At 62.7% G+C, this 56209-nt stretch carries 53 protein-coding genes and 1 pseudogene (1 of these 54 cut by a window edge); 10 read left to right on the forward strand and 44 right to left on the reverse strand.

The features are described from left to right. The 4 genes and pseudogenes from AC1DZE_RS12135 to AC1DZE_RS12150 all read right to left on the reverse strand — a co-directional run. A pseudogene (locus tag AC1DZE_RS12135) lies at nt 1-88 on the reverse strand (XRE family transcriptional regulator); the annotation flags it as partial. Between the two features lie 374 nt (nt 89-462). Next, entirely contained in the window at nt 463-1440 is a 978-nt protein-coding gene (locus tag AC1DZE_RS12140; RefSeq protein WP_477700100.1) for an alpha/beta hydrolase family protein, read from the reverse strand. Nucleotides 1441-1448: 8 nt separating this feature from the next. Then, nucleotides 1449-4277 (reverse strand): DUF3857 domain-containing protein, encoded by a 2829-nt coding sequence (locus AC1DZE_RS12145; protein ID WP_477700101.1) that lies wholly within the window; start codon nt 4275-4277, stop codon nt 1449-1451. A gap of 87 nt (nt 4278-4364) precedes the next feature. After that, nucleotides 4365-6209 (reverse strand): glutamine--tRNA ligase/YqeY domain fusion protein, encoded by a 1845-nt coding sequence (locus AC1DZE_RS12150; protein ID WP_477700102.1) that lies wholly within the window; start codon nt 6207-6209, stop codon nt 4365-4367. Between the two features lie 130 nt (nt 6210-6339). On the opposite strand from AC1DZE_RS12150, the gene AC1DZE_RS12155 reads away from it, so the two are divergent. Continuing rightward, on the forward strand, nt 6340-6726 hold the full coding sequence (locus AC1DZE_RS12155) for a hypothetical protein (protein ID WP_477674613.1): 387 nt from the start codon (nt 6340-6342) through the stop codon (nt 6724-6726). 113 nt (nt 6727-6839) lie between these two features. On the opposite strand, the gene AC1DZE_RS12160 is transcribed toward AC1DZE_RS12155, so the two are convergent. The 7 genes from AC1DZE_RS12160 to AC1DZE_RS12190 all read right to left on the reverse strand — a co-directional run bounded on the left by AC1DZE_RS12160 (nt 6840) and on the right by AC1DZE_RS12190 (nt 13252). Beyond that, the gene (locus AC1DZE_RS12160; RefSeq protein WP_477671538.1) at nt 6840-7421 is read right to left on the reverse strand and encodes a DUF3455 domain-containing protein; all 582 of its coding nucleotides are present in this window, start codon (nt 7419-7421) and stop codon (nt 6840-6842) included. A 335-nt stretch (nt 7422-7756) separates the two neighbouring features. Next, on the reverse strand, nt 7757-8347 hold the full coding sequence (locus AC1DZE_RS12165) for a DUF3455 domain-containing protein (protein WP_477671539.1): 591 nt from the start codon (nt 8345-8347) through the stop codon (nt 7757-7759). Nucleotides 8348-8686: 339 nt separating this feature from the next. After that, nucleotides 8687-9241: a DUF3455 domain-containing protein gene (locus AC1DZE_RS12170; RefSeq protein ID WP_477700103.1), complete on the reverse strand. Its 555-nt coding sequence runs from the start codon at nt 9239-9241 to the stop codon at nt 8687-8689. Between the two features lie 352 nt (nt 9242-9593). Continuing rightward, the gene (locus tag AC1DZE_RS12175) at nt 9594-10265 is read right to left on the reverse strand and encodes a DUF924 family protein (RefSeq protein WP_477673606.1); all 672 of its coding nucleotides are present in this window, start codon (nt 10263-10265) and stop codon (nt 9594-9596) included. 18 nt (nt 10266-10283) lie between these two features. Next, nucleotides 10284-11444, reverse strand: coding sequence for a branched-chain amino acid ABC transporter substrate-binding protein (locus tag AC1DZE_RS12180; protein WP_477673607.1), 1161 nt, complete (start codon nt 11442-11444; stop codon nt 10284-10286). 235 nt (nt 11445-11679) lie between these two features. Beyond that, nucleotides 11680-12705 (reverse strand): alpha/beta hydrolase family protein, encoded by a 1026-nt coding sequence (locus AC1DZE_RS12185; protein WP_477671542.1) that lies wholly within the window; start codon nt 12703-12705, stop codon nt 11680-11682. Between the two features lie 136 nt (nt 12706-12841). Continuing rightward, nucleotides 12842-13252 carry a DUF2306 domain-containing protein gene (locus AC1DZE_RS12190; protein ID WP_477671543.1) on the reverse strand — a complete coding sequence of 137 codons (411 nt, stop codon included), beginning with the start codon at nt 13250-13252 and terminating at the stop codon, nt 12842-12844. 301 nt (nt 13253-13553) lie between these two features. Between AC1DZE_RS12190 and AC1DZE_RS12195 the strand changes: the two genes are divergently transcribed. The 3 genes from AC1DZE_RS12195 to AC1DZE_RS12205 all read left to right on the forward strand — a co-directional run bounded on the left by AC1DZE_RS12195 (nt 13554) and on the right by AC1DZE_RS12205 (nt 16131). Next, on the forward strand, nt 13554-14387 hold the full coding sequence (locus AC1DZE_RS12195) for an undecaprenyl-diphosphate phosphatase (RefSeq protein ID WP_457279124.1): 834 nt from the start codon (nt 13554-13556) through the stop codon (nt 14385-14387). Between the two features lie 44 nt (nt 14388-14431). Then, nucleotides 14432-15637, forward strand: coding sequence for a dienelactone hydrolase family protein (locus tag AC1DZE_RS12200; RefSeq protein ID WP_477700104.1), 1206 nt, complete (start codon nt 14432-14434; stop codon nt 15635-15637). A gap of 98 nt (nt 15638-15735) precedes the next feature. Next, complete coding sequence (locus AC1DZE_RS12205) at nt 15736-16131, forward strand: DUF3597 domain-containing protein (RefSeq protein WP_477666371.1); 396 nt, start codon at nt 15736-15738, stop codon at nt 16129-16131. A gap of 20 nt (nt 16132-16151) precedes the next feature. Here the strand turns inward: AC1DZE_RS12205 and AC1DZE_RS12210 are convergent, their stop codons facing one another. The 5 genes from AC1DZE_RS12210 to mutS all read right to left on the reverse strand — a co-directional run bounded on the left by AC1DZE_RS12210 (nt 16152) and on the right by mutS (nt 23594). Then, nucleotides 16152-17657 carry an acyl-CoA-binding protein gene (locus tag AC1DZE_RS12210; protein ID WP_477700105.1) on the reverse strand — a complete coding sequence of 502 codons (1506 nt, stop codon included), beginning with the start codon at nt 17655-17657 and terminating at the stop codon, nt 16152-16154. Between the two features lies 1 nt (nt 17658). Further along, nucleotides 17659-18939 (reverse strand): MASE1 domain-containing protein, encoded by a 1281-nt coding sequence (locus tag AC1DZE_RS12215; protein ID WP_477672721.1) that lies wholly within the window; start codon nt 18937-18939, stop codon nt 17659-17661. Between the two features lie 324 nt (nt 18940-19263). Next, nucleotides 19264-20100, reverse strand: coding sequence for an alpha/beta hydrolase (locus AC1DZE_RS12220; protein WP_477671547.1), 837 nt, complete (start codon nt 20098-20100; stop codon nt 19264-19266). A gap of 3 nt (nt 20101-20103) precedes the next feature. Continuing rightward, nucleotides 20104-20931, reverse strand: a complete 828-nt coding sequence (locus tag AC1DZE_RS12225) for a proteasome-type protease (protein ID WP_477671548.1) — start codon at nt 20929-20931, stop codon at nt 20104-20106. A 50-nt stretch (nt 20932-20981) separates the two neighbouring features. Beyond that, entirely contained in the window at nt 20982-23594 is a 2613-nt protein-coding gene (gene mutS / locus AC1DZE_RS12230) for a DNA mismatch repair protein MutS (protein ID WP_477672720.1), read from the reverse strand. A 311-nt stretch (nt 23595-23905) separates the two neighbouring features. Between mutS and AC1DZE_RS12235 the strand changes: the two genes are divergently transcribed. Both AC1DZE_RS12235 and AC1DZE_RS12240 read left to right on the forward strand, forming a co-directional pair. After that, the gene (locus AC1DZE_RS12235) at nt 23906-24760 is read left to right on the forward strand and encodes a lysophospholipid acyltransferase family protein (RefSeq protein WP_477672719.1); all 855 of its coding nucleotides are present in this window, start codon (nt 23906-23908) and stop codon (nt 24758-24760) included. A gap of 37 nt (nt 24761-24797) precedes the next feature. Further along, nucleotides 24798-25574: a glycosyltransferase family 2 protein gene (locus AC1DZE_RS12240; RefSeq protein WP_477672718.1), complete on the forward strand. Its 777-nt coding sequence runs from the start codon at nt 24798-24800 to the stop codon at nt 25572-25574. Here AC1DZE_RS12240 and AC1DZE_RS12245 read toward each other — a convergent pair. The 15 genes from AC1DZE_RS12245 to AC1DZE_RS12315 form a co-directional block, all read right to left on the reverse strand. Then, the gene (locus AC1DZE_RS12245; RefSeq protein ID WP_477700106.1) at nt 25562-26368 is read right to left on the reverse strand and encodes a class I SAM-dependent methyltransferase; all 807 of its coding nucleotides are present in this window, start codon (nt 26366-26368) and stop codon (nt 25562-25564) included. The two genes, AC1DZE_RS12240 and AC1DZE_RS12245, sit on opposite strands and share 13 nt — an antisense overlap. A gap of 11 nt (nt 26369-26379) precedes the next feature. After that, on the reverse strand, nt 26380-27114 hold the full coding sequence (fabG, locus tag AC1DZE_RS12250) for a 3-oxoacyl-ACP reductase FabG (RefSeq protein ID WP_477671552.1): 735 nt from the start codon (nt 27112-27114) through the stop codon (nt 26380-26382). Beyond that, the gene (locus tag AC1DZE_RS12255) at nt 27111-27617 is read right to left on the reverse strand and encodes an ApeP family dehydratase (protein WP_477673091.1); all 507 of its coding nucleotides are present in this window, start codon (nt 27615-27617) and stop codon (nt 27111-27113) included. The genes fabG and AC1DZE_RS12255 overlap by 4 nt, the downstream gene beginning before the upstream one ends. 14 nt (nt 27618-27631) lie before the next feature. Then, a complete protein-coding gene (locus AC1DZE_RS12260) occupies nt 27632-28462 on the reverse strand; it encodes a beta-ketoacyl synthase chain length factor (protein WP_477673088.1) in 831 nt (276 codons plus the stop codon). 9 nt (nt 28463-28471) lie between these two features. Next, the gene (locus AC1DZE_RS12265) at nt 28472-29665 is read right to left on the reverse strand and encodes a beta-ketoacyl-[acyl-carrier-protein] synthase family protein (RefSeq protein ID WP_477673090.1); all 1194 of its coding nucleotides are present in this window, start codon (nt 29663-29665) and stop codon (nt 28472-28474) included. An 82-nt stretch (nt 29666-29747) separates the two neighbouring features. Further along, on the reverse strand, nt 29748-30332 hold the full coding sequence (locus AC1DZE_RS12270) for a phosphatase PAP2 family protein (RefSeq protein ID WP_477671554.1): 585 nt from the start codon (nt 30330-30332) through the stop codon (nt 29748-29750). A gap of 86 nt (nt 30333-30418) precedes the next feature. Continuing rightward, nucleotides 30419-31222: a polysaccharide deacetylase family protein gene (locus AC1DZE_RS12275; protein WP_477671555.1), complete on the reverse strand. Its 804-nt coding sequence runs from the start codon at nt 31220-31222 to the stop codon at nt 30419-30421. Next, nucleotides 31215-33557, reverse strand: a complete 2343-nt coding sequence (locus tag AC1DZE_RS12280; RefSeq protein ID WP_477671556.1) for an MMPL family transporter — start codon at nt 33555-33557, stop codon at nt 31215-31217. The genes AC1DZE_RS12275 and AC1DZE_RS12280 overlap by 8 nt, the downstream gene beginning before the upstream one ends. Next, a complete protein-coding gene (locus AC1DZE_RS12285; protein ID WP_477671828.1) occupies nt 33557-34201 on the reverse strand; it encodes a LolA-related protein in 645 nt (214 codons plus the stop codon). The genes AC1DZE_RS12280 and AC1DZE_RS12285 overlap by 1 nt, the downstream gene beginning before the upstream one ends. Nucleotides 34202-34205: 4 nt before the next feature. Next, complete coding sequence (locus AC1DZE_RS12290; protein ID WP_477671558.1) at nt 34206-35174, reverse strand: LpxL/LpxP family acyltransferase; 969 nt, start codon at nt 35172-35174, stop codon at nt 34206-34208. Continuing rightward, the gene (locus tag AC1DZE_RS12295) at nt 35171-36835 is read right to left on the reverse strand and encodes an AMP-binding protein (protein WP_477671829.1); all 1665 of its coding nucleotides are present in this window, start codon (nt 36833-36835) and stop codon (nt 35171-35173) included. Before AC1DZE_RS12295 ends, AC1DZE_RS12290 begins: the two co-directional genes overlap by 4 nt. Then, nucleotides 36832-37503 (reverse strand): COG4648 family protein, encoded by a 672-nt coding sequence (locus tag AC1DZE_RS12300; protein WP_457279105.1) that lies wholly within the window; start codon nt 37501-37503, stop codon nt 36832-36834. Before AC1DZE_RS12300 ends, AC1DZE_RS12295 begins: the two co-directional genes overlap by 4 nt. Beyond that, nucleotides 37500-37796 (reverse strand): phosphopantetheine-binding protein, encoded by a 297-nt coding sequence (locus AC1DZE_RS12305; RefSeq protein ID WP_457279104.1) that lies wholly within the window; start codon nt 37794-37796, stop codon nt 37500-37502. Before AC1DZE_RS12305 ends, AC1DZE_RS12300 begins: the two co-directional genes overlap by 4 nt. Before the next feature lie 144 nt (nt 37797-37940). Continuing rightward, nucleotides 37941-38912, reverse strand: coding sequence for an inositol monophosphatase family protein (locus AC1DZE_RS12310; RefSeq protein WP_457279103.1), 972 nt, complete (start codon nt 38910-38912; stop codon nt 37941-37943). 152 nt (nt 38913-39064) lie between these two features. Continuing rightward, the gene (locus tag AC1DZE_RS12315) at nt 39065-39352 is read right to left on the reverse strand and encodes a DUF1330 domain-containing protein (RefSeq protein WP_457279102.1); all 288 of its coding nucleotides are present in this window, start codon (nt 39350-39352) and stop codon (nt 39065-39067) included. Between the two features lie 104 nt (nt 39353-39456). On the opposite strand from AC1DZE_RS12315, the gene AC1DZE_RS12320 reads away from it, so the two are divergent. Genes AC1DZE_RS12320 through cysE form a run of 3 tightly spaced genes read left to right on the forward strand, consistent with a single transcriptional unit; the run spans nt 39457 to nt 41930 of the window. Then, entirely contained in the window at nt 39457-40317 is an 861-nt protein-coding gene (locus AC1DZE_RS12320; RefSeq protein WP_477700107.1) for a LysR substrate-binding domain-containing protein, read from the forward strand. A 14-nt stretch (nt 40318-40331) separates the two neighbouring features. Beyond that, the gene (locus tag AC1DZE_RS12325; RefSeq protein WP_477700108.1) at nt 40332-41147 is read left to right on the forward strand and encodes an RNA methyltransferase; all 816 of its coding nucleotides are present in this window, start codon (nt 40332-40334) and stop codon (nt 41145-41147) included. Nucleotides 41148-41156: 9 nt separating this feature from the next. Next, a complete protein-coding gene (gene cysE / locus AC1DZE_RS12330; protein ID WP_457279099.1) occupies nt 41157-41930 on the forward strand; it encodes a serine O-acetyltransferase in 774 nt (257 codons plus the stop codon). Nucleotides 41931-42011: 81 nt separating this feature from the next. Here cysE and AC1DZE_RS12335 read toward each other — a convergent pair whose 3' ends face one another. The 3 genes from AC1DZE_RS12335 to yjgA form a co-directional block, all read right to left on the reverse strand. Continuing rightward, complete coding sequence (locus AC1DZE_RS12335) at nt 42012-42350, reverse strand: DUF4870 domain-containing protein (RefSeq protein WP_477648091.1); 339 nt, start codon at nt 42348-42350, stop codon at nt 42012-42014. Between the two features lie 75 nt (nt 42351-42425). Continuing rightward, nucleotides 42426-43019, reverse strand: a complete 594-nt coding sequence (mog, locus tag AC1DZE_RS12340; protein ID WP_477671565.1) for a molybdopterin adenylyltransferase — start codon at nt 43017-43019, stop codon at nt 42426-42428. Then, the gene (gene yjgA, locus AC1DZE_RS12345; protein WP_477671566.1) at nt 43016-43624 is read right to left on the reverse strand and encodes a ribosome biogenesis factor YjgA; all 609 of its coding nucleotides are present in this window, start codon (nt 43622-43624) and stop codon (nt 43016-43018) included. The genes mog and yjgA overlap by 4 nt, the downstream gene beginning before the upstream one ends. A gap of 25 nt (nt 43625-43649) precedes the next feature. Here yjgA and pmbA point away from each other — a divergent pair, with 25 nt between their 5' ends. Next, on the forward strand, nt 43650-45086 hold the full coding sequence (pmbA, locus tag AC1DZE_RS12350; RefSeq protein WP_477671833.1) for a metalloprotease PmbA: 1437 nt from the start codon (nt 43650-43652) through the stop codon (nt 45084-45086). 215 nt (nt 45087-45301) lie between these two features. On the opposite strand, the gene AC1DZE_RS12355 is transcribed toward pmbA, so the two are convergent. From AC1DZE_RS12355 to nirB, 10 genes are all read right to left on the reverse strand, one after another. Continuing rightward, nucleotides 45302-45751 (reverse strand): GatB/YqeY domain-containing protein, encoded by a 450-nt coding sequence (locus AC1DZE_RS12355; protein WP_477666378.1) that lies wholly within the window; start codon nt 45749-45751, stop codon nt 45302-45304. 111 nt (nt 45752-45862) lie between these two features. Further along, a complete protein-coding gene (gene rpsU / locus AC1DZE_RS12360) occupies nt 45863-46075 on the reverse strand; it encodes a 30S ribosomal protein S21 (protein ID WP_007872347.1) in 213 nt (70 codons plus the stop codon). A gap of 263 nt (nt 46076-46338) precedes the next feature. After that, a complete protein-coding gene (locus tag AC1DZE_RS12365; protein WP_477671834.1) occupies nt 46339-47589 on the reverse strand; it encodes a BaiN/RdsA family NAD(P)/FAD-dependent oxidoreductase in 1251 nt (416 codons plus the stop codon). A gap of 70 nt (nt 47590-47659) precedes the next feature. Next, nucleotides 47660-48784 (reverse strand): sterol desaturase family protein, encoded by a 1125-nt coding sequence (locus tag AC1DZE_RS12370; RefSeq protein WP_477671569.1) that lies wholly within the window; start codon nt 48782-48784, stop codon nt 47660-47662. A 103-nt stretch (nt 48785-48887) separates the two neighbouring features. Further along, nucleotides 48888-49880 (reverse strand): hypothetical protein, encoded by a 993-nt coding sequence (locus AC1DZE_RS12375; protein WP_477671570.1) that lies wholly within the window; start codon nt 49878-49880, stop codon nt 48888-48890. A gap of 81 nt (nt 49881-49961) precedes the next feature. Next, a complete protein-coding gene (cobA, locus tag AC1DZE_RS12380; protein WP_477671571.1) occupies nt 49962-50729 on the reverse strand; it encodes a uroporphyrinogen-III C-methyltransferase in 768 nt (255 codons plus the stop codon). Continuing rightward, nucleotides 50726-51655, reverse strand: a complete 930-nt coding sequence (ybiB, locus tag AC1DZE_RS12385; RefSeq protein WP_477671572.1) for a DNA-binding protein YbiB — start codon at nt 51653-51655, stop codon at nt 50726-50728. The genes cobA and ybiB overlap by 4 nt, the downstream gene beginning before the upstream one ends. Before the next feature lie 43 nt (nt 51656-51698). Next, the gene (locus AC1DZE_RS12390; protein ID WP_477671573.1) at nt 51699-54587 is read right to left on the reverse strand and encodes a nitrate reductase; all 2889 of its coding nucleotides are present in this window, start codon (nt 54585-54587) and stop codon (nt 51699-51701) included. Between the two features lie 41 nt (nt 54588-54628). Beyond that, nucleotides 54629-55051, reverse strand: coding sequence for a nitrite reductase small subunit NirD (nirD, locus tag AC1DZE_RS12395; protein WP_477671574.1), 423 nt, complete (start codon nt 55049-55051; stop codon nt 54629-54631). Nucleotides 55052-55088: 37 nt separating this feature from the next. Further along, a protein-coding gene (gene nirB, locus AC1DZE_RS12400) for a nitrite reductase large subunit NirB (protein WP_477671575.1) crosses the window boundary here: on the reverse strand, nt 55089-56209 show its final stretch. It continues 1315 nt past the right edge of the window; the window shows 1121 of its 2436 coding nt (coding positions 1316-2436); its start codon lies off the right edge, out of view; its stop codon occupies nt 55089-55091.

Raw genomic sequence — 56209 nt, forward strand, 5'->3', positions numbered from 1 at the left:
GGCCTGTACGCCTTGAGATCTCGCGAATGGACATCTGATCCCGCAATGCCCAACGTCTGATGACATTCAATGTCGCCACGTCTATCACTCCTAATTTCCCCCTGCTTTTAAAACAAGCAGGGTAGTGCCTACGTGGGTCAGTTTTGGATGGAAATTACTGCGCTAAATGGATCAGATTTCGACGGAATTCAACACATAGAAATTTTTGAGTGTTTCTACGCCTACTTACAACATGAAAGACGAAAAAAAAGCGCTGAGAACGAGCGCTTGATATGAAATCCGTTGAAAACCAGCTTGGTACAAAAGAGATGACATTTGATGGGCTTGGTTATTTGTTGAGCGAGAGTCTCATCCGCATCACTCGATTGAACACCGCTTTCTCTGATTTGTGCTCATTTAAATCTGTGACAAAGTACCCATACGCCCAAACTGACGATTTTTCGTGAGCGTTTCGGCTTGTCGTTAACCCTTAAGCCCCTTACCCGCCCGCACCACCATCTCCTCCGTCCCTACATCCCTCGCACACCACCCCGCCACAATGCGCGACGAATTCGACAGGCCATGCGCATCCGGCCCTGTGCCTTCGCCTTGCAGCACCTGCACCGGAATCTGCGCTTTTTGCAGAGCGTCGGCCATCACGGTCTGCGAGGCCCAGAAAACGTTTTTGTCATTCGGGTTGCCCAGTACAAACACGCGCAGTTTAGGGTGAGTCTTTTCCTTGACGACAAACTTCCACGGCTCGTAGGAGTCGGCGTAGTTGGTGGTGTCATTGGTGCGGCCCATCATTTCCCAGCGGATGCGGGGTGAGGAGGGGGCTGAGGTGGGGACTGCGCAAACGATGTCTGCGCGTTCAGTGATCAGGGAGGACGTGACGTGGCCGCCGCCGCTTTGGCCGGCGATGACCCATTCTTCAATGCCGTAGCGCTTCTTGATCTCGTCTAACGCGGCCGAGATGATGAGTGATTCGTCAATGCGCCTGCGCTGCATGTGGTCGCCTGATGAGCCGTGGGTGCCCGGGCGGCCCATGTAGATGTAGGGCATGCCGAGTGTTTTGGCCCAACCGTCGGCGAAGTTTTGCAACTGGGCATTGGTCAAGTCCAGGTAGTTTTTGCTGGTCTTGCCTACGCCCACAAAGACGTCGCCATGAAAGAACACGATGGCGCGTTTGACGGGCTGGTCGCCAAAACCGGCCTTCCAGTATTTGATGCATTCGGCGCCCGAACTGGCCGTGGCGGCCCAGACGGTATTGGCGGCGGCTGCGCATTGCGCCTGAGTGGCCTTGACGCCGTGCAGGATGGCCGACTCTGAAAAGTCGCCTGCATCGCTGAACTCGAAACGGCCGAACTGGGCATGACCGGTGGCCGGTACCAGCAGGGATGCCGCCCATCCCGTCATCACCAGAAAATTGCGCAGGCGCTTGGGATAGGGCGATGGGCGCATATGTGGGCCTAGGGCTTGGCGACACCCATCTGTTGCAGCTCCAGGCCCGCTGCGACGTGCTCGATGTAGAGGAGGACGCCTTTTTCGCGGGCCTTGTTGAAAAACTCGGCGGCTTTTGTCTTGTCGCCCTGGGCATAGTAGTTCTGGCCCACATAGAAGTAACCCTCCACAAGGGCCATGTCGCGCTCGTCGCCCTTTTTGCTGTCTAGTGTGGCCAGGGCCTGTTCGGGTGTCATCAGGCCGTGCAGCATGGCAAGGGCGGGGCGGGGCCAGTCACCGCCAGGCTTGGCCCTGGCAAGCGCTTGCTGTGCGGCGTCCGGCGTGATGCCCAGCCGCTTTTGTGTCCATACGCGCCACAGCTCTGCATAAAGTGCGGCGTCGGCATCAGCCTGTTTGGACTGGCTTGCTTTGGCAAAGTCTTCTGCCGCTGCCGCAAGCTGGCCGCCGTAGAAACGTGCGTGGCCGCGCCGGTACATCACGTGGTCGCTTTCGTCGCCGAGTGAAATGGCCTTGCTGTAGTCGGCAACGCTGCGGGGGTAGTCTTGCAGGCCAAAGTACACATTGCCGCGGCAGGCATAGGCGCGCGAAAAGTTGGGGCTGCCCTTGATGGCAAGCTGGGCGTCTTTCAGGCCTTCTTCGGGTTTGCCGAGGTCTGTGAGTGCCTCGGCGCGTTCGCACAGGGCGTTTGCCAGGTCGTCACCGCTCAGCCGGCCGCTGTCGATACCTTTGCCGATCTTGCCGATGCGGTCTTTCAGGCGGTCCTCAATTGTCTGGCGCAGGTTTTTGGCCCCCAGGCCCAGCAGGCCGGATGACTTGATATCGTCTTTACGCACCACTGCCACGGGGTAAAAGATCTCCCCGGTGCGGCGCAGGGCGGCCGCATAGGCCGGCACGCGTGACGCCTCGATCTGGGTTTGCAGTACGGCCAGCTCGATGGAGGTTGATGCCCGATTGCCGCGAAAGGTGCTGGAGACCTTGTAGTCAAAGGCGTCGTCGCGCACGGAGCGCGTGAGGGGGTCACGCACCACAGACACCTCAGGCGGGAATTCAATCTCGATCGAGTAACGGTTCTTGCGCGGCAGGACTTCCATGGACAGCGGCTGGGTGCGATTGACTGACGGTGGCATGACCACCATGCCCGCCATGTTGCTGGCGCTGTAGCGCACGCCCCACTCGCCAGTGGCCGTGATGGCCAGGTTGGGAATGATGTAGAGGTTTTTGACGGTTATGACGTTGTTTACGGTGTCGTCGAGCACCTGGAGCGGCGCCGAAAAACGGATGCCGGGATAGAGCCGCTCATATACCTCGCGAAACACCTTGTCGCGCTGCTCGGTCGTCCAGGCGGCCAACTGGATGCGGCGCACTTCCGCGCTGTAGCCCGACCAGAGGTTCTGGCTTTCGAGCGTGCCGTCGCCGCCAAATTTCGGCAGCGTGATTTTTTCGGTGAGTTCGTTGCGGGAGATCGCGGCGTAATCAGCTGACTTGATGCGGGTGAAGCTGCTGTTGCCGGGTTGAACAACGAGTACCTCGGAGCCTTCATGCGGCTGGCCCAGTGCGTCCAGCCGTCCGGTTTGGCCGATCAGGGTGGGGTCGAGAAAATAGGTTTTGCCTTCCACTTCCGCGCGCACGATGGCGTGGTCGAAAGCGTAAGGTGAAGGCAGCATCTTCGTCAGTCCGTCGCGGAAGCGGGTGGACACCAGCACCGGCTGTGCCTTGATGCCCAGCGCGCGCAGCATCTCGATCAGCATGAATGATTTGTCCTTGCAGTCGCCATAGCGGCGCTGCAGGGTGAGCGCGGGTTGCGTGGGGCGGTGCGAACTTTCACCCAGGGACACCGAGAAATAACGGATTTCGTTTTGCACCCATTGCAGTGCACCGGAGACGCGCTCGTCCATGGTGGGCTTGGTGCCCAGCGTTTGCACTACCTGCATGATTTCAGGAGGCAAGGGTGCGGTGCTACGGAACAGCTGGTCGGCCCAGTCCGACACCTCGGCCCAGCTCTGGAACTCCGAGAACTGCATGGAGCGGCCCACATAAAAACTGGAAGGAACCGAAGCTTCAAAGTCCACGGCTGGCAGCGCGAGCTGTTCCCAACGGAGTTTTTTCATCGCGCCGCTGACTGACTCGACAGGCTTTGGATAGTCCTTGTTCAGGTCGCCCAAAAAACGCACATTGATCTTGCGCGCGGAAGGATAGTTAAGCGTGACACGGCGCCGGTCAACCGGGCCGCCCTGGTCCCAGCTGGCGTAGTCAATGAAGCGGTTGCCCATGACCGGGTTGGCTCCGATGGTGGAGTAGGCGATCTCCAGTATGTCGCCGACGCGCAGGTCCTCAACCAGGATGGATGCGGTGGTTTCGCCGTTATAGGCGCCCATGTCGAGGCCGGTTTCCTGCTGAAGGAAGCGGATTTCGGCCGTGGCGAGCTTGTCAAGAACCTGGCCTGCGCGGTGAATGCGCAGGATATGGAGCTTGGCTCTCTGGTATTCGGGGTTGAAGGACACGGCCATCGTGCCCAGCGACTGCAACGGGGCATTGGTGTTGGCCAGCCAGGCCCGGTGTACAAAGCTGGTGGATTGTGCGGCCACCATGAATTGCGTGTCCGCCAGTATGGTTACCACTGGTGCCTTGCTTTGCGTGGCAGGCAGGTTGGTGATGGGTTCGACCCAACTGGGCAGGGCCGCCTGGCGCTCGAATTTGTCGGATGAAATCCGCACTTCCTTGACGCCTTCGTTCGGACCCTGGGTAGCAGGCGCCGGCTGGGACTGCGCGGCCAGTGCGCACAGAGCGAGCGTGCCCATCAACATCGTGCTGCGCACGGCATGCAACCAGATTTTCAAAATATTCTCCCTCGTAATTCGAATTGTTCTGTGGACGCTATTTTTAGTTTGTGCTTCGGTTTGAGCGGCGTCCATCGGCTTGCCAGGCTATTTGGCCCAGTTATCCTTCATGCCCGTGACCCGATTGAATACGGCTTTACTGGCAGAGTGATCCACCAGGTCCGTCACAAAGTACCCATGCCGCTCAAACTGAAAGCGCGTACCGGCGGGCACATTCGTCAGTGATGGCTCAACATACGCCGTCACGGCCTTGAGGCTGTCGGGGTTCAGCTCGTCGTGGAAATCCTTGTCGCCGGTGCCGGGGTGTTCGGTGGTGAAGAGGCGGTCATAAAGGCGCACTTCGGCCTGCACCGCATCGTTCACACCCACCCAGGTGATCACGCCCTTGACCTTGATGGCGTCGGAGCCGGGGGTGCCGCTCTTGGTGTCGGGGATCAGGGTGGCGTGCACTTCGGTGACCTTGCCGTTGGCGTCTTTCACTGCGCCTGTGCATTCGATGACGTGGCCATATTTGAGGCGGACCTTGCTGCCGGCAATCGCCTGCTTGCTGGCGTTGATGTGCGGCGGGAAGAGGCGGAAGAAACCTTTGGGGGGAGTCTCTTCGTAGTCGGTGCGTTCAATCCAGACTTCCTTGCCGATCTTGAACTGGCGTTTGCCCATGTCTTCATGGTGCGGGTGCACGGGTGCGCTGCAGTCGTCAAGCTTTCCTGCGCCCATGATTTCATCCCAATTGGTCAGCACCAGCTTGACCGGATCAAGCACGGCCATGGCACGCGGTGCAATCGGGTCGAGCGTGTCGCGCAAGGAACCTTCGAGCGTGCTGTAGTCGATCCAGCTGTCGCTCTTGGTGACGCCGATGCGTTCGGCAAAGAGTTGCAGTGATTCGGGCGTGTAGCCGCGGCGGCGCAGGCCGACTATTGTTGGCATGCGGGGGTCGTCCCAGCCGCTCACGCGCTTTTCAGTCACCAGCTGGGCGAGCTTGCGTTTGCTGGTGAGCACGTAGGTGAGGTTGAGGCGCGCAAATTCGTACTGGCGCGGGTGCGGTGTGGCAATGAGTTTGCCTTCGGCCAAACGGTCGAGCAGCCAATCGTAAAACGGGCGCTGGTCTTCAAACTCGAGCGTGCAGATGCTGTGGGTGATCTGCTCAAGTGCGTCTTCGACCGGGTGGGCGAAGGTGTACATGGGGTAGATGCACCATTTGTCGCCGGTGTTGTGGTGGTGTGCGCGGCGTATGCGGTAAATGGCCGGGTCGCGCATGTTGATGTTGGGCGAGGCCATGTCGATCTTGGCGCGCAGCACGGCGGCGCCGTCGGGCAGCTTGCCGTCTCGCATCTCGCGAAAGCGCGCCAGGTTCTCAGCGGGTGTGCGGCCGCGGAAGGGGCTGTTGGTGCCGGGGTGGCCAAAGTCGCCGCGGTTATGGCGCATTTCTTCGGCGGTTTGTTCGTCAACGTAGGCGTTGCCGCTTTCAATCAAATACTCGGCTGCGCGGTACATGAAGTCAAAGTAGTCGCTGGCCTGGTAGGGCTTGTCGCCCCCCTTGCCGTTGCCGATCTGCGCCCAGTCATAGCCCAGCCACTTGACGGCTTCGATGATGCTGTCGACGTATTCGGTGTCTTCTTTTTCGGGGTTGGTGTCGTCAAAGCGCAGGTGGCACACGCCTTCGTAGTCGAGTGCCAGGCCGAAGTTCAGACAAATGCTCTTGGCATGGCCCACATGCAAATAGCCGTTGGGTTCAGGCGGAAAGCGCAGGCGGATCTTGGCCGGATCGGGCTGGCCGGCGGCATGGTGGGCGGCGTCCCCCGGGCTGCCGCCCCAGCGGCGACTGGCATAAGTGCCTTCGGCCAGGTCTTTTTCGATGATCTGGCGCAGGAAGTTGCTGGGCTTGTGGGTTTCTTTGTCGGCGGGCGCGGAGGCAGGGGCGGGGGTGGTCATTGAGTGATTTTAGGGGTTAGCCGAAAGGGTTACGTTTGGCTACGCTCTTCACTGTGCATGCGGTACGCCGTTACGGGGGTGGCGCGTTTAATAAACACATGGGCATTTCCTGCCCTGTTAAGGAGATCATATGAAGACAGCAATCAAGGCAAACCGCTCCGTCGCCGTGGCAGGCGCCGCAGCCGCACTGGCGCTTGCCGCTTTCGGCTTTGCCGGTGCTGCCCAGGCCCGTGACAACGTGACCTTTTCTGTGGGCGTAGCCGCTCCCGGTATAGCGGTGGGCGTGACCAACGGCTACCCGGTGTACCAGCAGCCCGTGTATGTGCAGCCCGCCCCGGTGTACTACCAGCCTGCACCGGTGTATTACCAGCCGCGCCCTGTGTACGTGAGGCCTGCGCCTGTGTACTACGCACCGCAGCCGGTGTACTACGGCCCCAGGCACGGCCACAGGCACCACGGCGGTTACTACGTGCAGGCGCCCCCTCCGGGTTATGGGCCGGGGTATTACAGGCGCTAAGCCTGCGTTGCGGGCTAACCCGGTCTGACCCGGGGTCGCCAGGGTTAGCCGCCTTGCAACAGCAAAAAGCAAAAAGCCCGCTTCATGCGGGCTTTTTGTTGGGCGCCGAAAGATCAGCCGGCCGGCCCCCAGAAAACATAGTCCGCCTCGTAAGGCACCGACACCCGCATGCCCAGGCTGGCGGATGTGCAGGGCGGGCTCGCCACCACCCCGCCCGCGGTTCTGCGGCTCTGGATGTAGCTGACGCTGGCGAGCGCACCCGGGGTTTCTGAAGGGCTCACCATGGCTCGCTGCAGCGGAAGGCCGCTACGGTCAGCGGACACTTCTACCAACTCCTTCGCGGTGACTTTGGAGCCGTCGCTGTGCACCCAGCGCGAGCGCAGGCCCGGGTAGTACGTGACGGTCTGGCCATTGCTGTCCTGCAGCCGCAGCCCCGGTGACTGGAGCAGCCAGGCGTATTCATAGGGCGCACGTTTGATGGCCTGGCACTCATACAGGAGGTCGCCCTTGCCCTGGGCTTCCAGCACGGCCTTGTGGCCCGCCGGCACGCGTATGGCTTCAGGCAGGGTCTGCTGGGCGTTGTAGGGGTTGGGCAGGCGCACGCTGCAGGCGCCAAGCACCCCCACTGCGCCGGTGACCATGAGCACGCTTCGCAGCAGGGCGAAGCAGGGAGCGCGAGAGGCTTTGGTGTTCACGGCAGGTTCCAGGTGAGGGGCGATGGTCTCAGGCACCAGTAAAACACAATGAGCCAGGCCCGCTGTAGGACGCTGAAGGGAATGGGTGCGGGCAAAGGTCGGCAGGTTTGACTGGGTGGGGTGATGGCGCATTGGAAGCGTCCAGCCGGTATTCCATGCCGGTGCTCATGCCGATGTCGTGATGCAGCTCCATCCCAGTGCCAAATATGGCTGTAGCCCAATAAGAATAAGCACGAGCAGCTATAAATTCAGTAGCAGGTTGAGTCTGCCCACACCAGAAAAAAAGCCCGCAGACCAAGGGCCTGCGGGCTTTTGGGGTCCATTGCCGCTCTGCTTCAAGAGGCTTTCCAGAAAATATAGTCGGCCTGGTAAGACGTTGTCAGCTTGTCGCCGAGGTCGGATTGCGTGCAGGCCTTGCTCAGGTCTTGCCCGCCCTTGGTCTTGATGCGCTGGATGTAGGTGATGTTTTGCAGGACGCCAGGCGTGGCGCCCGATGCACCGGTGGAAAGCTGGTTCGGCAGGTTGGTGGCGCCTATGCGGGGCGCCAGCGCCACCTGCGTGCCGACCACGCTGGAGCCGTCGATATGCGTCCAGGTGGCAGGCGGGCCGGAATATTTCGCGACGGTTTTGCCGGTGCGGTCCAGCAGGTCGGCCTCGGGCCTCACGAGAACCCAGCCGATGGTGCCGGCCGTGTCGGCGTTGGCCTTGCACTCGTAATGAAGCAGGCCGCTGGCGGTGGTTTCAAGCGCCACAACATGCCCGGGCGGCACCTTGACCGATGCATCCAGCGGGTCCTGCGTGTATTCCTTGGGAAGCGGCGCGACGCCGGAGCAGGCGGTGATCAGCGCGGCAGTGCCGGTGACCATGGCCAGCGTGACGGCAACGCTCTTGCTATAGGCCCAAAAGGTGTTGTGTGTGCTTTTCATGAAGGCTCCTCGGGTTGTTGTTTTGCCTGCTTGCCAGTAAAGCCCGCTGAAATGTAAACATCTGTAGGACGCCGCGCAGCCTCATTGCCAGCGCCTTGCCGGACCGTTTGCGGGTAAATGCGACAGCTCAGGCGATACGCCAAAAGACAGTCAGGCAACAAGCCCAAGCGGCAGCCAACCGCCCGTAAAAAAGCCCACAGCGCCGGCCTTGCGGCAAGCCTGCGGGCGTAAGACCAGCCCCGCCTGACTTCAGAGCTGGCGGCTCACCCTGGGAGATGCGGGTGAAGGGTATCGGGCGCCGGGAGAGTGCCTGTGCGAACCCCCTGCGCCTTCCTGCGCTTACATCGCCTTGTAGAAGATGTAGCCGGCCTGGTACTTCACGACCTGTTTGGCGCCCATGTTGCCGGCGGCGCAAGGCATGGCGGGTGCAACGCCGCCCTGGGTGTCCACGCGCTGGATGTAGGTCACGCCGCTCATGGCGCCGCTGCCCATGGCCGGGTTGCCCTTGACGAGCTGCAAAGGGATGTTGCCCATGCCGCCGGGGGCGACCGCGATTTGCGTTGCTGTCAGCTTGGAGCCGTCCATGCTTTCCCAGGTGGCCGGCGGTCCGTAGTATTTGCCGACCTGCTTGCCACTGCGGTCATTGAGCTTCGCGTCGGGGCCGACAAAGACCCATTCAAACTGGCCGGCCATGTCTTTTTTGGCATTGCACTGGTAAGTGATGTCGCCCACGCCGACGGTCTCCATCGCGACCTTGTTGCCGGCCGGCACCTGCACGGCAGCCGGCAGGCCGGCCTGCGAGTAGGTGGGCATCATGGGCGACATGCTGCCGCAGGCGGCGAGCAGGGACACGAGCAGAACTGAAGCTGAGGCGGTGGCTGTGCGTAAAGTCATTTTTGAACTCCTGGGTTTTTGTGAACCGGCCAGGCTGGCCGGTGGTGAACTAGGGCGGCCGGCCGTTGTTGTTGGCGATGTGGCGCCGGACGTCCCGTTGCTAGTACGGCGTAGCCAAGGCTATGGATTCAAAAGCAGGAAAGATGAGGCCTACTGTTGCTTGCTATCAAATTAGTAGCTGCTTGCGCAAGTTCCACTTGGGCTGGAGGCCGATTTGATGCATAACTCCCGCAGAGCCGGTTCTTCGGCGTATTCACCAGCGGGGGCCGCGGAACCGGCTTTGCCGGGCCGCAGGCGCCGTCCCCTTGAGGGGAGAACAGGCTACACGCAGTGAGCCTGGACAGGGGGAACCTCACTGCCCGAAGCGCGGGCCCTTGAGGAGAAAGTCGGCTTCCTCGGGCGTATCGGTACGCCCCAGCGCCGCGTTGCGGTAGGGGAAGCGTCCGAAGCGGGCGACGATGTCCCGGTGCTGGTGGGCGAAGTCAAGATTGCCGCGCAGGCGTTGCTTGAGTGAATCGGGCGCGTCGTCCACCAGCCGGGTGAAGCGCGCTACGCATTCATCTTGCAGCGCCAGGCTCTCGGCATGCATCAGCGGCATGTACAAAAAGATGCGCCCGGCCCAGGACAGCTGCAGGTCGGTTTGGGCGGCCAGCGCCTCCAGCACCAGTTGCTGGGCCCGCGTATCGCCGGCAAAGGCCTTGCCGGAGCCGCGAAAGACATTGCGTGTGAACTGGTCCAAAAGGATGACCAGCGCCAGGCGGTGAAGGGGCGGTTGCGCCCAGCCTTGCAGGCCGCCGTCCACGGCTGCCTCGACCTCAAGGCCGAAGCGCGTGCGGATGTCTTCGTCGAGTTCGGCGCCGCCGCCAAACCAGCGTTTGCCAAGGTCTTGCGTGGGCCAGTCTTTTTCGACGCCGTCGCCCAGCCAGAAGTCCAGGACTTCGGCGGGCGTGGCGTGGTGGCGGGCAGGCGCCGCGCCGGAAGATGCGCCAGGGAGTGCGCCTGGGAATGAGGTGGGCTCGGTCATGACGACCGAAAGCTTAGCCTACCAGCGGTCGGAGCGCAGCTGCAGGTCCCAAACACCCTTGCGGATCGAGTAAACGCCGACCACGCCGTAACGCTGCTCGCCTACCGAGTCCCACTTCATGGAGCCGGTAATCGGCGCGTAGCCGTCAAAGGTGCGCAGGGTTTCGGTGATCTTTTCAGGCTTGACCGAGTTGGCGCGCCGCATGGCGCCGGCCAGGATGTACATCGCGTCGTAGGTGTAGTGGCCGCCGTAAGCCGGCTCCCTTTTGAAGGTTTCCTGGTACTTGCTCAGGAAGGCCTTGCCGTTGACGAATTCCTTGGCGTCCAGGATGGGCGAAGTAGCGTAGATTCCCTTGACTGTGTCGCTGCCCTTGAGCATGTCGGTCGTCTTGATGGTGTCGCCGCCCAGGATGCTGATCTGCTGGTTGTAGTCGATCTTCTTGAGGGCATCAATCAGCGCGAGGATCTGGAAGTCGCCTTGCGTGGACACGACCACTTCGACATTGCCGTCCTTGATCTTGCCGGCCAGCTCGTCAAACTTGGTGGTCTTGTCGTCGGATGAATAGGTGACCACTACTGCCTTGCCGGCTTTCTTCAGCTCGACGGCCGCACCGGCGGCCAGGCCCTTGCCGTAGGTGGTGCCGTCATCGACGATGGCGAACTTGCTGGCGCTGAGCTGGTTGGCGGCAAAGGAGCCGATCGCGCGGGCCTGCAGGTTGTCGTTGGCCACCAGGCGGAAGGTGGTGGCCAGGCCCAGCTCGGTGAACTTGGGGTTGGTCGAGATGGCCAGCTGGGGAATGTTTTTGGCGGCATAGACCGGTGCGGCCGGGATGCTGACGCCCGAATTGAGGTTGCCGATCACGGCGACCACGCCGGCGTCGACGAGCTGCTGCGCGACTTCCACACCGGTTTTTGGATCAGACCGGTCGTCCATGGCCACGATTTCAATCTTGACCGTCTTGCCCTTGATCTGGAAGCCCTCCTTGTTGATCTCGTCCACGGCCATCTTCACGCCGTTGTGCAAGTCCTGGCCGAGCGCGGCGAGGTTCCCCGACAGCGGTTGGGCAACGCCGATCTTGATGGTGTCTGGTGGGTTGTCACAGCCCGAGAGCAGGGCACTGGCTACGGCAATGGCGGTCAGGCCGACCAGGGCATGGCGGCGGGATGTGAAGCTGTTCATCGTGAGAACCTTGGTGGTAATGTTGGTGTAACTGAATGTATATTTCACCTTMATGAAGCGGTAGTGGGGTTCACCCCTCAGCGAATGAATGTACGAGTAGATAAGTTTTACTAATGATTCTTATTGGTTCGTTTCTGACTCAAAAACGCACCTGAAAGGATCGTTTTTTGTTCACTTCGATGCGTGACTGCCAGGCGTGCCTGTGGCCCGTCTCACAAACCCATCGCCGGGGAATTCAGGGAAGCAGGTGCCTGCGCAGGAAGCTGCTGATCTTCTGGTCCACCTGGGGAAGCTCGCTGCGGTCAAAGCCGGGCGGGTCCAGCAGCAGGTCTTTGGCCAGGGCTGACATGGCATCGGCCGGTGGCGGCGGCGACAGCAGCGCACCGTGGCCGCCGGTGGGCAGGTCGGCCAGGTGTTCGCAGCGCTTGCAGGCCGCAAGCACCACGTCGCTGTGAAAACGGGGCACCAGCCAGCGGTCTTGCCGGGCGGTCACCAGCCCGAGCGGCACGGGCGGTGCGGCCAGCGAGGCCATGTCGAAATCGGCGGCCAGCGGAACGCCGGCAACCACGGCGCGAATGCGCGGATCGGTGTGGGTTTGCCAGCCTGCGTCGCTGAATCTTTGGCGGATCACTGCCAGCGCCACCGATTTTTTCAGGCCGTCCAGCATGCCGCCCGTAAGCCGGGTGGTCAGCCCGACGCAGGTGTGAAAGTCCTCGGCAATGTTGGCCTCGCAATGCCGGGCCAGCAGCGCCGGGGACCAGCGGCCACCGGCGAGCGTCAGGGCGGTATGGCCGCCGGCCGACATGCCGTACATGCCGACCTTGTCCAGCGACAGGAGCGGTGCAAGGCGCTGGTCACGCGCTACCGCGTCAATGGCGCGGGAGACCTCGGCGGGCCGCTGCTTCCAGCTGTCGGGTCCGGGGGTAGACGGGTCCATGGCGTTGTCGCCGCGGTGCAGGGGAAACGCAACGACGAAGCCGTCTTCGACCAGGCGGCGCGCCAGGTCGGTGTACGTCCAGGGCGAGCCGCCCGAGCCGTGCGAGATCACCACGAGGCGCGTGTTGCCGCGCACGGGTTGGCCACCGCGATCAAGTTTGAGGGAATAGGAGCCGAACTGGGCCTGCCGGTCTTCACCGGCGGAAGGGTAAAAAACGCTGACGGGGCCATCGTCCTGCAGGCCGGGCAGTTCGGTGAATCCCATGCCGGCCTGCACGCAGGTGGCGGCGAGCAGCAACAGGCCGCTCAGGACATAACGGTGCATGGGTGTTCCTTCGTTTTCTGGGCGCCCGGGTGGGGCATTGTGTGCGTCCGAGGGATTTTCACCGGACTCCGTGCACGGACCGTCCTGCCACGGGCTCGTCAAAAAATGCTGCAGCTTTTCCGGGCGATGTGGAAAGTCACAGCAGGCCGAGCTGCGCCCACAGCATCTTGCCCAGGTAGCGGTCGGGCATCAGCGTGAACACGCCTGCCACCAGGCATGCGCCAATGTAGAGGGACTGCATGGCGCGGCGGTGGCCCGCAATGTTGCCGCGGCTCAAATGCCAAAACGCGCCGGTCAGGCTGAGCAGTGTGAAGGGCACCAGCAGGTGGATGGGTGTGTAGCCGGCGATATTGGGATAGTCATAGTCGCGGATGAAAACTGCCGTCGCGGCGGTGACCAGCATCATCGTCACGAAGGCATAACCAAAAGCCCGGTGCAGCTTGGGCCGCTGCAAGCGCCCTTTACGCGCCCACAGCGCGACGGGCCCAATGACGATGGCGGTGCTGGCAGCAAACAGATGAATGGCGATCAGCGGTGTCAGTTGCATGGCTGTGGCGACTGGCGGAAGGGGTAACAAATTGTGCACAGAAATACCACCCCTGTCCAGACTCACTGCGGTAGCCTGTTCTCCCCTCGAGGGGACGGCGCCTGCGGTCTGGCAAAGCCAGTCCCGCGGCCCTACTGGTGAAATACCCCCATCCGGGTTGCGCGCCGGGAGCTCTTGAACCCAGCCGGGGCCGCGGAACCGGCTTTGCCGGGCCGCAGGCGCAGCGGCCCCCTTGGGGGGCAGGGAGCTACACGAAGTGAGCGACCGTGGGGGCCATAATCTTTCATTTTCTGGAGACCGCGTGGATATTGCACTGTTGATCAAAGCCGCCGTCATGGGCATCGTCGAGGGCCTGACTGAATTCCTGCCGATCTCCTCGACAGGGCACCTGATATTGGCCGGTGCGCTGCTGGGATTTGACGATGAAAAAGCCAAGGTGTTTGATATCGCGATCCAGACTGGCGCCATTTTTGCGGTGATCCTGGTGTACTGGCAGAAGATCCGCGCGACCGCCGTAGCCCTGCCGACCGAGAAACAGGCGCAACAGTTTGTGCTCAATGTGCTGGTGGCTTTTGTGCCCGCCGTGGTGCTGGGCCTGCTGTTCGGCAAAGCCATCAAGGCCCATCTTTTCACGCCCGTGGTGGTGGCCAGCACTTTCATCATCGGCGGCTTCATCATCCTCTGGGCCGAAAAGCGGCAGCAAAAGAACACCGCGGCTGCGCGCATCCAGGAGGTGGAGGACATGACCGTGATGGACGCGGTGAAGGTCGGCCTGGTGCAATGCCTGGCGATGATTCCCGGCACCAGCCGAAGCGGTGCGACCATCATCGGCGGCATGCTGCTGGGGCTGTCGCGCAAGGCCGCGACCGACTTCTCGTTTTTCCTGGCCATGCCGACGCTGATTGGCGCCGGCGCCTACAGCCTGTACAAGGAGCGGGCGCTGCTGTCTGCTGCCGACATGCCCATGTTTGCGGTAGGCTTGGTGTTTTCGTTTTTCAGTGCCTGGCTTTGCGTACGCTGGCTGCTGCGCTACATCTCGACCAACAGCTTTGTGCCGTTTGCCTGGTACCGCATCGCGTTCGGCATTGTGGTGCTGGCCACGGCATGGAGCGGGCTGGTGGTTTGGGCGGCGTAAAAAACTGAGCGTCCGGTAAAAGAGACGCAGAGGAGGGGACTGCCATGACCTGGCTTCGGTATTTTTCTGTTCTTCTTTGGGGCTTGCTGCTGGCACAGCTGTCGCATGCGAGTGGCCCGGTATTTATCCCGTCGCAGGACGGCAAGCTGCAGATTCCCGGCTACTGGTTCGACACCGGCGACAAGGATCCGCGGCCCGTCATCATCGGCCTGCATGGCTGCGGCGGCGGGCTCGACAGTAAAGGCAATTTTGCCGAGCGGCTCTTCCGGTATGGCGGGTACTTCAACGCGGAGCGCATGCATTTCCTCGCGCTGGACAGCTTCACCCCGCGTGGCCAGAAATCGATTTGCGAGACACCCAACAAGCTCCGCACCATCCACGAAAGCGATCGCCGCGAGGATGTGTTTGCTGCCATCGACTGGCTGGTGAAGCAGCCGTCTGTGGATGCTTCGCGCATTGTGGTCCTGGGCTGGTCGCATGGCGCGCAGACGGTGCTCAGCACTATCGACGCCACAGACAAATACGTGCAGGCACAGAAGGTGCAGCCGCGCGCCGCCGTGGCTTTTTACCCTGGCTGCCTGCTGAACAACAGGATGTGGAACTATGAAGTCCATGTGCCGCTCCTGATCATGATCGGCGAGCTCGACGACTGGACACTGGCCCCGGAGTGCGTCACCCTGCATGGGCGCCTGCAAAAGAACAAAGCCAATGCGCCGGTGGAACTGACGGTTTACCCCGGCAGCTACCACGGCTTTGACGGCCCCGGGCCTGTCAAACAAATGGAAGGCCTGGGCAACACCAAAACCGGCAAGGCCACGGTGGGCGGCAACCCCGCAGCGCGGGAAGCATCACATGCGCGCATGTTCGAGTTTCTCTCGGCGCAACTGGGCCAGCCCTTGCTGTTGTCGCACGCCCAGCGCTTCAAAGGGCATCACTACGTGGTGCCGCAGGCCTCCGGCTTTGCGGCGGCCGATGACGCGGCGGCCGTGCCGCTCAGCGACGCCGGCAAGGCGCGTTATGCCCACTTCCGCAGCTTGCCGTCTCCCAAAGCCTTTGCCGTGACGGAGAAGGGCGGCTGGTACTTCAACGCCGGCGAGCCCGAAGCCATGGCGACGACCTTCCAGCAGTGTGCGAGGGCGAAATCGAAGTGCTGGCTGTATGCGGTAGACGATCAGGTGGTGTGGCAGCCCGATGCGGCGGCGCGGGCGGGTGAAGCGGGCCTGAAACGCGTGGGTGCGCCAGCCCGTTGAGCGATGCGTTGCCCAAGCTGCGATTGGCGTGACGTCTGACAAAAGCTGTCACATCCCGGTGTTACGCTGGATTTTTAAACTTCACGCAGGGGCGCACCATGAGTATTCTCGGCAAAATTTTCGGCAAGATATTTCCCTCGCTGCAAACGCCCGATGCCGCGCCGCCGGTGGCTGCCGCTCCCGCTGACACGGCCCCCGCAGCGCCTGCCCCGGCGCCTGCAGCGCCGCCCATGCAGCAGGTGGATGTCGAAGCCCTGCTCAACGGCATGGCCAGCAAGAACCCGGAAAAACTCAACTGGAAGACCTCTATCGTCGACCTGATGAAGCTCCTGCACCTGGACAGCAGCCTGGGTGAGCGTAAGGAGCTGGCCAAGGAACTGGGTTACACGGGTGACATGAATGACAGCGCGACCATGAACATCTGGCTGCACAAGCAGGTCATGAACAAGCTGGCAGCCAACGGCGGCAAGGTACCCGCCGACCTGATGGACTAGCCCCGCGAAGGGACGAACGCTCAGGCGGACCTGAGCTTTTCCACCAGGGCTGTGTAGCCGGCCATCGCGTCTTCGCGGGTCATGCCCTTGCGCTGGGCCCAGGCATCGTATTTGGCGCGGCCTGTCACGTCCATCATGCCGGGGCGTTCGCCGGTCGCGTCCCCCAGCGTCGCCTGTTTGTACAAGGCATAGAGGCCCAGCAGGGCTTCGTTGTCAGGTGGTTGGGCCAGCGTCTTCACCGCGATGCCGGCGGCTTCAAAAGCGCGCTCGGCTTCACTGGGCCCGGCAGGGGCCACCGGTTCACCAAAGTGCGCGTCTTCCAGCGCCACGTCGTCGGGAAACCAGCGTGCATCGAGCAGCCGGCCCGAGCGCACCGCAAAGGCCAGCACACCTTGTGACATCAGGCCGCCGGCCGTGAGCGTAGCGGGCACCACCGCCACGCCGGCATTGAACACCGGCTGCCCGAATGCCGTGAACCGCACTGCAGCGGCCCACGGCAGCATGGCTTGCAGACCCTTGTTGCCGCGGTAAACGCCGCTGGCGCGGTTGGCGCCGGGCTGGAACCATGCCATGTCCGAAGCGCCCCTGGCAAAGATGCCGGTGAAGTCGCCGGCCTCCAGCGAGGTACGCAGCGCTTGCGCAAAGGCGATCAGCGCTTCGGGGCTCATCTTCGGGTTGTCTACCGCCATGCCCAGTGAGGCCGCGCTGCTGGCGCCGAAAAACTCCAGCACGTTGCGGGCAACCTGTTCGCGGTCGTTGTCGACGCAGATCATGTGATAGCTGTTTTCCAGCACCACCATGCGGGCTTTGGCGCCGCCTATCTGCTCGACCAGGTAGTTGGCCGAGCTCAGGCTGGTGAGTTCGTCCTCGCGTGCATGGATCACCAGGGTTTCGCTGGCCATGTCTTTCAGGCCCGTCATCACCCAGCCGCGAAGCCGGTCTACCTGCCGCACGCAGGCCAGCGGTACCCAGCGGTAATGAAAGGCTTCACCGCGCGCAAATTTGGCCTTGACGATGGCGCGCAGCTGTTCGTTCTTGATGCCGAAAGGGTCTTCTTCCTCGACCTTCATGCGTGCTGCAACGCCGGGCAGGTGGTACATCAGGTGGCGCAGCGGTGTGTACCAGGCGGTGGCCCACCCGTCGATGTAGATAGGCGGCGCCAGCGCGATCAGCTTGCCGCGCGTGTGCTTTTGCCGCTTGGCCAGCTCGGTGGCCAGCAGTGCGCCCATGCACATGCCCATGATGTGGAAGTTGTCGTGCTGCGCGGCCACCTCGTGGTATTTGGCGGTGACGGCATCCATCCACTGCTCAGCGGTCACGTTCACCAAATCCTCGGGCGTGGTGCCGTGGCCGGGCAGGGTCAGCGAATGGGTGACAAAACCGGCGTTTTTCAGCCGCTTGTGCATGGAGCCCAGATCGTATTGCGTGCCGCCCAGCCCGTGAATGAGGAAAACGGCCGGCGTCTTCTTGTCCACGGCCGGCGCTGGTGACTCGGCGGAAGCGGTGCTGGAACTGTCCAGAGCCACGTCAGGCCTCGACTTCCAGCAGCGCTGCAACCTGTTCGACATTGCCGTCGGCGCCGCGCACACCCGACAGGCGCGCGTTCACGCTGGCCACGCGGCCGTCGCTCCAGCGCAGGGTGTTCTTCCACAGCACGTGGTCGCGCTGGCCCTGCGTCAGGTCGCGCCAGTCGGCTTGCAGTCCGGGCTGCTCTTGCGGGTCGGCGTGGGCGATGAAGTCCTGCACGGTCAGCAGTGCGTTGGCGTTGGTGCGCAGCAACTCGCTGGCACCTTCGCCCCATTCGGCAGCGCCCGTCCTGGCGTCAAAATTGGCGACCACCGTGCGGTTGGAGTCCAGCACCTGGCGGTAGCGGGTGCGCCAGTCTTGCGCCTGCGCCAGGGCCTGTGCGGCGGTGGCGCCCAGGGCATTGACCACGCCCACCAGCAGCGCCATCACGGCGACATACCCCTGGATCTCGATCACCGCTTCGCCGGGAAAGCCTTCCACTTCGGCGAAGGGGCCGCCGCCGGCGTTGGTCCAGGCGACCAGGGCGAGCGCGCCGATGAGCGTGGCCACCGTGGCGCCGCGTTCCTTCCAGAGGATGGCGGTCACCACCATGAAGGGCAGCGGCAGGTAGGTGAGGGTGGGGCCCAGCGATGCGCTGAACCGGTCGGACACATCGCTTGAAAAGATCAGCCCCGCCACCACAAAGAAAAGCAGGAAGGTGCCCGCGCCCGCCAGGAACTGGCTGGTGGCCATGCCGCCCGAGCGCTTGACCTTGAAGCCGGAAAACGCAGTGATGAGCGGCGCAATCAGCAAGATACCGACAAAGGTGGTGCAGGTCCACACGCGCCATTCGGTCAGCAGGACAACGGGCTCCGGCAGGGCCCAGCTCCAGAGCATCACGCCGATGCTGGCACCCAGCGCGGAGGTCAGCAGTGCGCCCAGCAGCACGCCGGCGTAAGCCTTACCCGGCTCCATGCCGCCGTCGGGCCCGGTGCTGCGCAGCAGGCGCGCCACCCAGGCGCCCAGGCTGGCGCAGAAGGCTTCGTTCAGGCCAAAAGCGATGGCAGGCAACACGGCCAGGCCGTCCAGCAAAGCCAGCGCGATGGCCGCCAGCGCGGCGCCCGCCAGTACGGCGGGGCGCTTGGGCGGCTTCACGGCCAGCAGCGCGCCAAAGGTGACGCCCGTGGCCAGCCAGACGGATGCGCTCAGCGTCATCGCGTCGCCCATGCTTTGGGACAGCACCGCTGCAACGGCCCAGGCTAGAAAGGTCACGGCAAGGGTGACGATAAAGGACAGGGCCATGAGAAACCTCCTCTGAGAGTCGTTCTGATGCGCGGCACAGGGGGCTGCCGGATGTGCTGGGCTAGTTTATCCAGTCTGTTGCGAATGTTGAACCGCAGTCTTGAGGGTAAGTCCCCGCGGCGTCAATATCGCTGAAATCTGCACTTTTAGGTGGTTTTTGGCCTTTTGGGAAATAGGGACGGGCGCTGGCAGCTATTGAATTGATAGCGGTTCCTTGAGGCCGGTTTGTGTTCCGACTGGGCGCTTTCGTCTAGGAGCTGCTGGCCGGGCAACCCCCGGCCAGCCGCCCTCAGCAGAGGGCGCACCGCCGGAAACAACAGCAGCCTACTCGAGGAAATTCCTCAAAGCCGCCTCAACCGCAGCCGCCGTTGCCAATGGCTTCTCCATCGGAAACAGATGACTCCCATCCAGCATCATGATCCGCCCCTTCGTCACCTTTTCGGTCATCGCCATCCCAACCTGCTTCATCTCGGCCGACTGCCGCCCGCCGATAAAGGCAACAGGGCATTTCAGCGGGTGGCGTTTAAGCAGGCCTTCCAGGTTGTGGGGAAGCGTGTTGTAGATCGCGGTTTCGACGTCGCGGTCGAAGCTCAGCAGGCGCTGGCCTTCGCCGGCATCGTCGTGGGTGCCATGCTCGATGTAGTCGCGCAGCACTTGCTCGTCCCAGGCGGCAAATGCCTTCTTGCTGCGAAAGTGTTCAAAGACCTCGTCTTTGCCTACCCATTGGTGACGGCGTTTGCGGCTGATGGCACCGGGGGATATGGAGCCCACCAGTTGTGCGCGCTTGGCCACGCTCAGCGCTGCGGCGCGCCAGCCGCCGAGGATGGGGGAGTCGACCAGCACCACGCCCTTGACGGGCTGGCCGCCGAGCACCGGGTTGCGCGCAGCGCACATCAGGCTTAAAAAGCCGCCCAGCGAATGGCCCACCAGGAAAGCCGGCTGGCCGGATTTTTCAACCTCGCGGGCCGTGAAGTCGGCCAGTTGCTGCACCAGGTGCGGCCAGTTGCTGGTGACGGGGTAGCGCGGGTCGTGGCCGAATTTTTCAATCGCCTTGACCTGAAAGCCGCGTGCTTTCAGGCTCTGGAACACCGCGCTGTAGGTGCTGGCGGGGAAGCTGTTGCCGTGGGAAAAAATGACCAGCGGCTTTGCGTTGGCGGGCACGGCTTAAATCAGTTTCTCGTCAGGCGTGCTGATCTTCTTTAACGGCTCATGGCGGGTGGCCGGCATCTTCAGCGGGATGTCGGTGTGCGCGTCGTCCCACACCGGGTCTTCGATGCTGTCGAACACTTCGCGCAGCTTCTGGCCCCAGCTGCTGTGCATCATGCGGTAGTAGGGGTTGTCGTTGTCGATGCAGACGATCTTGTCGCTCCGGTAGGTGTCAGCCTCATAGACCACCAGATCCAGCGGCAGGCCAACCGAGAGATTCGACTTCATGGTCGAGTCCATGGACACCAGCACACACTTGGCGGCTTCGGCCAGCGGCGTGGCCGGGGTGAGTACGCGGTCCAGCACGGGTTTGCCGTATTTGGATTCGCCGACCTGGAAATAAGGCGTCTCGTCGGTCGCTTCGATGAAGTTGCCGGCTGAATACATCTGGAAGAGGCGCATGTTCTCGCCGCGGATCTGTCCGCCAAAGACCAGCGAGACGTTGAAGTCGACATCGGCGTTTTTCAGTGCTTCGGCGTCGCGGTCGTAGACGCGGCGTATTGCCGAGCCCAGCACGCGTGCGGCATCGAACATGCTTTTGGCGTTCCAGATCGTGATGGCTTCGCCGCCGTCGTGGTCCTTGAGCTGCTCGATCTGCAAAATCTCGCGGATCGACTGGGAAATCGACAGATTGCCGGCCGACAGCAACACCATGAAACGGTCGCCCGGCTTTTCATAGACGATCATTTTGCGGAAGGTGCTGATGTGGTCCAGGCCCGCGTTGGTGCGGGAGTCTGACAGGAACACCAGCCCGGCATTGAGTTTGGCGGCGACGCAGTAAGTCATGAGGTGCTCTGGAAGTGTGGGGGAGGTCGGAGAAGTTGGGTTGCGCTGGGTCACGGGGAGATGGAGATCTTTTTCAGGCGGTACAGGGCGTCCAGCGCCTCGCGCGGACTCAGTGCATCGGGGTCTATGGTACCCAATGCCTTGTCCACGGCACTTTGCTCGGGCGCGGCGGCTTCGGGCGGGGCGGCGAACAGGTCAACCTGGGCGCGCGCTTCGGTCTGGTGGGCCTCCAGCGCGGTGAGTGCATGGCGGGCGTGGTTGACGACGGCAGCGGGCACGCCGGCCAGCCTGGCCACGGCAATCCCGTAGCTTTTGCTGGCGGGGCCGGGCTCGATGTGGTGCAAAAACACGATGTCGGCGCCGGACTCGACTGCGCTCACATGCACATTGATGGCGCCGTGATGCTGCGCCGGGAATTCGGTGAGCTCAAAGTAATGTGTGGCAAACAGCGTGAAGGCCTGGGTCTTGTTGTGCAGGTAGGCGGCAATGCCGCCGGCCAGCGCCAGTCCGTCGAATGTCGAGGTGCCGCGGCCGATTTCGTCCATCAGCACCAGCGAATGCGGTGTGGCGGCGTGCAGGATCTGCGCGGCCTCGGTCATTTCCAGCATGAAGGTCGATTGCGCGTTGGCCACGTCATCGGCTGCGCCTATGCGGGTGTGGATGGCATCTATGGGCCCGAGCCGGCAGCTGGCCGCCGGCACATACGAGCCCACGCTGGCCAGCAGCACGATCAGCGCCACCTGGCGCATGTAGGTCGACTTGCCGCCCATGTTGGGGCCGGTGATGACCTGCATGCGGTGCTTGCCGCTCATGACGGAATCGTTGGCGATGAAGGCGCCGCCGCCCGTCTCAGCCAGGCGCGCTTCGACGACAGGGTGGCGGCCCTGGCTGATGTCAATGCAGGGTTCGCGTACGAACACCGGCGCGGCCCAGTTGAGGGTGAGCGAGCGTTCGGCCAATGCGCACAGCGCGTCGAGCGAGGCGAGGGCGCGCGCCAGGCGGCTCAGCGCGGGAATGAAGTCCTGCAACTGGTCGAGCAGCTGTTCATACAGCCACTTCTCGCGCGCCAGTGCCCGCTCCTGCGCTGAGAGGGCCTTGTCTTCAAAGGCTTTGAGTTCGGGCGTGATGTAGCGCTCGGCATTTTTCAGCGTCTGGCGGCGGCGGTAGTCGTCGGGCACCTTGTCGAGCTGGCCTTGTGTGACTTCGATGTAGAAGCCGTGCACCTTGTTGAACTGCACGCGCAGGTTGGCGATGCCGGTGCGGGCTTTCTCGCGGCCTTCCAGGTCCAGCAGGAAATCGTCGCAGTTGGTCTGGATGGCGCGCAATTCGTCCAGGTCTGCATCGCAGCCGTGGTTGATGACGCCGCCGTCGCGTATCAGTGCGGCGGGCTCATCCAGCACATAGCGGCCCAGCAGCTCGCGGCAACCTTCCGGCGGTTGCAGGTCTTCAAAAATTTTGGTTAAAAGTGCCGGCAGCCCAATACTGGCGGGCGCAACCAGCTCTGTTTTTTGTAGCGTGTCTTTCAGGGCCACGAGCTCGCGCGGCCGCACCTGGCGCAGCGCGATGCGGGCAGTGATGCGTTCCACGTCGCTGCAGCCCTTGAGCCTGGCGCGCAGGGTTTGCTGGGAGCCGCTGCGCAGGTGGGTAATGGCATCCAGCCTGTCGGCGGCCTGTGCCCGGTCACGGCGCGGGGTGAGCAGCCAGCTTTTCAGTGCACGGCTGCCCATGCCGGTGGTGCAGGTGTCCAGCAGCGAAAACAGCGTGGGCGATTCTTCGCCGCGCAGGGTCTGCGTGAGCTCCAGGTTGCGGCGCGTGGTTTGCGGCAGCTCGATCAGCTCGCCCGAACGCACCACCTGCAGGCCCTGCACATGCGACAGCGCCCGGCCCTGGGTGTGTTCAGCGTAGCCCAGCAGTGCCGAGGCGGCGGCGTGCGCCTCATTCAGTGCTTCAGCATTCCAGGATGCGAGCGAGGCGACCTTGAGCTGGTCCAGCAGGCGGCGCGCGCCCAGGGCGGAATCAAACTGCCATGCGGGGCGGGCGCTGGCGGCGCAGCGCTGGGTTTTGAGGCGCTGCTCAAAGGCCGGCGTTACGTCGACGTTGTAAAGCAGTTCGCTGGGCGCCACGCGCGCCAGCCAGGCTTCCAGTTCGTCATTGGCGCAGTGCGCCAGGTGGATTTCGCCCTGCGTCACGCTGAGCCAGGCCAGGCCGCAGGTGTTGCGCGCGCCCTGGTGCACGGCCAGCAGGATGGATTCGGTCTTGTCGCTCAGCAGTTCGGTGTCGGTCAGTGTGCCGGGCGTGACCACGCGCACCACTTTGCGCTCCACGGGGCCTTTGCTGGTGGCGACGTCGCCGACCTGCTCGCAGATGGCTACCGATTCGCCGAGCTTGATGAGCTTGGCCAGGTAGCCTTCCAGCGAATGAAAGGGCACGCCCGCCATGACAACCGGCTCGCCCGCGGACTGGCCGCGCCGTGTCAGCGTGATGTCCAGCAGGCGGGAGGCCTTTTCCGCATCGGCAAAGAAGACCTCGTAGAAATCCCCCATGCGGTAAAAAACCAGGGTGTCGGGGTACTCCGCCTTGATGCGCTTGTATTGCGTCATCATGGGCGTGTCTTCCGGCGCACCGCCTGTTGGATTTTTGCCCCGAATTGTTTCTTTTTGCATCAATGACCTAGCGCATGCGCGCTTCCTTCTGTTCGCATTTTTATCTCGCCAATTGCCTATCTTAGGGGCCGTTCTTCGATGTTTCCGGCCCCTGATTGTCCTTTACTATCAGTCACTTACCGCCAACACCGGCTTTTGCCGGGAAAGATTGCGGTGGGCCCCTCAGTCGGCATAAAACCTTACGCTGGAATCCGGAAATCTGCCAAAGAGCGGCATTTTTGGGGAGGTAGACTCGCTTGCATTCATCTATTCAAAAAGCAAACCGGATACGGTCTGCGCCAGGGCCCACGACCTCAACCGAAAGGCAAGCAATGACCGAGCCGAGTATCCCGCCTTTCAACAGCGTAAGCGGGGCGGAGCCGACTGACACTGCGCTTGCCGAGCCGTCCCTGGCCAATAAGGGCCGCAGGGCGGTGCATGAAACTGCCCGTCTTTGCGTGGGTTACCTGGTACTTGTTGGCGTCAGCCTGGCGGTCTCGCTGCTGGCGGTGGTCATGCGGCCCTTGTTGCCGAGGGTATTAAGCAAACGCTGGGGGCGCAGGCTCGTGGCCGCCACTTTCCGCTCTTATCTGCGCCTGCTGGTGTTGATGGGGGCCTGCCGGTTCGACCTGACGGCGCTGGATGCGCTGCAGGCAGGCCCTCCAGTGATCATCGCGCCCAATCATCCTTCCCTGCTGGACGCCATCATGATCCTGTCGCGTTTGCCGGACGCCACCTGCATCATGAAGGCGGACATCGTCAACAGCGTTTTTTTTGGGGCCGGTGCGCGACTGGTGGGTTATATCCGCAATACGCCGCTGCGCACCATGGTGCAGCTGGCTGTCGCCGACTTGCGCCAGGGCAGCAGTTTGCTGCTTTTCCCGGAAGGCACCCGCACGCGGCGGTTTCCTGTAGGACGCATGCAGGGAACGACCAGCCTGATTTCCAAATACGCGGGTGTGCCGGTACAGACCGTTTTTATCGAAACCGATTCGAGGTTTCTGGGCAAGGGCTGGTCCCTGCTATGGACGCCGAAAATGCCGGTCACTTACCGTGTTCGCCTCGGAAAATGCTTTGAGCCGGTAAGCGACACGGCACACTTCACCGCAGAGCTGGAGCAATACTTCCAGACCGAGCTGGGGCGTACCCGGTCGTCCCCCCTGACTGCTTCTGCGCCGCCGGCGTGAAGGTGCACGCAGTTTTCCGTTCAAGTTAGATCCCTCGATGAATGATTCCCTTCGCGACATGTCCAGGACGCATCTCGTCCTGATTCCCAGTTACAACCCCGGTGTCAAAGTTGACGAAACAGTCCGCAGTGCACTTGCGCAGTGGGCGCCGGTCTGGGTGGTCGTCGACGGCAGCACGGACGGCAGCACCGACCGTCTGCTGGCAATGGCCGCGGACGATGCGCGCTTGCGGGTCGTGGTGTTGCCGCGCAATGTGGGCAAGGGTGCCGCGGTGCTGCACGGCATTGAGCTGGCTGCGGCCCAAGGGTTCACGCATGTGCTGACCATGGACTCCGATGGGCAGCACCCCGCCCACCTGATTCCGGAGTTCATGGTCGCGTCGCTGGCCCAGCCCGCTGTCATGGTGCTCGGCGTGCCGGTGTTCGCCGCGGATGCACCACGCCTGCGTGTCAATGGACGCAAGGTGTCCAATGGATGGGCCGACCTGGAAACCCTCTGGGCCGGCATCGGGGATTCCCTGTTCGGCTTTCGTGTTTACCCGATCGCGCCGCTGCGTGATGTGATGGCCGGGCAGCGCTGGATGCGCCGGTTTGATTTTGACCCGGAAGCGGTGGTGCGCATGTGTTGGCGCGGCGTGAAACCGGTCAACCTGCCGGCCACCGTGAAGTATTTTCGGCCCGACGAAGGGGGGGTGTCGCACTTCAACTACCTGCGCGACAACCTTTTGCTCACCTGGATGCATTCCCGGCTTTTCATCGGGTTTGTGCTGCGCTTGCCGGTGTTGCTGGCCCGGCGCCTGTTTCAGCGATTGTGATGAGTTGAGGCCGGGGCCGGGGCCGCGGAGCCGGGCTGCGATTTGACTGCCTGGTATTCTGAAAATACGCCGGCTTCCAGGTGTTGCCTGACATCCGCCAGACCCGCCGCGCGCAACGTGGCCAGCACCTGTTCGGGCGGCACGCAGGCTTCTATGCTGTCCCAGTAGTAGCGCCAGATGGACGCGGTTTCCTTTTGCCGCGAAACGAAGCGCGTCAGCAGCGGTATGACGCCGCGCATGTAGGTCTTGAGCAACCAGCGGCCCCAGCGGTTTTTTGCCTGGGTGATTTCGAGCACGCAGAGCCGTCCACCGGGCTTCAACACGCGTTCAAATTCTGCAAATGCCACACCCAGGTCGCTGATGTGGCGCAGGGCATAACCCATGCTTAAAAAATCGAAATGGTTGTCCGGAAACGGAAGGGACTCGGCCCGGCCTTCCACCAGCACCATGGTTTTTGGCAGCTTGCTGGCGGCCATCATGCCGGGGCTGGGATCAAGGCCGGTCACCAGTGTGGGGTCTCCGGTCAAGAGGCAGGCTTGCGCGGCAACCAGGCCGGTTCCCACACCCACGTCGAGGACTTTCATGCCGGTTTTCAGGCCGCCGCGAATCAATGCGTCGCGTCGATAGCGTGAACCGCTGCCCCAGGCCAGGATTGCCTCGATGCGGTCATAGTCCGGCGCGGTACTGTCAAAAATCCTGCGCAGATAGGTTTGCCGGTCCTGCTCTGTCTGGTAATACTCGGTCAGCGGGACATGGGGTGCATGCACCGTGGGAGTGTTTTCAGGAATGGTCATGGAGTGCCTTTTTAAATCATGCCGCCGTTGATGGAAATAACTTGGCCGCTGATGTAAGCTGCGCGCTCTGAAGTCAGAAAACTCACGAGGTCGGCGACTTCTTCAGGTCGCCCGGCTCGTTTCATGGGTACCAGCTGCGCGATGGCAGTGGCATCAAAACTGTCCTGGCTCATTGGTGTCGCGATGATGCCCGGCGCGACCGCATTAACCGTGATGCCGCGGCTGGCCACTTCCAGCGCAAGGGATTTGGTGGCTGAATGCAATGCGCCTTTGGCCGCCGAATAATTCACCTGTCCGCGGTTGCCTGCCACTGCCGCGACCGACGTGATATTGATGATACGCCCCCAGCGCGTACGGATCATCGGCATCATCAAGGGCTGGGTGACATGAAAAAAGCCATTCAGCGATACGTCAATGACCTGTTGCCACTGCCGCAGCTGCATGCCCGGAAAGACCGCGTCGTCATGGATGCCGGCGTTGTTCACGACCACCTGGACCGGCCCCTGAAGCAGCAGGGTTTCCAGGGCAATGGCGGTTGCGGCGGCATCAGTGACATCAAACGCCACAGCTTCCGCATGACCGCCTGACGCCTGGATGGAAGCCACCAGTGCTGATGCGGCATCGAGGCCGCGGTTGGCATGCACGATGACGTGAAATCCATCGGCAGCCAGTTGCCGGCAAATGGCCGAGCCAATGGCGCCACTGCCACCGGTGACCAGCGCGCGTTTGAGTACGGAGGCGTTCATGCAATCTCCCTGGATGGTGCGTCGAGCATCACCACGGCGCGGCCTGACAGAAGCAGCGCAGGGCCTGCATGAACCGTGAACCCATAAAGAATACTGCCGGCGTCGCCGCTCGTGCGCTCGGCATGGATGGTGAGCGCGAGGTTGATGTCGTCGAGTCTTTCGACATGCAGGGTGACGCCGCGAACGCTGACCAGGTAGCCGAAGGGGGCGGCATCGCCGGTGGCCGAGTGATTTTCCTGGGTGCCGGCCGCGGCTTCCGAGATCAGTGCGCCGTGCACAGCCATGGCTTGCGCTGCGTATTCAATCCCGCATGCGGCGCCCAGCCTTCCGTAGGCACGCAGGGGATTGCCGGCAGCGCGGTGGCTCGTGGCTTCGCAAGAAATTTGACTGTTGTCCCACGCCGTGACGCGTTCAAGCAGGCACATGCTGCCTTGATGGGGAATACGGCGCGCGATCTCGTCGTGCCCAAGGCTCAAAGGCGCGCTRCAGGCCTTGGTGGGCATCAGGCCTGCAAGTATCACGGTGCCACCTGCAGGGCCAGTTGCCGGCCGTCAAGGTAGTCCAGCACGATCCGGCCGCTTTGCTGCCGCGCGATGCTGCGCAGCAGAGGCAGGCAGCGTGCCGCAGGAATGTCTGTGCGCAGCTGTTCGAGCGCGGCGTCATCGAGCCGGTCGGCAGGCAAGGCCGTCAGGCAGTTGTCTGGTTCCAGCGTCCACTGCGCCTGGCTGCGTTCACTGCGGTGGGGTGTCAGCACCAGTCCCAGGCCGAAGGTGTCGGGAATGGGGCGTGTGCTGTACAGCGGCTCCGGGTAATCGGTGTCATAAGCGACCAGCAGCACGGGTATCTGGTCCACCGCTACCTGGGCCATGGCCTCCAGCAGACCTGCCGAAAAACTTGCATCGCGCGCGCAAAGCACCGAGGACGAAACCATCGAGCCGCTTGAAATGCTCCAGTAGCCGGAGGCGGCGTTGTGCACTGAATTGTGAAAGCGCGTCGGGGAGATCAGCCTGTCGCTGGAGGCCAGAGCATTGCAAATTTCGTGGCAATTGACGGCGTCGCCGCTGGAAGATGAAAACACGGATGCCAGCATGGCAGCTTGCAGGCCCGAAGCTGCAACCGCTTCCTCGCTCACTGCCAGCGACACCTTGACCACCGCGCCGGCCCGGCGGCGTTCGGCCTGCGGCAAAGCCATGGGTGGCGGAAGAACGCAGCGCGTGGCTTGATAAGCGGTGCTGCCTTTGAGATATTCGCGCCCTTGCGCCCACCCCGTCAGTCCGGGGCCCAGCAGCCCGATACCTTCGACAAAAACCGTCAGCGCTGTTGCGGATGGGGGTTGTGCTTGTGTCACGTGGGGACCTTAACCGGCACGGCCAAAAATCAGGCTGCAATTGGTTCCGCCGAAGCCGAAGGAATTGCTGAGCACATGCCGGGGGGCGGCCTCCTGGTTGTCCATGAGGTAGTTGACGGCCAGGGCCGGGTCGCGCTCGTGGGTGTTGATGCCGCCGGGCAGCAGGCCGTGCTGCAATGCGAGCGCGCAGATCACGGCTTCAAGCCCGCCCGCAGCGCCGAGCGTGTGGCCGGTGGCGCCCTTGGTGGAGCTGCAGGGGGTGCCTGGGCCGAACAGCCCGGACACCGCCTTGGCTTCCGCGGCATCGTTGCTTTGTGTGGCTGTGCCGTGCAGGTTGATGTAGTCGATCCCGGCCGTGGTGAGGCCGGCCATGTCCAGGGCCTGCTGCATTGCCAGCCGTGCACCCAGGCCGTCGGGATGGGGGGAGGACATATGGTGGGCGTCGCTGGATTCGCCGACGCCCAGCAGCAGCACATCATCTGGGGCGGGTTGTGCCGGTGCGGGTTCCAGCAGGGCGAAAGCGGCAGCTTCCCCAATGGTGATGCCGTTGCGTGCGGCGTCGAATGGCCTGCAAGCCTGGGGGGAAATCAGACCCAGCGAGTTAAAGCCATACAAGGTTGTGAGACACAGCGAATCGACCCCGCCGACCACGGCAGCATCGATCAGACCCGCCCGCATCATCCTTCGCGCTGAAGCGAACACCTTGGCACTGGATGAGCAGGCTGACGACACAACGGCGGCCGGGCCGGTCAGCCCAAGGTACTGGCGCGTGAAATCAGCGACAGAAAATGTGTTGTGTGTTGTGCCGTAAATGAAATCGGGGGGCAGGGCGCCGGTCCCCGGGTCGCGCCGGCGATAGGCCAGTTCGGTTTGCAAAATGCCCGATGTACTGGTGCCGATGAAGACCCCCACGCGGTGCGCGCCGTATTTTTTACCGGCAGCTGCCGCCGCTTCAGTAAAACCGTCCTGCTGAAGCCCCAGCAGGGCGAGCCGGTTGTTCCGGCAGTCGAAGCGGGCCCATTGCGCAGGAAGCTGCACGCTGTCCGTGCCCGTGACCTCGCCTGCAAAGGTCGGCAGGTCGACCGTGTCAAAAGTGCATGGGGCGAGCCCGCCCCGCCGCGTGCGCAACGCGTCGAGAGTTTGTGCAAGACCGCGACCCATGCTGCTGGTTGCGGTGAAGTGGGAAAGCCAAAGTGGATACAGAGAAAAAACCAATCTGAAGAAAAAGACACTTTAGCAAATCACGTGGCAAATCCGGCGCCGTTGCGATGCCGGACACCAGCTGTTACTTGCCTGCGGTGCGCTGTTTGTGAAGATGCAGGGATAACCAGGCTGCCACTCCCCCCAGGAGCAGGCCTCCGGCGACGTCCACCGCGACGTGCTGCCTTGTGGCCAGCGTGGAATAGGCAATGCCGAAACACCAGAGCGCGTTCACCGCCAGCACCCATGCGGGGACGGAGAATCGGCGCAGCAGATGGTGCAGCCAGATGCCCGAAAAAACGGCTGTTGCCACATGAAGCGAAGGGCAGGCGTTGCCTGCCGCATCCATGTTTTTCAGGAAAAGCATCTGCGGATATTTCGGCCAGTCAATGTCTGGAGCGGGTGCGGCCGTGGGCCAGAAATAAAACACCAGCAGGCCCGCCAGGCAGGTCAGCGCAATGGCGCCGCCATAGCGCAAGAGTTCGCGCCGGTCGCCAAAGAAGATGGGCGGCAGCGAGACATAAACCCATAGCGAGAGGTAAACCGGCAAGGCCAGCGGTTCAAAACCGATGAGGTGGTCGGGCCAGGTGAGGGGCATCACCGCGATCGGAAAGGCCGGGTGCTTGAGCAGGTAAAAGTAGGCGCCGAAAAACACGCCGATGAAAAGCATCGTGCCAATGGCTTTCAGATAGATGTGCTGAAAGATAACCCGCCCTATTTGTGACCACGGACTCTGCCGGGTTTTCTGCGTAGGATTCATGCGAGGGCCTGCTGCAGGGTCACCGTGTGCAGGTCGGCGGCCGCAATGGACTCCAGCAGGGCGGGCAGGACATCCAGGATGACCGGAACACCTTGCGGTGTGCGTGCTGCATTGCCGTCATGCAACAGCAAGATGGCGCCGGCTTGCAGCCCGGCCGTCAGTTTGCGTTTTACTTGCTCGGCATTGGTGACGCGGGTGTCAAAGCCGCGCACGGACCAGCTGGTGAGCTTCAGGCCGAGCCGGGCCAGTACCGGGTCAAGAAAGGGGTTGCGCAGGCCGGCGGGAGCGCGAAAGAAAAGGGGCCGCCGGCCCGTCAGGCCGCTCAGTGTGTTTTGCGCTGCCTGCAACTCGCGAAACATGCTGCGCGGGCCCGTCAGGGCAAAGTAGTGGCGGTGGTGCTGGCTGTGGTTTTCAACGGCATGTCCGCGCCGCACAAGCTCGCGGCACAACTCGGGATGGCGGGCGGCTTTGTCACCGACGCAAAAAAAGGTCGCGCGGGCCGCATACCGGTCGAGCAGATCCAGGACTTCGGGTGTCACGGCGGGGTCGGGGCCGTCATCGATGGTCAGGGCGATTTCCCGCCTGGCGACGGAGGCCTGGGGCAGGCGGGTCCAGTTGGGGCCCAGCCACTGGCTGCGGGGCCACATACCCACGACGGTGAGCAACAGATGGTTGAGGACCACGGCGGCAAGCGCCCAGCGCCACCAGCCGGAATCAACAAGGATGGCCGCAAGTGCCGCCGCGTGCAGCGTGATGCTTGCACGTACCAGGATGCTGGGCTTCCACCGGAGGTCAGGCATGGGGCTTCCTGGCAAAAATTGCGGCATAAACCAGCGCCAGGATGACGCCCGGGGCAACGGTAACGCCCATGGCTTGCAGGATGGACACCTTGGAAAAAGCGAGCAGGCCAAACCCTGCGACGGTGGTCAGATTGGCCAGCAGCATGGACGCCAGGGTTCTGGGCGCTATCGGGGCATGGGGCTCGGGCCGGTCAAAAAACAGCGCGTAGTTGGAGCCCACGGCCACGACCAGCAACAGGCCCACCAGGTGCAGGATGATCAGTTGCTGGCCCAGCAGGGCCAGCCCGGCCGTGACTGTGACGACAGCGGCCGCCAGCGGCGCAATGATCCGCAGCACCCGGGACGGGGACCGGAAAACCACCAGCAGCAGGGCCACGAGGACAGCCAGCCCGCCCAGCGACAGCACGATGGCTTCGTGCAGGTAGCTGGAATACAAACGGTCAGACTCGGTTTTCATGTCGACAAAAAGTACGCCAGGCAAGGGCTTGGTGGCCAGCGCGGCGCGAATGTTGTCGGCGTCGATGTTTCGTCCCTGGGACGCAGTCAAAGGTAGCAGGGCGCTCCAGCGGCCGTCTTTACCAATGAGCAGCGCGGCCAGGGCCATGGCCATCGAGGTTTTTTCAAGGTCGGCTGGCTGCAGCAAGGGCTGGCTGCGGGCGGCAGCGACCTCTGCCAGGAAAGGTGAAAACACCCCCGGGCGCACTGGCAGCCCTTGCGTGGCCTGGGTCATGCGGGCCTGCAACACCTCAGCAGCGGGCAGGCTGGCCTGGCGGGCGCGTTGCGTGGCCACGCTGGGGAGGTAGCGGCTGGGGCTCTCAAACCCGGCAATTTCACCGCGCTCGACCTGTGCCTGGAGCAGGGTTGAAACCTGTTCGGCGGTCTGGAGTACCGACTCCTGGCTGGCGCCGGAAACCACCACCACATAGCGCACGTCAGGCGCTCCCATATCGGCACGCAGGCTTTCATCCAGCGCCACATCGGCTTGCGAGACCGGGCTGAGCGAGGAAATCTTGTCGTTGAACAGGCTGGCGTGATTTCCCGCAAGGACGGCACAGGCGGCTATCAGCAGGGCCGCGGCAGGCCATCGCAACAAGGCCGCATGTTGCACCAGCCCCTCCAGCGCCCGCCCGATGGCCGACACATCATGGATGCGGAAATGGCGCGGTAGCAGATGCGGCAGTACATAGCGGGTCACGGCGGCGGCCACGACCAGGCCGGCAATCGAATACAGGCCGAGTTGCGCCAGGCCCGGAAAGCCCGAAAACAAGAGAGAGGCAAAGCCGGCTATGGAGGTCAGAACGCCGAGCCGGACGGTCGGCCAGAAGCGCTTGACCCAATGCGCCTGGTCGGCGCCTGCATCTTCGGACTGCACAAAAAGATAGATGGAGTAGTCCACAGCTTCGCCGATCAGCGCTGTGCCGAAGCCCAGCGTGATGCCGTGCACCGACCCAAAACCCAGGCTGACTGCGGCAATCCCCGCCAGCGCGCCGCTCAGCACGGGCAAAAATCCGAGCAAAAGGGCGCTGACAGAACGGTAAACCAGCAGTAACAGCGTCGCGATCAGCACCACGCTGATCAGCGAGAGGTGGCTCACCTGGCTTTGAATGGTTTCGCGGGACGTGACCGAAAATACGCCAGGGCCTGTCATGACGAAGCTGGCACCAGCTGAGGAACCGCCCGCCGCATCGAAGGCCTGGCGAATCGCGGCCATGGCACGTTGCTGGGCATCGGTGTCAGAGCCTGCTGCGTGGGTCTGCAGCAGCATCAGTGCCCGCTTGCCGTCACGGGAAGTCCAGGCGCCATGGGCCTGTTGCGGCTGGCTTCCGCCGTTGAGCTGGCCCAGCAACTGCACCATTTCGCCGGTAGGGTCGCGGGGCAGCAGGGCCTTGACCATCAGTCCTGCGGGCGAAGCGAGCAATTCGATGCTGTCAGTGAGGGCCGTGTGCAACCCATCCGCGCTGAATCGTTCCGGCGTCACTGAAGGGCTCAGCAGATAGCGATGGTTGAGCAGGAAATTGCGGTCCCGCTCGCTATTGACGGGTTCGCCATTCGCCACGCTGGCAAAAGCGGAATCGGTGCGCAGCTGCTGCGCCATTTTTTTGGAAAGCGCTGCACGTTGAGGGGCGTCGGAGCCTTCTATGCCTACCAGGACAAGGCGCGAGGCCAGGCCCTCGGTCAGCTGGTCCATCAGCAGTTGTTGCTCGGGTGTGGGAGTACGCGGCAAAAACGCCGACAGGTCGGTCGTGAACTGTGTGCGGCTGATGACAATGCCGCAACCGATCAGGAATGCCAGCCATACCGCAATGGCTGCCATGCGGCCGCGTGCGCCGTTCATCACGGGGCGGCCACTTGCTCGATGGTCATGGTGGAGCTGTCGCCATCGGCCTGGGCGATGTCGATGTTGCGCAACTGGTCACGCACACCCGTAATGCGGATGCGTTGGATCACCGCCTGCATTTTGGGATCGACGGGCTGCAATTGCAGGGTCCAGCGTTCGGCCGTGCCTTCGAGGCTGAGCCGGTAGTTGCGCTCTAGGGCGCTGCGGTCGCCCGCCAGGGTGCCGCGAATGCTGTCAATGAATGCGGCCAGCTCGGGGTACGCCTGGAGCCGTAACTGGTATTTTTGCTTCCCGCGTTCAATCACCAGTTCTCCGCCGTTCACCACCATGGATTCAGGCTTCGGTTTGAGCGTCCGCTTTTCCAGCCGGTCTGGCGCGGTATAGAGCAGTTCCCCGGACGATTCCACCGGTTTGTCGAGCAACGCAATGCTCTTTTTTTCGACGAAGGTGGCGCGGCCCGACTTGGTTTGCGCCAGCGAATCCATCAGTTGCTGAAGGTCCCAGGCGGCCAGCGCTGCCGGGCTCAATGCGGCCAACACCAGACCCACCACAACTGCGGCCAGCGCGAAGACGGGCCGTGACGGCTGTTGCGTGACGTGCGATGAGGCGGGGGTGGATGTTTGCTGAATAAGGTGTGTCATATGCTCAGGTGTTTTGTTCGGGCTGGCCGGACTGCCGCGGCGCAGGTCGCCAGAAATCAAAAAAATTGAACCAGTTGTAAGGCGCGCTGCGGCAGTATTGCGCCATCAGTGCAGCATAGCGCGTCATGGCGGATTGCACCGCCGCTGTGCGGCCGCGCGAAGGTAGCGTCGAGAAATCCGCCAGAGGTTCGAAATGAATGTCATAACGATTGCCGCCGCGGTACAGCCCCGTCATGAACAACACGGGGCGTTTCAGGATGGCGGCCATGCGAAAAGGACCCAGCGGCAGCTCGGCGGCGTCTCCGAGGAATTCGATGGAATAGGTGTCGTCCTTGCCCAGCGACCGATCACCCAGCATGCCGACGACGGCACCCTCATCCAGCAGTTCGTGCACCCTGATCATGGAATCGATATGTCCCAATGCCACGACGTCCAGCTGCGCTTTGGGATTGATGGCGCCCATCGCCGCGTTGATTTTCCGCGCGTTTTCCTCGTACATCACCATGGCAATGCGCAGGCCCGGTTGCTGGCGCCCGATGGCCCGCAGAACTTCAAAACTGCCCAGATGGGCGCCGATGAGGAACACGCCTCTTCCGTCAGCCACCACCTTGTCGATCAGTTGCTGGTTGTGCACCCGGATATCAAACAGCTCGAAGCGGTCATTCAGCAGGTAAACACGGTCGTGAATGGCAGAAGCAAAACTCAGGAAATGCCGGAACAGATGACGCCAGCCGACCGCAGCGGGCGACGGCAGGTCGAACACGCGCCGCAAGTAGTTTCGCGACGTCCGGCGCGCCGCCGGCGCGAAAATAAGGAAATAGGCTGCAATCCCGTAAAGGACGATGCGGCTGGCGCTACGGCCCAGGTTCAGCGAGATCCAGGTCATGACACGCAGCATGAAGCCGTTGCTGCGTTCCGGGAGCTGCTGCCATTCGGCGCCGGATGTCGCATTGGCTCCGCGTGGCGTGTTCATGGCTGCGGCGATAGCAGCAAGGTTCCGGTGGCAACTTTTCGGTCGCCGCTGGAAATGTCAAAGCGCGTGCTGCCGGAGGCGGTGGTGCTGCAGGAGATGGTCAGCGTCTCACCGGGCCCCACCGTGCTGAGGAATTTCGCCGAGCTGATCTGGCAGACCTCCGGGGCATGGCCGGTACGTGCGTGTTGTACCGCGTGTATGGCGGCGTCGAGCAACACCACACCGGGAACAATGGGTGTACCGGGGAAATGCCCGGCAAGCGCCGGATGGTCAGGGGCGATGGAAAACCGGGTTTCGCCCGGAACGGGAGATTTCTTTTGAAGATGGTCGCGCGCCAGGGTAACCAGCGTATCGCGCGGCAATTTCCCGGTGCTGTTGCGTGGCAGGCTGTCGAGCAGCACGAGGGGCCGCGGGATGAAGATGGCGTCAATCCGCTCCCTCAGTGCCGCCAAAAGGGCCGGCGCCGTCAGGCCCGGCGCCACAACGAAAGCCATCAACCGTACCACGGTGTCGCCGGAACCCTCGTCCGGCATGAAGAAGGCGCCGTCCATCACGCCCGGTATGGCGTGGAGCTGATGGTTCAGGTAGCCCAGCGAGCTTCGCTTGCCCGCGATATTGATCAGGTCGGCAGTCCGGCCGTGCAAAAGAAATTGTGTGTCCGACACCGACTCCAGTTCATCGGCCAGCGGGGTGGGTTGGTCGACATGGCCGCCTGAGGCCCAGGTCTGGCCTTGCTTGATGCTCAGCGTGACGTCTGGAAAGAGTGTCCACGGCAGGGCCTCGGTCATGCGCCGCGTGGCGATTTGTCCCGTTTCGGTGGAGCCGTAGATTTCCAGCAGAGGAACCTGCAGCCGGGCTTCGGTGGCCAATGCCAGCTGGGGTGGCAGGGGTGCCGTGGCGGACAGCACGAGGTCAACCTGCGGAATGTCCAGGCCTGAAGCCAGCAGCGCTTTCAAATGCACGGGCGTGGTCACCAGCATGCGGGGGCGCTCCGCTTGCGCCAGTGCGGCGCAGATATCGGCCGGATAAAACGGATGGGCAGCCACCAGAATGGCGCCACTTTGCAGCGGCAGCAACACGGTGGACTCGAAGCCGAACATGTGCTGCGGAGGCACTGTCGCCACGATGCTGTGCTTGCGGCCATCCAGCAAGCCGAGCCGGTCGGCTTCAGCCCGCGCGCTGCGGACCAGCCCGCCCCAGCTTTTCCGGTGCGCCACCGGCGTGCCGGTCGAGCCGGAGGTGAACATGATGGTGGCAATGCGCGATGCGGGAATTTGCGGAATATCGCACTGCATGCCAGTTGCGGTGCCTGGCGGACGTGGCGTCATCGCATCCGTCCAGCTCAGTAACGGCAGGGCCAGGGACTGTGGCTGGTCCGCGAGGCAAAACACGTCTGGTGCAAAGCTGCGGACCTGTTTCACCATTTCCGGCGTCAGCGTGGGTGGCAGCAGGCTGACCTTGTCTGCCAGCAGGGCGGCCGCCATACCCACGGCAAATCGGTAGCGGTCTGCGCAGACATTGAGAACATGCTTGCCTGAGGGCAGGGCCGCCGCAAGCTGCCTGACATCGGCCAGAAAATGTTCAACGGTAACGGCCTGGCCATGGCTGCAAGCCACAACGTCTTCAGCCCGGGTGTGCGAGATCAGCGGAAACGTCGTCATGGCCGGCGCGCGCGGCTTTCTGCGGAAGCCTGCCGGTAGGCGCGAATGGCCTCCAGCGGACCGGCACGATCTGCTGCCGGCAATGCGTAGCAGCGAACGGCATATTCCGCTGCAAACATCAGTGCGAGCAGGGGAATGCCCAGAAGATTGGCAAAAGTGGACCACACAGCAATGGGCGCCAGCCAGAACAGCAGCAATGAAAAGCCCGCAATGATTCCGAAATACAAGGCCCACGCCAAGGTGGCCGACCGCGTGTACGAAACAAGCGCAGGCGAAAGCTCGCCATGCACGATGCGGGCAAACTGCGCAATCATCGGTGTGCGTCCTTGCACGAGTGTGCGGCCGAAAGTTCCGCATAGCAGGGCATATGTGCCCGCATGCTGAAGCAGGAAAACCCAGTTGTAATGGGTGATCAGCCATTCCCTGAACAGATAAAACCCGAGGCAGGCTACACCACAAAGGGCCAGCATGACAGGGCGCTGCGGTGAACGCCAGGCCAGGACAACGGCCAGCACCAGCAGCGGAAGCACGGCGACCAGCGCCTCAAGCAAGCCCGGCGCCGTCGATGCCGCGGCCAGATGGGAAAGCACAGCGTAGCCGATTCCCAAAGCCGCGATGCCGCCCCAGCGACAGGCTTGGGTAAACCGTGTCGCCAGCACAGCTGTCACTGGGTTCGCCAGGCGGCAATATGGTCGCCCAGGCTTCGCAGCGAATGAAAGATGGCGTGGTTGTCTTCGTGGTCCGCCCTGAGCTGCAGGCCATAGTGCTTGGAGACAACCAGCGCAATTTCCAGGATGTCGATGGAATCCAGCCCCAAGCCGTCGCCGTAGAGCGGTTCGTCGGGTTGTACATCGTCGGCGCTCACCTCAAGGTTGAGGGCGCTCACCACCAGTTCCGCGACCTCGCGCAGCAAGGCTGCATCAGCCGATGTGGAAGAGGTTTTTACGGTGGATTCAGGCATAGTTTTATTACTAGTTATTACCAGGTGCGAAAACAGTTCGGTCGGGGCCGCTGCATGCATGCGACTCCCTGCGCAGTGCGGAAATTTTAGCTGAGGCTATACGGCTCAAGCCTTCATCGCGGCCTTTGCCTACAACGGCTGGTGCTAGAAGGGTGCGTCCGGTGTGGTATCGGGGCGTGCCGCGGGGGCCTTGATCTTTTTGGCGGTCAGCTTTGGTTTGTCTGCGGGCTGGGCGGTGGTGTCGGCGGTCTCGGTGCTCACAGTGTCTTCCTGCAGGGTCTGACGTACCGTGGCTTTGTCGCCGGCGCCGGCAAATTTGCTGTATTTACCCAAAGTGGCCACCATCTGCCCGTAAATGCGCGGATTGCCGGCCACACATTCGCCGTGGTCGATGAAGTCAGCCTCGCCGGTAAAGTTGCCGATCAGGCCGCCGGCCTCGGTGACCAGCAGCGAGCCGGCCGCCACGTCCCAGGGCTTGAGGCCGGTTTCAAAAAAGCCGTCGCTGAAGCCAGCTGCCACGTAGGCCAGGTCCAGCGCCGCAGCGCCCGGGCGGCGCACGCCGGCGCACTGGCTCATGACTTCACCGAGCATGTTGAGATAGCTTTTGAGCTTGTCACCGGGGCGGTAGGGGAAACCGGTCGAGATCAGGCATTCCTGCAGCCGGGTGCGCTTGGCTACACGGATGCGGCGGTCGTTCATGTAGGCGCCGCGGCCTTTGGTGGCGCAAAAAATGTCGTTGCGGGTGGGGTCATACACCACGGCCTGCTCGACCTTGCCCTTGACGGCCAGCGCGATGCTGACGCAATAGACGGGAAAGCCGTGGATGAAGTTGGTGGTGCCGTCCAGCGGGTCGATGATCCAGACGAAGTCGGAGTCTTTGGCGCCATGCTCGCTGCCGGATTCTTCGGCCAGGATGCCGTGGCCGGGGTAGGCGGTCAGCAGGGTTTCGATGATCGCCGCTTCAGCGGCCTGGTCGATTTCGGTGACAAAGTCGTTGGTCTGCTTGACCGAAATGCGAACCGATTCGACGTCAAGCGCCGCACGGTTGATGATGGCGCCTGCAGCGCGCGCGGCCTTGATGGCCACGTTGAGCATGGGGTGGAGATTGCTGGACATAACTTGTAGGGAAGAGCGGAACGAACCGGCGCCGGCGATGCGGGCGGCGGGCAATGCCGGTATTTTCCCATAAACGCGATACGACCCTTTCCAGTCCCCTTTCAACCCCTCCTCAAGGGCGATATCGCGTCCCAATCGTCCAGAAACCTGTTCTAGGCGCCTTCCGCGATCAGGAAATCTGCGTCTGCATGTTGCTGGCGTATCGCCCGGGCCGCCTGGTATTCAGGGCTGGCATAACAGGCCCTGGCGGTCACCATGTCGGCAAACTCCACGACGACGTTGCGCTCGCGCGAGCTGCCCTCCATGCATTCGTACGCGCCGCCGCGCACCAGAAAGCGCGCCCCGAACTTCTCGAAGGCCGGCCGCGCCGCCGTGAGGTAACGAGGATATTCCTCGATATTGCGCACCGAGACGCGCACGATCCAGTAAGCCTTTGCCATTCTTGTTCCTTGGGTGGTGTGAAGTGATGAAGGCTGGACGATACGCGTGACAATTCATTCTGAAAAATGAATAATAAAGATAATTAATATCTTTTCAAGAGATCATGGAGCTGAGCGACCTGGTTATTTTTCGTGCCGTGGTGGAGGCGGGCGGTGTGACACGTGCCGCCGAGCGCCTGCACCGCGTGCAATCCAACATCACGACGCGTATCCGTCAGCTGGAGGAAAAGCTCGGCGTGCCGCTTTTTATCCGTGAGGGCAAGCGGCTGCACCTGTCGCCAGCCGGGCAGGTGTTGCTGGACTATGCCGGGCGCCTGATCAGCCTGGCTGACGAAGCACGCGATGCGGTGCAGGGCGGGCAGCCGCGCGGCGCATTTGTGCTTGGCGCCATGGAAAGCACTTCGGCTGTGCGGTTGCCGGCCCCTCTGAGCGATTTTGTGCGTCTCTATCCGAAGGTCAGGCTTGCGCTTAAAACCGGCAACCCGCAGCAACTGGCCGCAGCTGTGCTGGCGGGAGAGATGGACGCGGCGCTGGTCACTGGGGCTATTGCGGAGGGTCCCTTTGAACGAGAGGCGATTTACACCGAGGAACTGGTTATTGTTGCGAGTGCCGGGCACCCGCCCATTACGGCAATCCACAGTGAGCCTCCGCGTGCCATGGTGGCTTTCGAAAAGGGCTGCCCGCATCGCGCGCGGCTGGAAGCCTGGTACTTGCTGAAAAACAGCATGCCGGTGCAGACGATTGAAATCACGTCCTACCATGCCATGCTGGGCTGCGTGGTGGTGGGCATGGGCATTTCGCTGGTGCCGCGCAGCGTGCTGGCAACCTTTCCGGAGCGGGGCCGGCTCAGCATCCACGCATTGCCGCCGGGCAGCGACTGCGCCCAGACTGACCTGATCTGGCGCAAAGGGGCGAAGTCGCCGAAGGTGGAGGCATTGCTCCGCGTCCTGAAGCCGCCGGCATAGGACAATCCAGCTCCATGCACACGCGATTCATCCTGATCAATACCAGCCATGCCGGCAATGTGGGGGCCACGGCCCGTGCCATGAAAACCATGGGCTTTGACGACCTGGTGCTGGTGGCGCCGCGCTGGGCCAATGTGCTCAACCGCGAAGAAACCATCCAGCGGGCCAGCGGGGCGCTCGACGTTCTCAAAAACGCCCGCATTGTGGCCACCCTGGACGAAGCCGTGGACGGCATGGCGCACCTGTGCGCCACCGCCATGACGCCACGCGACTTCGGCCCGCCCACGCGGGCGCCGCGCCAGCACTTTGCGCAGCTGCTGGGCCTGGCAGGTCTGCTATCAAAAGAGGAGCTGCTTGCGCTTGCCCCTATTGAGCAGAAGCCCGATTCCGTTGCTTTTTTGTTTGGTTCCGAGCGTTTTGGCATGCAAAACGAGGACGTTTACCGCTGCCATGTGGCGCTGAGCATTCCGACCGACCCGAAGTTCGGCTCGCTCAATCTGGGCGCGGCGGTGCAGCTGATTGCCTATGACTGGCGCCAGGCGCTGGGCGGTTTCAGCGTGCAGCCCGCCACGGCGGAGCCGACGCTGGCCGACGCGGCCGCAGTGGCGGGCATGCTCAGGCACTGGGAAGAGGCCTTGACCGGCATCGGCTTCCTGGATCCGGCCTCGCCCAAAAAACTGATGCCGCGGCTTAATCAGTTGTTCAACCGTGCGCAGCTCAGCCCCGAAGAGATCCACATTCTGCGCGGCGTGGCCAAAGCCATGCTGCAGAAGGCCTCCGAAGCCAGGGGCAAAAGCGTGGTCCCAGCAAGCAGTTCACAGCCTCAGTAGACTTCGCCTATGTTTTCCCGACTTCGCTCCGACATCCAGTGCATTCTTGACCGCGACCCTGCCGCGCGTACGGCCTGGGAAGCACTGACCTGCTACCCCGGCGTGCATGCGCAGGTGTTGCACCGCCGGGCGCACTGGTGCTGGAACCACGGTTTCAAGTGGCTGGGCCGTTTCATTTCACATTTTTCACGCTGGGTGACTGGCATTGAAATCCACCCTGGCGCCAAAATTGGTGAACGCGTGTTTTTCGACCATGCCATGGGGGTTGTCATCGGCGAAACCGCTGAAATCGGCGACGGCTGCACGATCTACCAGGGCGTGACTTTGGGCGGCACCTCGCTGTACAAAGGCACCAAACGCCACCCGACCCTGGGCCGCGATGTGGTGGTAAGTGCGGGGGCCAAGGTGCTTGGCGGTTTCCTGGTGGGTGACGGCGCGAAGATTGGCAGCAACGCAGTGGTGATCAAGCCGGTTCCGGCAGGCGCCACGGCGGTGGGCATCCCGGCGCGCATCATTCCCTCCAAAACCGGGGAAAGCGCCGACGTCACCATTACCCAGTTTTCGGCTTATGGCATCACGCAAGAGGATGACCCGCTGTCGCAAGCCATGCGCGGGCTGATCGACAGCGCCGCCGGCCAGGAGCACCAGATCGCCCTGCTGTGGCAAGCAATTGAGAAACTCTCCGGACCGCAGACGGCCATGAGCAAGGATTGCGTGCCGCAGGACGCCGCGCTTACGGAAACCTTTGAGGCCGACAAGCTCAATCAGCTGGTCGGTAAATAGGGCAGTGAGACAGGCAGGCGAATAAGACGGGCAAAAAAAAGGAAGGGCGAGCCCTTCCTTTTTTGTTTTCGCCGGTGGGCTTCAGTTGATCAGGCGAAGCGCGAACGGCACGCGGAAGGCCTTGCCATTGGAGGCGCCCAGCGCGCCCATGACGCAGAACACCAGGTGGCAGATGCCCAGCGCCGCGAACACCAGAAAGCCGATCAGCACAAAGGTCAGGATCATTGCCGCCACATAGCCGATGGTCGCGGTGATCGACCAGTTGAGCGCTTCCTTGGACTGGTCCAGGATATAGGCGTCGTCCTTTTTCACCAGGTAAACGATCAGACCAGGAATGAAACCCAGAAACAGGGTTCCGATCCAGATCAGCACGGCGGTGTTTTTCGATTCCTTGCTCGGCGTTTCAATCAGGTCGTCCATCTCAGCTCCTCGTGTTGTAAAGCCCGAATACTACGTGAGAAAGGGGCCAGGCCCAAACTGGCGAGCGGCAAGGTTTCAGCGCGGCGGGCGTATGGCGCTTTTGGGCCTGAACGCCTGGCACACCGCTTCATCGGTTTCCAGGTAAGGGCCGCCGATCAGGTCGATGCAATAAGGCACGGCGGCGAAGATGCCCGCCACAGCCTGGGAACCGTCGGCGTTTTTCAGACCTTCCAGGGTTTCCGCAATCGATTTGGGCTGGCCCGGCAGGTTCATGATCAGGCATTTGTCGCGTATGACGGCGCACTGGCGCGACAGGATGGCCGTCGGGACAAACTTCAGGCTGATCTGCCGCATCTGCTCGCCAAAACCCGGCATTTCCTTGTGGGCAACAGCCAGCGTGGCTTCAGGCGTCACGTCGCGCAGCGCGGGGCCAGTGCCGCCGGTCGTCAGCACGAGCGAGCAGCCGGTGTCGACCAACTCAATCAATGCGGCGCTGATACCCGCCTGCTCGTCGGGGATCAGGCGCTCTTCAAAGGTGATGGGGTTGCGCAGGGCGCGGGTGAGCCAGTCCTTGAGTGCCGGCAGGCCCTTGTCGACATAGACGCCGGCGGATGCACGGTCGCTGACCGAGACAATGCCGATCTTTACCGCGTCAAAGGAGGCGCTCACGCTTCAGGCTCCTCGCCATCTTCAGGACCTCGTGCCATGCCTTGCCTGACCAGCTGGAAAATCTCGCGGTAGGACTTGCCGTGCCGCGGCGCTTCGCCGGGTTTTTCGGGCTTGGCGTCCTTGCGGGCCTGGCGGATCAGCGCGCGCAGTTGCTGGGAGTCGGTGCCGGGGTGTTCTTCGAGCCAGGCACCCAGCGCGGCGTCATCGGCGATCAGCTTGTCGCGCCATTGCTCGGCCAGGTGCAGGGCCAGCGTCAGGTCGGCCGATCCGTTGAGCTGCTCGTTGATGGCTTCGCGGATGGGGTCAGGGTCCAGCGGGCGCATCAGCTTGCCGATGAACTGCATCTGGCGGCGCCTGCCCTCGAAGTTGGTGATTTTTTTGGCATCGGCGATCGCGTCGCGCAGCTTGTCGGGCAGGTCCAGGCGCGCCATCAAATCGGCGCGCAGGGTCAGCAGCGCTTCACCGAGCGCCTGTTTTTCGTCGGCCTCGGCCTTGAGCTGGGTTTTGCTGGGCGGGCCGACTTCTTCAAGCGCGATTTCCTCGGGTTTGACGAAGCGGCCGTTGGACCAGTAGCCCTTGATGGCCTTGGGAGTCTTGTTGTTCATAGCAGTCAGTATCATAGCTACCCATATGACCCAAAAAGCTTCTTCTCGCGCCAGCGGCGCAACACGCAGTGCTTCCCGCCTCGTCCCGGTCCCCAAGGGCCAGTCAGGCCAGCCCGAATCCGGTTTCAGCTACCACCGTGATTTTTTCGAGGAACTCGTCGACAGCGCCCTTGGCCATGCCAAAAAACTGGGGGCCACCGATGCCGCCGCGGAAGCCTCCGAAGGCTGCGGGCTCTCAGTCAGCGTGCGCAAGGGCGAGCTTGAAAACGTCGAACGCAACCGCGACAAGTCGTTGGGCATCACCGTCTACATCGGAAAAAAACGCGGCAATGCCGCCACCAGCGACTTCTCCAAAGCAGCGATCGAGCAGACTGTGAAAGCAGCCTACGATATTGCGCGGTTCACGGCGGAAGACGAGACCTCCGGCCTGCCCGATGACCGCGACATTGCGCGCGTGCATCCGGCGCTCGACCTTTTTCACCCCTGGTCCATCAATTCGGAAGAAGCCGCCCAGCTCGCCCTGCAGTGCGAAGCCGCGGCCCTGAGCACCAGCCGCCTGATCACCAACAGCGAAGGCGCCGGTGTATCGGCGCAGCAAAGCCATTTTTTCAGTGCGCATACCAAGGGCTTTCGCGGCGGTTACGCCAGTTCGCGCCACAGCATCTCGGTGGCGCCGATTGCGGGCAGGGGCGACCAGATGCAGCGCGATGCCTGGTACAGCTCCATGCGCGACGCCGGTGAATTGGCGGCTCCCGAAGCGGTAGGCCGCTATGCCGCTGAGCGTGCACTGGCACGGCTCAAGAGCCGCAAGATCCCGACCACGCAATGCCCGGTGCTGTTCGAGTCGCCGCTGGCAGCGGGCCTGCTGGGCGGCTTTGTGCAGGCCGTGAGCGGCGGCGCGCTCTACCGCAAAAGCACCTTCCTGGCCGACAGCCTGGGCAAGCTTGCCTTCCCCAAACACATCGACATCGCCGAAGACCCGCACCTGCGCAAAGGCAAAGGCAGCGCACCCTTTGACGAAGAGGGCGTCAAGACCAGGGCACGCCAGGTGGTGGAGGCTGGCCGCGTCGAAGGTTATTTTCTGAGCACCTACTCAGCCCGCAAGCTGGGCATGCGCACCACCGGCAACGCCGGCGGCTCGCACAACCTGATCATGACCAGCCGCAACACCCGCAAGGGCGACGACCTGGACGCCATGCTGCGCAAGCTGGGCCGCGGCCTTTTTGTGACCGAGCTGATGGGGCAGGGCGTGAACTACGTGACGGGCGACTACTCGCGCGGGGCTTCGGGCTTCTGGGTCGAGAATGGCCGCATCGCCTTTCCGGTCGAAGAAATCACGATTGCCGGCAACCTCAAGGACATGCTCATGGGCATCGACGCCGTGGGCGCGGATGCCTACAACTACGGTGCCAAAACGGTGGGCTCGATTCTCGTCAACCGGATGAAGGTCGCGGGGAGCTGAAGCCCCCACGGTCGCTCACTTCGTGTAGCTCCCGAGGCCTTGCAGGCCGCGGCTCGCGAGACGCTTCGCCTCTGTCGCCTGTCCAAAGCTGCTCAAGCAGCTTTGGAGCCGCAGGCTCCAGCCCCTCGGGGGCCGCTGCGCCTGCGGCCCGGCAAAGCCGGTTCCGCGGCTTGAACTGGCTTAAGGCGGGTACATGTAGCCGCCCACCTCTGTATTCAGCCGGCTAGCGCTGCCTTCACTGCGGCAGACACCTGGCCCATGTCGGCCTTGCCGGCGAGCTTGGCCTTAACGGCACCCATGACCTTGCCCATATCGCCGGGGCCGGTGGCGCCCAGTTCGGCGACGATGGCTTTCACAGCGGCGGCGACTTCGTCGGCGCTCAGGCGCGCGGGCAGGTAGGCCTGCAGCACGACCAGCTCGGCTGCCTCCTTGTCGGCCAGGTCCTTGCGCTCGGCCTTCTGGAAAGCTTCGAGCGAGTCCTTGCGCTGCTTGATCAGCTTGTCGACGATGGCGACCACGGCTGCGTCGTCCAGCACCACGCGTTCATCCACCTCTTTTTGCTTGAGGGCGGCCAACAGCAGGCGGATGGTGCCCAGGCGCTCGCTGTCCTTGGCGCGCATGGCGGTCTTCATGTCTTCGGTGATCTGGTCTTTGAGTGCTGACATTGATGATGCTCCTGAAGCGAATAGGGTGGGGTGGCGCATTGCGCCAAAAACACAAAAGCCCGCAGAGCGTCCTCGTGCGGGCTTTTTGTTGCCGTGAGGCGGTACTAAAGATTAGTACAGCTTTTTCGGCAATTGCATCGAGCGGATACGCTTGTAGTTGCGCTTGACGGCGGCTGCCTTCTTGCGCTTGCGCTCTGCCGTTGGTTTTTCGTAAAACTCGCGGGCGCGCAGGTCGGTCAGCAGGCCGAGTTTTTCAATGGTGCGCTTGAAACGGCGCAGAGCCACGTCGAAGGGCTCATTGTCTTTTACACGGATGGTGGTCATTGTTCAGTTGATCCAAAAGGTGCGCCTTAATTGATCTGATCAGGATCAGGCCAGGCGCGGGTTTGCTAGCAAAGCCTGAGATTATAGCACCCCCACGGTCGTTCACTTCGTGTAACTCCCTGCCCCCCGAGGGGGCCGCCCGCCTGTGGCCCGGCAAAGCCGGTTCCACGGCTCATGCTGGTAGGGGAGGGGTCCGGGCCCTCGCTTCGCTGGGGCCCTTTATTTTCCGGTGTTTCCGTTGGAAATTGGGGATTTTGTTTGGCTCAGTCGGCCGCTCTTGCGGCCAAGGCCTGCGCGCAGGCGTAGGCGCTGGCCCAGGCCCACTGAAAGTTGTAACCGCCCAGCCAGCCGGTGACGTCGACGACTTCTCCGATGAAATAGAGGCCTGGCTGCTTCGATTCCAGGGTCTGGGAGGATAAATCGCGGGTGTCTACGCCGCCAATGGTGACTTCGGCCTTTTTGTAGCCTTCGGAGCCGTTGGGGGTGAGTTCCCAGTCGGCCAGGCGTTGCGCAAGGGCCAGCAAGGCCTTGTCGGTGGCTTCGCTGATGGGGCGCTGCAGGGCAGGGTCCCGGCTGACCCATGCGTCGGCCAGGCGGCTGGGCACCAGGGTGGCGAGTTCGTTGGCGATCAGTTTTTTGGAGGTGGCCTTGGCGCGCAGCAGCAGGGCCGGAAGGTCCACGCCGGGTGCCAGGTTGATGCGGATGGGCTGGCCTTCGCGCCAGAAGCTGGAGATTTGCAGGACTGCCGGACCGCTCAGGCCGCGGTGGGTGAACAACAGGTCTTCCGAAAACACGACAGCCTTTTTGCGTTGTTTGGGCGTCGCATCCGCCGGGCTGGTTTCAATCAGCACCGGCAGCGCCAGGCCGGCCAGCTGGGCATAGGGTGCCCAGCCTTCGCCGTCGAAGGTCAGCGGCACCAGCGCGGCGCGCGGCTCCACCAGCCGCAGGCCGAATTGTTTGGCGATGCGGTAGCCGAAATCGGTGGCACCAATCTTCGGGATCGACAGGCCGCCGGTGGCGATGACCACTTGCGGCGCTTCGACCGGCCCGCGATCGCTCTCAATTTGATAGCTGCTTGCGCCATTTCCATAAGGGCTGGAGCCGTATTTGATGCTTTTTATGGTGCAGGGTTGCCAGCGCGTGACATGCCCGGCGTCGCACTCGGCCAGCAGCATGTTGATGACGTCTTCGGCCGAACGATCGCAAAACAGCTGGCCCTTGTGCTTCTCGTGAAACGGAATGTTGTGACGCTGCAGCAACTCGATGAAATCCTGCGGGGTGTAGCGCGACAGGGCCGAACGGCAGAAGTGCGGGTTCTCGCTCAGGAAGTTGGCGGGCGTGGCGTCGCGGTTGGTGAAGTTGCAGCGGCCGCCGCCCGAGATGCGGATCTTCTCGGCCACCTTCTCACTATGGTCGACCAGCAGCACCTTCAGGCCCCGCTGCCCGGCCTGGGCAGCGCAGAACAGGCCGGCTGCACCCGCGCCGATCACGATCACATCGAATTGATGTGTCAAATCAGCCTCTGGGCCAATGTGGATGAGCGCAAGCAGCTATAAAAACCATAGCAAATCATGATGAGAAACTTCAGCCCTTCCAGGTAAACGGAAACTTCAGCTGCTTCAAAAAGCCATTCGGCACGTAGTCGCCCAGCACGCCGTAGCGCTCCGGCCAGAGCCGGGTGCTTTTCACGGCTGTGCCGAAGAGGTAGTCGATGAAGGCATAGTGGGCCGAGTAATTGCGGTCCAGTGCTTCCTGATCCTGGCTATGGTGCCAGTGGTGGAAGTTGGGCGTGACGATGACGTAGCGCAGCGGGCCTAGGCGCACGCTCACGTTGGCATGGTTGAAGACCGCCTGGAAGCCGACGATGACGATGTAGGCGTCGATCACTTCCTTGGAAAAACCCAGCACGTAGATGGGTGCCAGGATGAGCGTGCGGGTGATCAAGAGCTCCAGGATGTGCTGGCGCGAGCCGGCGAGCCAGTCCATGCTTTTGGCGCTGTGGTGCACGGCGTGCAGGCGCCACAGAATCGGCACCTCGTGGTAGGCGCGGTGGGTCCAGTACTGCACCAGGTCGGCCACCAGAACGATCAGCAACACGCCACCCCAGAAGGGCAGGCCCTGCACCCAGCCGCGTATGCCGTCGTTGGCAGCCCAGCCGAAGAACTTGTGCACCAGCAAGTTGGTTGCCAGCAGCACAAAGCCCACGATCATGTGGTTGACGATGAAGTGGTGAAAGTCGGTTTGCCATTCGGCGCGAAACACCGGCTGCTCTTTGCGCAGCGCAAACAGCTTTTCAATGAAGATGAAGATCAGCGAGGAGCCCAGCAGGTCAAGGATGAACCAGTCCAGGCCGATGTAAGGCGTGTTGTCGGCGAAGTCGTTCACCGGCACCTTGTGCCCACCCAGCAGCGCGGTGGCCACCACCAGCAAAAAGGCGGCACCGGCCAGCCAGCGCGAGCGGTTGAAGATGATGTTGACCAGCGAGATGCCGCCGGCAATCACCAGCGAGGTGAACATCACGATGCGGATCACGTCGACGTTGTAGCTCTTGCGCAGTTCCGGTGTGGTGAGGTATTCGGGGAAGTGAAAGGCCAGCACACCCAGGAAGCACAGCACACCCAGGCTGAGGGCGACCACTCCGCTCATGAGGCCCTTGCCGCGGCGCAGCTCGCCGTGGCTTTCCGTCAATTCATTGAGTTTTTCAAGCATCGCGCCGTTCCCTCTGCTGTTGTTTTGATGTCGGGAGTGTAGCTGTGGGATGAGAGCGCCGTGCAGCGCTTGCCCCGCCTGCACGGCCTCTGGGGGCCGGAGCTTATTGCTTGACGATGACCGGCTGGATCGTGAACACGTTGGGGTTCTTCGGCTCCACGGTGATGCGCACCCAGTGGATCAGCGGGCTGCCGAAAGTTTGCAGGCGGGTGAGGTTGGCCAGCAGCTTGCTGGGGCTGTAGAGGGGCTTGTCGACCTTGAAGAAGTGCGTGTCGCCGTGCACCAGCAACACCTGGCCGGAGAACTGCTCTGTTTCGGCGATGACGCTGCTGATGAAGTTGCGGTATCCGCTGACGCCCGGCGCCTGGCTCTCGTCCCTGTCTTCGGTTTCCGGCAGGTCAAAGCCGGGGTCGGCCTGGATCACCAGCACCAGGCCGCGCGCCTTGCTGGCCTTGGCCTGGGCGAAGGCTTCCTGCAGCCAGCGCACGTTGGCCGCGTCGCGCTCCAGGTATTCGGTGTTGGAGGCTTCGCACTGCGCGGCGGTGCGCGCGCTTTTTTGCGTGCAGTCCTTTTCGTCCAGTATTTTGTTGTTGTTGCTGCCCGGCACATTGAGCGTGGCAAAAATGATGCCGCGATGCGCAAAGCGCGTGTTCTCCACAAACTTCTCGCCCAGGGGGGCCTGGTGAACCAGCGGCAGGGTGCGCTTGCCCAGACTGCGGGTGGTCGGGAACATGGTTTTGCGCAGGTGGGTCAGGCGTTCCAGGGTGTCATAGCCGCCGTTGTTCAGGCGGTGGCAGTCCGTCCATTCGTTGTCGCCGGGTACGTAGATGACGGGCTTGTTCAGCTCGCCGAACATGGTGAGCGCTGCCGCATAGATGTCGTCGGTGCACTTGGAGCTGCCGTCCTTGATGTCGCCGTCGTAAATCGAGAAGGCGATGTCCGACTGGTTGATGCTTTTGAGTAGCGCGGGAATCTTGGGATCGTCGCCGGCTTTTTGGTAGGGCATATCACCCCACAGGCCGAATGAAAAACTTTGCGCTTGCGCAGAGGCCATGCTGAGCGCCAGCAGCGCGACGGCCAGAAAACGGAGGGACATGAATGCTCCAGTCGAAAGACCGGGAGCTTAGGCACAGCGCATGACAGCGGTGTGACGCGTGTTTAGATCGTAAACAGGCGCTTAGGCCACGCGGACTGCGTCAGGATGCGCGGCGGCGAGCGCTATACCGCTGATCACGTCACCCACCACGATGACGGAGGGGCTGACCAGGCCGGCTTCGCGGATGGCGCCGGCCAGCGCGCCCAGCGTGGTGGTGATGTGGCGCTGCGTGGGCAGCGAGGCGCTCTGGATCACGGCCACCGGCGTAGCGGCGGGCAGGCCCGAAAGCAGCTCGTCCTGGATGCGCTCGGAGCCGCTGACGCCCATATAAATCACCAGTGTGAGGCGTGCGCTGTGCGCGGTGGCGGCCAGGGCCTTCCAGTCGGTGCCGGTGTCGCCGGGTTTGGCATGCCCGGTGACAAACACCACGCCATGCGCGTGCTCGCGGTGCGTGAGCGGCACGCCCAGCGAAGTGACGGCGGCCAGGCCGGCGGTGATGCCGTTGATGATTTCCACTTCAATGCCCGCGGCGCGCAGGTGTTCAACTTCTTCGCCGCCACGGCCGAAGATGAATGGGTCGCCGCCCTTGAGCCGCACGACCTCTTCGCCTTCGCGCGCGGCCATCAGCATGAGCTTTTCAATAAAGGCCTGCGGCGTGGACTTGCAGCCGCCGCGCTTGCCCACATACACGACGCGGGCCTCGGGCCGCGCAAACGCCACAATCTCGTCGCTGACGAGGTCGTCCACCAGCAGCACGGTGGCGCGCTGGATGGCTTTCAGTGCCTTGAGGGTCAGCAGTTCCGGATCGCCGGGGCCTGCGCCTACCAAAGTGACTTTTCCGTTGTTCATGATGTCGTGATGTGAGGCTGCTTGATTTGAGGGAGCAAGTGCAAGATATGTTCCACCTGACGGGCGATCGAAGGCGGCACAGGCAGGTCGCCTGCGAGCACGGCGCGAATGTAGTCCGCTGTGGCGGCTGCGTCCACTGTTTTGGGAAAGTCGGGAATGGAGGCCAGCGTGCCGGGCTGTGTCTCTTGCAGCAGTGAGCGCTGCCCGCCGACGAAGGCTTCCATCTGCGGCATGCGGCGCGCATCGGCCACCACTTCGCCTTCGGTGCCGCGCAGCAGCAGCGCATTGGCGCCTGTCAGCTCAAAGGTTTGCGCCATCGACACCGCGTATTCCGGGTGTGTGTAGCTGCTGACGACCAGGCTTTTGCCCAGGCAGGGCGTCATGATCTTGACCAGGCTGTGTGCCGGGTTGCGCAGGCCGACCGCGCGGCGCACGTCCAGCAGGCGTTTCAGCGCCGGCAGCAGCAGCTCGGTCGGGGCAAACACCACCTCGCCATTTGCTATCTTTTTAATAGCTGCTTGCGCAGGTATATCTAGGGCCAGGAGCACTTCTGATGCAAAAACCCGGCTCGATTCGGTGGGTGTGCCGTGGATAAGCACTGGAACGCCCTCACGCGCCAGCAGCAGCGCCAGCAGCGGCGTAAGCACCGGCAACTTGCGCGCGCCGTTGTAACTGGGCAGCACCACGGTGGGGCTGTCGCTGACGGGCAGGTGATTGAGGCGCTGGTGCAGCGCATCGAGGAAACCCGCCATCTCTTCGGGCGTTTCACCCTTGATGCGCATGGCCAGGCAAAAGCCGCCAATTTCGAGATCGGTCACCGTGCCGTCCAGCACCTGGCCCATCAGGTCGGTGGCTTGCTCGCGCGACAAAGCGCGGGCGCCATCCTTGCCGCGACCGATTTCCTTGATGTATTGGCTAATGCCCATAAAGGTGATTGTCCGCTAACGCAGATAACTTTTCGTTATGAACTTAAGCCACTTGCCGGATGGGGATCACGGTACGGGGTGCTGAAGGTGGAGCGTCGTTGCGCGACGACCGCACCCGGCGCTTGAGTTCCGGCACGCACGAACCACAGTTGGTGCCGCACTTGAGCGTGGACTGCAGGGACGCCAGCCGCTCTTCGTCGGTGCCCAGGTGGCCGGCCCCGCCGCCGCCGGTTGCCAGTAGCGACAGGTGTTCGTCAATGGCCATGTCGCTGACGTTAAAGCAGGTGCACACCGGCTTGCCGCGCGACTGCACCGCCACCGGTGGCCTGGCGCCGGGCAGCAACAACAGGCGGCCGTAGGACTGCGCGGCCAGCTCGTCCTGCAGCAGGGTTTTGATCCAGGCCTGGGCGCTGGTATCTCCCGCCAGCACAAAGCCTGCGAGGTGGGCGTCGCCTCCGTTGCGCACCAGGCGCATGGTGCGTCGCTGGCCTTTTTTGCGGTCGGCGTAGCGCAGCACATCGGCCGCATCCAACCCGAGGATGCGTTCCAGCGCGGCCAGTGTTTCGTCAGGCGGCGCCTCATGGCTGGCCGCGCGAAACAGCACGCCGGTGCGTTCGAGGCTGCGGTCGGCCAGCGGTGTGTTGTTGGAAAACGGTACGCAGCTGGTGAAGGGAAATTGCGCCATCAGCGGCTTGAGCTGCTCACGCGCCGCCAGCGCATCGCCCTCGGGCAGCCAGGCCATCGCCAGCAGCGTCCACGGCATTTCGGCTTTCAGGATCTTCACCGCAGCGTGCTTGAGTTCGGGTTGTTTGGAGCTGGGGCAATAAGCCGAGGTGGTGAGCGCATTGACACCCGCCAGCGGTGTGCCGCCGGTCGACTGGCCGCTCAAATACTCTTCGCCCCAATGCATGGCGATAAAGGCCTGGCTCACCGCCACCTCGGGTGAGGCCTGCAGCGGCACCACGATGGAGCCGCGCTTGGATGTCACATGCACCAGATCGCCGTCTTTCAAGAGGCGCCGCGCCATGTCCTGCACATTCATTTGCACGCAGGGCTCGGCCACGTGGCCGAACAGGCGCCCCAGCGTGCCGGTGCGGCTCATGCCGTGCCACTGGTCGCGCAGCCGTCCGGTGGTCAGGGAAAACGGATAACGTGATTCGCGTGGTTCGGCCACCGGCTTGTAGACGGTGTTGACAAAGCGGGCCTTGCCATCGGTGGTGGGGAAGATGCCGTCTTCATACAGCCGCACTTTGCCGGCCGTATCGCCCGGCTTGAAGGGCCACTGCTGCGGCCCATCGTCCAGAAGGGCGTAGCTCAAGCCGGTGATGTCGAGGTCGCGGCCGCGGGTGGATTCGCGGTGTTCGTTCCAGATGGTTTCCGCGCCGGTGGCTTCATCGGTGAGTGAATAAGGGAAGAGGGTAGTGCCGCTTGCCGTGCGGCCGGGCAGCAGCTTCTCAAGCCGCTGGGCAAAGTCCACCGCAATCGACCAGTCATGCCGCGTTTGCCCCGGCGCAGCCACGGCCGGCCGCACGCGGCTGATGCGGCGTTCGCTATTGGTCACCGTGCCGATTTTTTCGCCCCAGGTCGTGGCCGGCAGCAGCAGGTCGGCGTAGTCGCAGCTCGACGTGGTGGAAAAGGCCTCCTGCACGATCACCAGTTCGGCGCGCTCCATCGCGCGGCGCACCGTGGCCTGGTCGGGCATGGACTGAGCCGGGTTGGTGCAGGCAATCCACAGTGCCTTGATCTCGCCGTCCGCCGCGGCCTGGAACATTTCAACAGCTGTCTTGCCCGGTGTCTCAGGCACAGAGGGGATGCCCCACAGCGCAGCAACTTCGGCGCGGTGATCGGGGTTGGCCAGGTCGCGGTGCGCGCTCAGCAGGTTGGCCAGGCCGCCCACTTCGCGCCCGCCCATGGCATTGGGCTGCCCCGTCAATGAAAAGGGGCCGGCGCCCGGTTTGCCGATCTGGCCTGTGGCCAGGTGGAGGTTGATGAGTGCGGCATTCTTGGCGGTGCCGCTGCTGGACTGGTTCAGGCCCTGGCAGTACAGGCTCAGCGTGGTGGCCGAAGTGGCGAAGAGTTTCGCGGCAGCCAGCAGGTCTTCTTTTTTGATGCCGCAGGTCTCGGCCACCAGGTCGGGCGTGTAGTCGCGCACCGTGGCCTTGAGCGCGTCAAAGCCCGTGGTGTGCGCCGCAATGTAGGCCGCGTCAACCCAGCCTTCCCACAGCATGATGTGCAGCATGCCGTTAAAGAGCGACACATCGGTGCCCGGCTGTATACCCAGGTAGAGGTCGGCGATCTCGGCCGTGTCGGTACGGCGCGGGTCGCAAAAAATGATTTTCATCGCCGGGTTGGCCGCCTTGGCGTCTTCAATGCGGCGAAACAGAATCGGGTGCGCATAGGCGGTGTTGCTGCCGACAATGAAAATGCACTGTGCGTGGTTCACGTCGTCGTAGCAGGCAGGCGGTGCGTCTGCGCCCAGCGTTTGTTTGTAACCCGCCACCGCGCTGCTCATGCACAGGCGCGAGTTGGTGTCGACGTTGTTGGTGCCGATCAAACCCTTGGCCAGCTTGTTGAAGACGTAATAGTCTTCCGTCAGCAATTGGCCTGAAATGTAAAAACCGACCGCATCGGGCCCATGCTCGCGGATGATCTGCGCAAAGCTTTCGCTGGCAAAGCCGAGCGCGTTGTCCCAGGACACCGGCTTGGGCGCTTCATGCCGATGTTCGCGCCGCATCGGCTGCAGCAAGCGCGTCTGTCGCGTAACGGCCGCCGTCGCGGTCAGCGCCAGCGTTGAGCCCTTGGTGCACAGCCGCCCGAAATTGGCCGGGTGATCCGGGTCACCGCGTACCCCGGTGATTTCGTCGCCTTGCGACTCAATAATCACTCCACAGCCGACACCGCAATACGGGCAAGTTGATCGGGTATCAGTCATGAATGTTCAGGGAGCCTTCGTGTTTATTCCGGTGATGCGGTTTATGCCGTGTGAGGCGCCTGCACGCTGAAGCTCTCATCACCCAATGCGCCACTGGTTGCACCCGGGCCGGCGCGGGGGGGGTGCAAATCCAGCGCCAGCGTGTCCAGCTCGACAGCGTCGAGGAAGACCTGGCCTGTTTCCACCTTGCAGGTGAATTTGGGCGTGCAGCCTTCGTCGGGCTGCTTGGCGCAGCCGTCCGCCAGGCCTATGGTCCAGTTGTGCAGGGGGCAGGCCACGCTGGTGCCGAACACGATGCCCTGCGACAGCGGGCCGCCCTTGTGCGGGCAGCGGTCCAGCAGCGCAAACACCTGGTCCTGGTCATTGCGGAACACGGCCACGTCAATACCTTTGGCGCGTGAGACACGTCGCGAGCCGAGCACCGGGATGTCGGTGACCAGGCAGATTTTTTTCCATTCAGACATAGTGATCTCTCAATTCAGGCTTAAGACGGGCAGCCGGTCAGGCGGGCGTGAGTTTTTCGAACTGACGGGCGTCTACCGACGCTTCCTTCAGGTCGAACCAGGGGTCCGGTTCACCGTCCAGCGCAAACTGCAGTTGCTCCCACAGGGCTTTGCGGCCTTCGTGGTCTTCCAGGATTTTTTTCTTCACATAGTCCAGGCCGACGCGGTTGACGTAGTGCACCGTGCGCTCCAGGTACCAGCCTTCCTGGCGGTAGAGCTCGCAGAAGGCGCCGGTGTATTCGAGCACCTCGGCGGCCGTCTTGAGCTTGGTGAAGAAGTGGGCCACTTCCGTCTTGATGCCGCCGTTGCCGGCGATGTACATCTCCCAGCCCGAATCGACACCGATGATGCCGACGTCCTTGATGCCGGATTCGGCGCAGTTGCGCGGGCAGCCGCTCACGGCAAACTTGACCTTGTGCGGTGCATACATGCGCCACATGGCGCGCTCCAGGTCCTTGCCCATTTGCGTGCTGTCTTGTGTGCCCATGCGGCACCATTCGCTGCCCACGCAGGTTTTGACTGTGCGCAGGGCTTTGGCGTAGGCGTGGCCGGAAGGCATGCCGATGTCTTTCCAGACGTTCTGCAGGTCTTCCTTCTTGACGCCCAGCAAGTCGATACGCTGCCCGCCGGTGACCTTGACGGTCGGGATCTTGTATTTATCGACCGCGTCGGCGATGCGGCGCAGCTCACTCGCCGTGGTCTCGCCACCCCACATGCGCGGGATGACGCTGTAGGTGCCGTCTTTCTGGATGTTGGCGTGGCTGCGTTCGTTGATGAAGCGGCTTTGCGGATCGTCCTTGGCCTGTTTTGGCCAGGTGCTGATCAGGTAGTAGTTGACGGCAGGGCGGCAGGTGGCGCAGCCGTTGGGCGTCTTCCAGTCCATGAACTTGAAGGTGTCAGAGATGCTGAGCAGCTTGTTGGCGCGGATGGCGTCACGCACCGCCTGGTGGCCGTGGTCGGTACAGGCGCACATGGCCTTGAGCTTGGGCGTGGCCGAGTAGTCGCCGCCGGCGGTGAACATGAGGATCTGTTCGACCAGCCCGGTGCAGGAGCCGCACGATGCGCTGGCTTTGGTGTGCTTGCGTACTTCATCGAGCGTGAACAGGCCCTTTTCCTTGA

It is taken from the genome of Polaromonas sp. P1_F1, assembly GCF_056405795.1.

Coding starts and splice junctions, on each gene's coding strand:
- AC1DZE_RS12240 (WP_477672718.1), top strand. CDS start 24,798: ATGAATGATTCCCTTCGCGACATGTCCAGGACGCATCTCGTCCTGATT.
- AC1DZE_RS12215 (WP_477672721.1), bottom strand. CDS start 18,939: ATGGCCCTGTCCTTTATCGTCACCCTTGCCGTGACCTTTCTAGCCTGG.
- AC1DZE_RS12285 (WP_477671828.1), bottom strand. CDS start 34,201: ATGACACACCTTATTCAGCAAACATCCACCCCCGCCTCATCGCACGTC.
- AC1DZE_RS12150 (WP_477700102.1), bottom strand. CDS start 6,209: ATGACCACCCCCGCCCCTGCCTCCGCGCCCGCCGACAAAGAAACCCAC.
- cysE (WP_457279099.1), top strand. CDS start 41,157: ATGTTTTCCCGACTTCGCTCCGACATCCAGTGCATTCTTGACCGCGAC.
- AC1DZE_RS12355 (WP_477666378.1), bottom strand. CDS start 45,751: ATGTCAGCACTCAAAGACCAGATCACCGAAGACATGAAGACCGCCATG.
- fabG (WP_477671552.1), bottom strand. CDS start 27,114: ATGAACGCCTCCGTACTCAAACGCGCGCTGGTCACCGGTGGCAGTGGC.
- AC1DZE_RS12320 (WP_477700107.1), top strand. CDS start 39,457: ATGGAGCTGAGCGACCTGGTTATTTTTCGTGCCGTGGTGGAGGCGGGC.
- AC1DZE_RS12200 (WP_477700104.1), top strand. CDS start 14,432: ATGACCTGGCTTCGGTATTTTTCTGTTCTTCTTTGGGGCTTGCTGCTG.
- AC1DZE_RS12170 (WP_477700103.1), bottom strand. CDS start 9,241: ATGACTTTACGCACAGCCACCGCCTCAGCTTCAGTTCTGCTCGTGTCC.
- AC1DZE_RS12310 (WP_457279103.1), bottom strand. CDS start 38,912: ATGTCCAGCAATCTCCACCCCATGCTCAACGTGGCCATCAAGGCCGCG.
- ybiB (WP_477671572.1), bottom strand. CDS start 51,655: ATGGGCATTAGCCAATACATCAAGGAAATCGGTCGCGGCAAGGATGGC.
- rpsU (WP_007872347.1), bottom strand. CDS start 46,075: ATGACCACCATCCGTGTAAAAGACAATGAGCCCTTCGACGTGGCTCTG.
- yjgA (WP_477671566.1), bottom strand. CDS start 43,624: ATGAACAACAAGACTCCCAAGGCCATCAAGGGCTACTGGTCCAACGGC.
- AC1DZE_RS12165 (WP_477671539.1), bottom strand. CDS start 8,347: ATGAAAAGCACACACAACACCTTTTGGGCCTATAGCAAGAGCGTTGCC.
- mutS (WP_477672720.1), bottom strand. CDS start 23,594: ATGCAAAAAGAAACAATTCGGGGCAAAAATCCAACAGGCGGTGCGCCG.
- AC1DZE_RS12390 (WP_477671573.1), bottom strand. CDS start 54,587: ATGACTGATACCCGATCAACTTGCCCGTATTGCGGTGTCGGCTGTGGA.
- AC1DZE_RS12140 (WP_477700100.1), bottom strand. CDS start 1,440: ATGCGCCCATCGCCCTATCCCAAGCGCCTGCGCAATTTTCTGGTGATG.
- AC1DZE_RS12295 (WP_477671829.1), bottom strand. CDS start 36,835: ATGACGACGTTTCCGCTGATCTCGCACACCCGGGCTGAAGACGTTGTG.
- AC1DZE_RS12335 (WP_477648091.1), bottom strand. CDS start 42,350: ATGGACGACCTGATTGAAACGCCGAGCAAGGAATCGAAAAACACCGCC.
- AC1DZE_RS12280 (WP_477671556.1), bottom strand. CDS start 33,557: ATGAACGGCGCACGCGGCCGCATGGCAGCCATTGCGGTATGGCTGGCA.
- pmbA (WP_477671833.1), top strand. CDS start 43,650: ATGACCCAAAAAGCTTCTTCTCGCGCCAGCGGCGCAACACGCAGTGCT.
- AC1DZE_RS12270 (WP_477671554.1), bottom strand. CDS start 30,332: ATGCTTTTCATCGGCGTGTTTTTCGGCGCCTACTTTTACCTGCTCAAG.
- AC1DZE_RS12245 (WP_477700106.1), bottom strand. CDS start 26,368: ATGACCATTCCTGAAAACACTCCCACGGTGCATGCACCCCATGTCCCG.
- AC1DZE_RS12185 (WP_477671542.1), bottom strand. CDS start 12,705: ATGCACCGTTATGTCCTGAGCGGCCTGTTGCTGCTCGCCGCCACCTGC.
- AC1DZE_RS12155 (WP_477674613.1), top strand. CDS start 6,340: ATGAAGACAGCAATCAAGGCAAACCGCTCCGTCGCCGTGGCAGGCGCC.
- AC1DZE_RS12205 (WP_477666371.1), top strand. CDS start 15,736: ATGAGTATTCTCGGCAAAATTTTCGGCAAGATATTTCCCTCGCTGCAA.
- AC1DZE_RS12190 (WP_477671543.1), bottom strand. CDS start 13,252: ATGCAACTGACACCGCTGATCGCCATTCATCTGTTTGCTGCCAGCACC.
- AC1DZE_RS12235 (WP_477672719.1), top strand. CDS start 23,906: ATGACCGAGCCGAGTATCCCGCCTTTCAACAGCGTAAGCGGGGCGGAG.
- AC1DZE_RS12175 (WP_477673606.1), bottom strand. CDS start 10,265: ATGACCGAGCCCACCTCATTCCCAGGCGCACTCCCTGGCGCATCTTCC.
- nirD (WP_477671574.1), bottom strand. CDS start 55,051: ATGTCTGAATGGAAAAAAATCTGCCTGGTCACCGACATCCCGGTGCTC.
- AC1DZE_RS12370 (WP_477671569.1), bottom strand. CDS start 48,784: ATGCTTGAAAAACTCAATGAATTGACGGAAAGCCACGGCGAGCTGCGC.
- cobA (WP_477671571.1), bottom strand. CDS start 50,729: ATGAACAACGGAAAAGTCACTTTGGTAGGCGCAGGCCCCGGCGATCCG.
- AC1DZE_RS12225 (WP_477671548.1), bottom strand. CDS start 20,931: ATGACTTACTGCGTCGCCGCCAAACTCAATGCCGGGCTGGTGTTCCTG.
- AC1DZE_RS12305 (WP_457279104.1), bottom strand. CDS start 37,796: ATGCCTGAATCCACCGTAAAAACCTCTTCCACATCGGCTGATGCAGCC.
- AC1DZE_RS12290 (WP_477671558.1), bottom strand. CDS start 35,174: ATGAACACGCCACGCGGAGCCAATGCGACATCCGGCGCCGAATGGCAG.
- AC1DZE_RS12375 (WP_477671570.1), bottom strand. CDS start 49,880: ATGTCCCTCCGTTTTCTGGCCGTCGCGCTGCTGGCGCTCAGCATGGCC.
- AC1DZE_RS12180 (WP_477673607.1), bottom strand. CDS start 11,444: ATGAACAGCTTCACATCCCGCCGCCATGCCCTGGTCGGCCTGACCGCC.
- AC1DZE_RS12315 (WP_457279102.1), bottom strand. CDS start 39,352: ATGGCAAAGGCTTACTGGATCGTGCGCGTCTCGGTGCGCAATATCGAG.
- AC1DZE_RS12325 (WP_477700108.1), top strand. CDS start 40,332: ATGCACACGCGATTCATCCTGATCAATACCAGCCATGCCGGCAATGTG.
- AC1DZE_RS12275 (WP_477671555.1), bottom strand. CDS start 31,222: ATGCCTGACCTCCGGTGGAAGCCCAGCATCCTGGTACGTGCAAGCATC.